48 protein-coding genes, 1 tRNA gene and 1 riboswitch are annotated in these 57,671 nt (G+C 46.5%); of the genes, 24 read left to right on the forward strand and 25 right to left on the reverse strand.

What is annotated here, in order from left to right; genetic code table 11:
- Positions 1-163: 163 nt before the first annotated feature.
- The gene (locus E0D71_RS04505) at positions 164-1,027 is read right to left on the reverse strand and encodes a DUF1989 domain-containing protein (protein WP_133002132.1); all 864 of its coding nucleotides are present in this window, start codon (positions 1,025-1,027) and stop codon (positions 164-166) included.
- 106 nt (positions 1,028-1,133) lie between these two features.
- Here E0D71_RS04505 and E0D71_RS04510 point away from each other — a divergent pair, with 106 nt between their 5' ends.
- Positions 1,134-1,982, forward strand: a complete 849-nt coding sequence (locus E0D71_RS04510; protein WP_133002133.1) for a LysR family transcriptional regulator — start codon at positions 1,134-1,136, stop codon at positions 1,980-1,982.
- 92 nt (positions 1,983-2,074) lie between these two features.
- Here E0D71_RS04510 and E0D71_RS04515 read toward each other — a convergent pair whose 3' ends face one another.
- The 15 genes from E0D71_RS04515 to tkt form a co-directional block, all read right to left on the reverse strand.
- Complete coding sequence (locus tag E0D71_RS04515) at positions 2,075-2,872, reverse strand: ABC transporter permease (RefSeq protein WP_133002134.1); 798 nt, start codon at positions 2,870-2,872, stop codon at positions 2,075-2,077.
- The gene (locus E0D71_RS04520; protein ID WP_133002135.1) at positions 2,869-3,756 is read right to left on the reverse strand and encodes an ABC transporter permease; all 888 of its coding nucleotides are present in this window, start codon (positions 3,754-3,756) and stop codon (positions 2,869-2,871) included. The genes E0D71_RS04515 and E0D71_RS04520 overlap by 4 nt, the downstream gene beginning before the upstream one ends.
- The gene (locus tag E0D71_RS04525; protein ID WP_133002136.1) at positions 3,749-4,831 is read right to left on the reverse strand and encodes an ABC transporter ATP-binding protein; all 1,083 of its coding nucleotides are present in this window, start codon (positions 4,829-4,831) and stop codon (positions 3,749-3,751) included. Before E0D71_RS04525 ends, E0D71_RS04520 begins: the two co-directional genes overlap by 8 nt.
- A 92-nt stretch (positions 4,832-4,923) precedes the next feature.
- Complete coding sequence (locus E0D71_RS04530) at positions 4,924-6,036, reverse strand: extracellular solute-binding protein (RefSeq protein ID WP_133002137.1); 1,113 nt, start codon at positions 6,034-6,036, stop codon at positions 4,924-4,926.
- Between the two features lie 448 nt (positions 6,037-6,484).
- Positions 6,485-7,714, reverse strand: a complete 1,230-nt coding sequence (gene serA, locus E0D71_RS04535; protein ID WP_133002138.1) for a phosphoglycerate dehydrogenase — start codon at positions 7,712-7,714, stop codon at positions 6,485-6,487.
- A gap of 220 nt (positions 7,715-7,934) precedes the next feature.
- Complete coding sequence (trmA, locus tag E0D71_RS04540; RefSeq protein ID WP_133002139.1) at positions 7,935-9,041, reverse strand: tRNA (uridine(54)-C5)-methyltransferase TrmA; 1,107 nt, start codon at positions 9,039-9,041, stop codon at positions 7,935-7,937.
- A 105-nt stretch (positions 9,042-9,146) separates the two neighbouring features.
- A complete protein-coding gene (locus E0D71_RS04545) occupies positions 9,147-10,139 on the reverse strand; it encodes a hypothetical protein (RefSeq protein WP_133002140.1) in 993 nt (330 codons plus the stop codon).
- Between the two features lie 2 nt (positions 10,140-10,141).
- Positions 10,142-10,840 (reverse strand): 5'-methylthioadenosine/S-adenosylhomocysteine nucleosidase, encoded by a 699-nt coding sequence (mtnN, locus tag E0D71_RS04550; RefSeq protein WP_133002141.1) that lies wholly within the window; start codon positions 10,838-10,840, stop codon positions 10,142-10,144.
- Positions 10,833-13,421, reverse strand: a complete 2,589-nt coding sequence (locus E0D71_RS04555; protein ID WP_133002142.1) for a hypothetical protein — start codon at positions 13,419-13,421, stop codon at positions 10,833-10,835. The genes mtnN and E0D71_RS04555 overlap by 8 nt, the downstream gene beginning before the upstream one ends.
- On the reverse strand, positions 13,418-14,509 hold the full coding sequence (locus tag E0D71_RS04560; protein ID WP_133002143.1) for a substrate-binding domain-containing protein: 1,092 nt from the start codon (positions 14,507-14,509) through the stop codon (positions 13,418-13,420). The genes E0D71_RS04555 and E0D71_RS04560 overlap by 4 nt, the downstream gene beginning before the upstream one ends.
- Positions 14,510-14,682: 173 nt before the next feature.
- A tRNA-Leu gene (locus E0D71_RS04565) sits at positions 14,683-14,767 on the reverse strand.
- A gap of 114 nt (positions 14,768-14,881) precedes the next feature.
- On the reverse strand, positions 14,882-15,949 hold the full coding sequence (gene fba / locus E0D71_RS04570; RefSeq protein ID WP_133002144.1) for a class II fructose-bisphosphate aldolase: 1,068 nt from the start codon (positions 15,947-15,949) through the stop codon (positions 14,882-14,884).
- A gap of 262 nt (positions 15,950-16,211) precedes the next feature.
- The gene (locus tag E0D71_RS04575) at positions 16,212-17,375 is read right to left on the reverse strand and encodes a phosphoglycerate kinase (protein ID WP_133002145.1); all 1,164 of its coding nucleotides are present in this window, start codon (positions 17,373-17,375) and stop codon (positions 16,212-16,214) included.
- A gap of 50 nt (positions 17,376-17,425) precedes the next feature.
- The gene (locus E0D71_RS04580) at positions 17,426-18,445 is read right to left on the reverse strand and encodes a glyceraldehyde 3-phosphate dehydrogenase NAD-binding domain-containing protein (protein WP_133002146.1); all 1,020 of its coding nucleotides are present in this window, start codon (positions 18,443-18,445) and stop codon (positions 17,426-17,428) included.
- A gap of 98 nt (positions 18,446-18,543) precedes the next feature.
- Positions 18,544-20,544, reverse strand: coding sequence for a transketolase (gene tkt / locus E0D71_RS04585; protein WP_133002147.1), 2,001 nt, complete (start codon positions 20,542-20,544; stop codon positions 18,544-18,546).
- A gap of 213 nt (positions 20,545-20,757) precedes the next feature.
- Positions 20,758-20,833, forward strand: a riboswitch (SAM riboswitch).
- A 77-nt stretch (positions 20,834-20,910) separates the two neighbouring features.
- Between tkt and metK the strand changes: the two genes are divergently transcribed.
- The 6 genes from metK (at position 20,911) to E0D71_RS04615 (ending at position 27,084) form a co-directional block, all read left to right on the forward strand.
- Positions 20,911-22,074, forward strand: coding sequence for a methionine adenosyltransferase (gene metK / locus E0D71_RS04590; RefSeq protein WP_133002148.1), 1,164 nt, complete (start codon positions 20,911-20,913; stop codon positions 22,072-22,074).
- A 96-nt stretch (positions 22,075-22,170) separates the two neighbouring features.
- Positions 22,171-22,902: a 16S rRNA (uracil(1498)-N(3))-methyltransferase gene (locus E0D71_RS04595; RefSeq protein WP_133002149.1), complete on the forward strand. Its 732-nt coding sequence runs from the start codon at positions 22,171-22,173 to the stop codon at positions 22,900-22,902.
- Positions 22,903-23,009: 107 nt separating this feature from the next.
- Positions 23,010-24,530: a TolC family outer membrane protein gene (locus E0D71_RS04600; protein ID WP_133002150.1), complete on the forward strand. Its 1,521-nt coding sequence runs from the start codon at positions 23,010-23,012 to the stop codon at positions 24,528-24,530.
- The gene (locus tag E0D71_RS04605; protein ID WP_133002151.1) at positions 24,521-25,132 is read left to right on the forward strand and encodes an OmpA family protein; all 612 of its coding nucleotides are present in this window, start codon (positions 24,521-24,523) and stop codon (positions 25,130-25,132) included. Before E0D71_RS04600 ends, E0D71_RS04605 begins: the two co-directional genes overlap by 10 nt.
- A 135-nt stretch (positions 25,133-25,267) precedes the next feature.
- Entirely contained in the window at positions 25,268-26,218 is a 951-nt protein-coding gene (gshB, locus tag E0D71_RS04610; RefSeq protein ID WP_133002152.1) for a glutathione synthase, read from the forward strand.
- A gap of 5 nt (positions 26,219-26,223) precedes the next feature.
- A complete protein-coding gene (locus E0D71_RS04615; RefSeq protein ID WP_133002153.1) occupies positions 26,224-27,084 on the forward strand; it encodes an energy transducer TonB in 861 nt (286 codons plus the stop codon).
- Between the two features lie 80 nt (positions 27,085-27,164).
- Here E0D71_RS04615 and rpoH read toward each other — a convergent pair whose 3' ends face one another.
- The 4 genes from rpoH to ftsY form a co-directional block, all read right to left on the reverse strand.
- The gene (gene rpoH, locus E0D71_RS04620; RefSeq protein WP_133002154.1) at positions 27,165-28,031 is read right to left on the reverse strand and encodes an RNA polymerase sigma factor RpoH; all 867 of its coding nucleotides are present in this window, start codon (positions 28,029-28,031) and stop codon (positions 27,165-27,167) included.
- Positions 28,032-28,158: 127 nt separating this feature from the next.
- The gene (gene ftsX / locus E0D71_RS04625; RefSeq protein ID WP_133002155.1) at positions 28,159-29,166 is read right to left on the reverse strand and encodes a permease-like cell division protein FtsX; all 1,008 of its coding nucleotides are present in this window, start codon (positions 29,164-29,166) and stop codon (positions 28,159-28,161) included.
- A complete protein-coding gene (gene ftsE / locus E0D71_RS04630; protein ID WP_133002156.1) occupies positions 29,166-29,837 on the reverse strand; it encodes a cell division ATP-binding protein FtsE in 672 nt (223 codons plus the stop codon). Before ftsE ends, ftsX begins: the two co-directional genes overlap by 1 nt.
- 77 nt (positions 29,838-29,914) lie before the next feature.
- Positions 29,915-31,192, reverse strand: coding sequence for a signal recognition particle-docking protein FtsY (gene ftsY / locus E0D71_RS04635; RefSeq protein ID WP_133002746.1), 1,278 nt, complete (start codon positions 31,190-31,192; stop codon positions 29,915-29,917).
- Positions 31,193-31,369: 177 nt separating this feature from the next.
- On the opposite strand from ftsY, the gene E0D71_RS04640 reads away from it, so the two are divergent.
- From E0D71_RS04640 to E0D71_RS04685, 10 genes are all read left to right on the forward strand, one after another.
- Positions 31,370-32,674, forward strand: coding sequence for an insulinase family protein (locus E0D71_RS04640; RefSeq protein WP_133002157.1), 1,305 nt, complete (start codon positions 31,370-31,372; stop codon positions 32,672-32,674).
- Positions 32,674-33,282 (forward strand): 16S rRNA (guanine(966)-N(2))-methyltransferase RsmD, encoded by a 609-nt coding sequence (gene rsmD / locus E0D71_RS04645; protein WP_133002158.1) that lies wholly within the window; start codon positions 32,674-32,676, stop codon positions 33,280-33,282. The genes E0D71_RS04640 and rsmD overlap by 1 nt, the downstream gene beginning before the upstream one ends.
- A 192-nt stretch (positions 33,283-33,474) precedes the next feature.
- Positions 33,475-34,632, forward strand: coding sequence for a homoserine O-acetyltransferase (locus E0D71_RS04650; RefSeq protein ID WP_133002159.1), 1,158 nt, complete (start codon positions 33,475-33,477; stop codon positions 34,630-34,632).
- Positions 34,632-35,222, forward strand: coding sequence for a methionine biosynthesis protein MetW (metW, locus tag E0D71_RS04655; RefSeq protein WP_133002160.1), 591 nt, complete (start codon positions 34,632-34,634; stop codon positions 35,220-35,222). Before E0D71_RS04650 ends, metW begins: the two co-directional genes overlap by 1 nt.
- Positions 35,223-35,322: 100 nt before the next feature.
- On the forward strand, positions 35,323-35,931 hold the full coding sequence (gene rdgB / locus E0D71_RS04660; RefSeq protein WP_133002161.1) for an RdgB/HAM1 family non-canonical purine NTP pyrophosphatase: 609 nt from the start codon (positions 35,323-35,325) through the stop codon (positions 35,929-35,931).
- Positions 35,928-37,106 (forward strand): radical SAM family heme chaperone HemW, encoded by a 1,179-nt coding sequence (gene hemW / locus E0D71_RS04665; protein ID WP_133002162.1) that lies wholly within the window; start codon positions 35,928-35,930, stop codon positions 37,104-37,106. The genes rdgB and hemW overlap by 4 nt, the downstream gene beginning before the upstream one ends.
- 462 nt (positions 37,107-37,568) lie before the next feature.
- The gene (locus tag E0D71_RS04670) at positions 37,569-39,152 is read left to right on the forward strand and encodes a BCCT family transporter (RefSeq protein ID WP_133002163.1); all 1,584 of its coding nucleotides are present in this window, start codon (positions 37,569-37,571) and stop codon (positions 39,150-39,152) included.
- Positions 39,153-39,428: 276 nt separating this feature from the next.
- Complete coding sequence (locus E0D71_RS04675) at positions 39,429-39,992, forward strand: TMEM165/GDT1 family protein (protein ID WP_133002164.1); 564 nt, start codon at positions 39,429-39,431, stop codon at positions 39,990-39,992.
- A gap of 16 nt (positions 39,993-40,008) precedes the next feature.
- The gene (locus tag E0D71_RS04680) at positions 40,009-41,865 is read left to right on the forward strand and encodes a DUF294 nucleotidyltransferase-like domain-containing protein (protein WP_133002165.1); all 1,857 of its coding nucleotides are present in this window, start codon (positions 40,009-40,011) and stop codon (positions 41,863-41,865) included.
- Positions 41,866-42,597 carry a 3'-5' exonuclease gene (locus tag E0D71_RS04685; RefSeq protein WP_165942952.1) on the forward strand — a complete coding sequence of 244 codons (732 nt, stop codon included), beginning with the start codon at positions 41,866-41,868 and terminating at the stop codon, positions 42,595-42,597.
- Between the two features lie 105 nt (positions 42,598-42,702).
- Here the strand turns inward: E0D71_RS04685 and E0D71_RS04690 are convergent, their stop codons facing one another.
- Positions 42,703-43,671, reverse strand: a complete 969-nt coding sequence (locus E0D71_RS04690) for a carbohydrate kinase (protein ID WP_133002166.1) — start codon at positions 43,669-43,671, stop codon at positions 42,703-42,705.
- 191 nt (positions 43,672-43,862) lie between these two features.
- Between E0D71_RS04690 and E0D71_RS04695 the strand changes: the two genes are divergently transcribed.
- The 7 genes from E0D71_RS04695 to ushA all read left to right on the forward strand — a co-directional run bounded on the left by E0D71_RS04695 (position 43,863) and on the right by ushA (position 52,649).
- Positions 43,863-44,612: a response regulator transcription factor gene (locus E0D71_RS04695; RefSeq protein ID WP_133002167.1), complete on the forward strand. Its 750-nt coding sequence runs from the start codon at positions 43,863-43,865 to the stop codon at positions 44,610-44,612.
- Entirely contained in the window at positions 44,599-46,050 is a 1,452-nt protein-coding gene (locus E0D71_RS04700; protein WP_133002168.1) for an ATP-binding protein, read from the forward strand. The genes E0D71_RS04695 and E0D71_RS04700 overlap by 14 nt, the downstream gene beginning before the upstream one ends.
- A gap of 285 nt (positions 46,051-46,335) precedes the next feature.
- Positions 46,336-47,583 (forward strand): ABC transporter substrate-binding protein, encoded by a 1,248-nt coding sequence (locus tag E0D71_RS04705; RefSeq protein WP_133002169.1) that lies wholly within the window; start codon positions 46,336-46,338, stop codon positions 47,581-47,583.
- A 73-nt stretch (positions 47,584-47,656) separates the two neighbouring features.
- On the forward strand, positions 47,657-48,589 hold the full coding sequence (locus E0D71_RS04710) for a sugar ABC transporter permease (RefSeq protein WP_133002170.1): 933 nt from the start codon (positions 47,657-47,659) through the stop codon (positions 48,587-48,589).
- Complete coding sequence (locus E0D71_RS04715) at positions 48,579-49,463, forward strand: carbohydrate ABC transporter permease (RefSeq protein ID WP_133002171.1); 885 nt, start codon at positions 48,579-48,581, stop codon at positions 49,461-49,463. Before E0D71_RS04710 ends, E0D71_RS04715 begins: the two co-directional genes overlap by 11 nt.
- Before the next feature lie 67 nt (positions 49,464-49,530).
- Positions 49,531-50,640 (forward strand): ABC transporter ATP-binding protein, encoded by a 1,110-nt coding sequence (locus tag E0D71_RS04720; protein WP_133002172.1) that lies wholly within the window; start codon positions 49,531-49,533, stop codon positions 50,638-50,640.
- A 395-nt stretch (positions 50,641-51,035) separates the two neighbouring features.
- On the forward strand, positions 51,036-52,649 hold the full coding sequence (gene ushA / locus E0D71_RS04725) for a bifunctional UDP-sugar hydrolase/5'-nucleotidase UshA (RefSeq protein WP_133002173.1): 1,614 nt from the start codon (positions 51,036-51,038) through the stop codon (positions 52,647-52,649).
- Between the two features lie 92 nt (positions 52,650-52,741).
- Here ushA and E0D71_RS04730 read toward each other — a convergent pair whose 3' ends face one another.
- From E0D71_RS04730 to rph, 4 genes are all read right to left on the reverse strand, one after another.
- Positions 52,742-53,254, reverse strand: a complete 513-nt coding sequence (locus E0D71_RS04730) for a hypothetical protein (RefSeq protein ID WP_133002174.1) — start codon at positions 53,252-53,254, stop codon at positions 52,742-52,744.
- Between the two features lie 91 nt (positions 53,255-53,345).
- Positions 53,346-55,718: an EAL domain-containing protein gene (locus tag E0D71_RS04735; RefSeq protein ID WP_165942953.1), complete on the reverse strand. Its 2,373-nt coding sequence runs from the start codon at positions 55,716-55,718 to the stop codon at positions 53,346-53,348.
- Between the two features lie 99 nt (positions 55,719-55,817).
- Positions 55,818-56,609 (reverse strand): transporter substrate-binding domain-containing protein, encoded by a 792-nt coding sequence (locus E0D71_RS04740; RefSeq protein ID WP_165942954.1) that lies wholly within the window; start codon positions 56,607-56,609, stop codon positions 55,818-55,820.
- Between the two features lie 215 nt (positions 56,610-56,824).
- Positions 56,825-57,547: a ribonuclease PH gene (gene rph, locus E0D71_RS04745; RefSeq protein WP_133002177.1), complete on the reverse strand. Its 723-nt coding sequence runs from the start codon at positions 57,545-57,547 to the stop codon at positions 56,825-56,827.
- Between the last annotated feature and the right edge of the window lie 124 nt (positions 57,548-57,671).

The raw sequence follows: 57,671 nt of genomic DNA on the forward strand, positions 1-57,671 counted from the left end.
GTCCGTGTCAGCGAGGGCGTATATTAAGGATCTACAGATTTAGTGCAACCCTTTTCTGAGAAAAAGTGCCATTTAATCCAATTAATTTAAAAGAATCGCAAAAGCGATCAATTAACCAACAGAAAAGGGTGTTTTTGTTTATAAAACAACCATGAAATACGAGTTACAAGGCTTTCTTTTTCGCTTCCCAATCAACCTTAGGCGAACTAAGACCATGTCCACCAGCGTATCCAGAACGTTCTGGCGCCTTCCACCCATCTAGCGTCCCGCTTTCTAACCGATAAATCTCAACTTCCAACGGATGACACCTTGATAGTGGGTCTTTGGCATCTGGTCCCCATAGATCTACAGACAAATCCCCACCAGGGCAGCAAGATAGCGCACACAATAGATCCATCTCTGCAAAAAACTCCAAATAGTCCCCCTTCTTAGCAGGACAGGCTTTCATGAAGTATTTATCTTCATCATTGAGGCCCGTACATTGGAAAATATTCAGCACATCATGAACATCAAATTCTGTTAAGCCATACGGTAGTACCGCACGCACCAAGTTCGAATGGCAATGAAAGTCGAAATCTTCTCCCGTGAGCAAACGGTTAACATAAGGATCGCAACGCGTGCCCAATAAATCATGCACTCTACCGCCCTCTGCATCTTGCCCATAGTCCGCCAAACTATCATCTATGATGGTCACCATAGGGCGGAGAAAAGGTAAGGTAGACCAAAGACGATCATGAATGCTGACGTGCGCTCTTTGCATTTGTCGAGTACGAGAAGCCCACATCCGCTCTCGAGGGTCATGCTTGTTCCACATATTGAAATCCCCAACCTGTGGTCCGTCAGACACACGTACCCTGAACACATGACCAGCCGGCACTTCCCATGCTTTGCCAGAGCGCATCGGAATCTTAATCGTTTCCACTAAGGTACGTTGCGCGCCTCCCTCTTTTAGGGAGTTATAAAACGCGGCATCCACCGCCAGTTTTGATCCAGCTCCAGCTCGGTACGCCGCTTCTACTTGACTCATAATGTGCTCCCATCTTATTGACTATTTGACTTAGATTAATAAAACCGGAAACTCAAATAAAATGACATTATTTTAAAATACATGACAAATAGTACAGAGGTTGTTGATGAGTCATCCATATACGGCACTGCACACCTTTCACCTCGCCGTTCGCTTTAAGAGCTTAAAGCACACAGCCGCGTATTTACATTTAACAGAGTCGGCTGTTAGCCATCAGATTAAGCGCTTAGAAGCTCAACTCGGCTATGCGCTATTTTATAAGTCAGGCCGTCAGCTCAAAGTCACACCGGAAGGTCGACGCTTGTCTAATGAGCTCGCCGCTCCTTTTGACCATATCGATCAACTGCTTTCCACTCCAACCGACGATCGACATCACCCACTGACCATTTATTGTATGCCGTCGCTGATTGAACCTTGGTTACTGCCGCGCTTATTGACCTTTAAAGAGACCCAGCCCAATTATGAATTTGTCATTAATTACCATTCTTCCGCCCCAGAATATTTAGACGAATACAGCCTACGCATCGGCAGTCATGAAGAAGGCGATAGCAGCCCTTATTTACGAACTAAGATTCTGACCGGAGAAACCATCCCTGTTTGCAGCCCTATTTATCTCGCTCGCTTTACCTTGCCCATTTCCAGCACAGACATGCTTGCCGCAGACTTACTTCACGACCATCAACAAGACAGCTGGCAAGCTTGGTTTAGCGCTCAAGGACTCACATTAAACAAACCCACCCAACTGCTGTATGAAGACTTTCATTTGTTAAAGATGGCAACCATTGCCGCACAAGGTATTGCCCTGTGTCCACAAACCCTAATTCAAGAAGACTTGGACAACGGCATCCTAGTTGCATTATCAGAACAGAAAGGAAACATCGGGCGCTACTATGCCATTGAACACAATCAATACGCCCACGCAGACATTCAAACCTTGCTGCAGCACCTCCTTTAAATGCAAAAAAGCCAGTATGGAATCCATACTGGCTTAGGCAGATCTATTACTGGGTTACAAGGCAACCCCTCTAACACGACGCCATGATAATCCTAAGAATGAATGGACTGCTCTCTACGTCGCTTAACTTCATAAACAATCGCCAAGATAACCGTTATCGAAATCATCACGAGACCCAACGCATTGACCGCTGGCGTTAGACCGGTACGGACTTTAGACGCGATATAGACGGTCAAGGTGGTGTCATAGCCTTTTACAAACAATGTCGTGTTGTAGTTTTCAAACGACTGTAAGAAAGCAATACCAGCAGCAGAAATGATCGCAGGCTTCAAATACGGCAATAGAATCCGGCGAAACGCTTGCCACTGTGTAGCCCCTAGACTCAAGGCCGCATTTTCCAACGTCCGATCAAAGCGCTGCAATCGCGCCAATACCATCAACATAACATACGCGGCGATAAAGGTTGTTTGCGCAATGACGGTCAGCATAACCCCGCCACTAACGGACAAGCCCTTCCAAAAGATCAAGGTTGAAATACCCACGATAACGCCAGGCGTTAATAGTGGGGACATCATTAAGGAATAGAGGAAGGTTTTCCCTCTCCCTTGAAAGGTCGACAAGAACAACGCACAACAAATACCAATCGGCACTGCGACAACCAGCACCCCAACCGCAACGATGACACTGATCCAGAGGGCATGCCACATGGCATCATCTTCTGCTAGCGCACTAAACCACTTAAGAGTGAAGCCTTTCCAAGGAGAGACCGTAGGGAAACGGCTGTCGTTAAATGTCGCCAACCCCATGATGATCAGCGGCGTAAACAGGTACAAAAAGAACACGCCAATATAGAAGCGTACACTCCAACGTAGGATTGTTTCAGATTTCATTTTGCAATGTCCCCCAAGCCCACTTTAAAGATACGCATAACCAAAGCGATAAAACCAATACAGATGATAAGCAATAAGAAGGCATAAGCCGCGCCTTGGTTCCAATCGCCACCCTCAAAGAACCAATTGTAGATGATTTGAGTAAACCAACGACTGCCTGGTGACCCTAAAAGAGAAGGCACGGCATAGCTACCCGCCGCCAACATAAAGGTCATAATACAACCTGTCGCTATCCCTGGCTTGGCATGAGGAATGATCACTCGCCAATGGGTGCGAATCCAGCCTGCTCCCAAATTACGAGCCGCTTTAACTTGATTGCTGTCTAAGCTTTCAATCGCGTTGTAAATAGGAAAAATCATAAACAAAATATAGGCATACACCATCCCGATTAAGACACCACCATCTCCTGACAAGAAACGTATCGGTCTATCTATAAAACCCAGGCCCAGCAACATCGCATTTAATGGCCCCTTATAGGCCAGAATAATGTACCAAGCGAACGTCCGCAGGATTTCATTAATCCAGAATGGGATCACTAACAGCAACAGACAAAAAGCGGCTTGCCTCGGCGTTGCCACTTTCGCCAGATAAAAAGCAATCGGATAACTCACCAACAAGGTAAGCGCTGTAACCAGTACGCTCGACCAGATGGTTTTTAAAAAAATCTTTAAATGGATAAGATTACTAAACAGCGTTTCGTAATTCCCTAGAGAATACACATCTTTAGGGCCACCTATTTCAGAAGGAAATAAGTTCGGGCGAAAGGAATAATCCACCATCAGTAGCTGAGGCAAAATCACCATCCCCAGCAACCAAATTGCAATCATACCGAGAATGCCAACCGCTAAGCTGCTACCAAAGCGCGCTTTCAGTTGGCTAAACATGATCCGCCCCTCCAATCACCACCGCATCTTCAGCACGGTACGATAAAGACACAGGTGCGCCCTTTACTAAGCTGTCTGTGTACTGATGCGAGCCTAGCTGTATCGACAAGCTGGTTTGCGCCTGTGTATTCGCATTCAAGGTTAGATAAGACCCTTCGAAGTTCACTTCTTCGATGGCGCTAGGAATAGTTAACATATTATTTTCTGCCGCCAAACGGAAATGTTCAGGTCGAATAAATAAGGTGGCGTTGTCACCCACATTGACACCGCTTTGAACACGCCCCTGCAAATGGCCCAATACACCGCAATCTAGATCAGCGATGCCATTATTAAGCTGAGTAACACACCCTTTAATACCGTTATTTTCACCCACAAAAGAGGCGACGAAGGCCGTTTTTGGGTCTCGGTACAAGGTAATCGGATCTGCGACTTGCTGTATTTTCCCTGCAGACATTACGGCAACACGATCCGACATCGTCAATGCTTCGCCTTGATCGTGAGTGATATAAATAAAAGTGATGCCTGTTTTACGCTGGATTTCTTTCAACTCAATGCGCATATGCTGACGCAATTTAAGATCCAAGGCGGACAATGGCTCATCCAGCAACAAGACTTGAGGCTCAACCGCCAAGGCACGAGCAATGGCAATTCGTTGTTTCTGCCCACCCGACAATTCAGAGACTTTTTTGGTGCCGCTGCCTTCTAGTGCGACCAATTCTAGCAGTCGATCCGAGGCCTTTTTCCGCTCACCTTTCGAAACACCACGTACTTCTAGGCCAAATTCAATGTTTTCAGCCACTGTCATTAATGGAAACAGCGCGAGGTTTTGAAAAATCATCGAGGTCGGACGTTTATTCGCTGGCACGCCCCGCATACCTTGACCGCCAATTTTCACGTCGCCATGCGTCGGGTCAAGAAAGCCACTGATCATATTCAAAATGGTGGTTTTGCCACACCCTGATGGCCCTAAGAAACTAAAAAATTCACCCGACTCAATTTTCAAATCGGTTTTCTGAATAGCGGTGAAATCACCAAACTCCATAACGACATTATCTAGATGAACACTGCTGTCCATGTTACCTCTCATTGATATTTTTATAGGTGAAGATCGCTAGACGAAAAAGCCCCTCACAGAGTCAGACTGCAAGGGGCTTTTCGATATCTGTATTACGCAGACAGGTAACGATCTTGGTATTCGTTACGCAGGGCAACGTACCAAGGTTCTTGAATTGGCCACCACCATAGGTTAGCAAGATCTTGCTTAGTATAGGATGAATCGAAGAAATCTTTTGTCGCTTGAGGCAACAAGGCTTCTGCGCCTTTAGACGTTGAGTTATAGCCTGTAGACTCAACAAACATAGCGCCGGCTTCTGGTGTGTAATACCAGTTAATAAACTCGTAAACAGAATCCACGTTGTTCGCATTCTTCGGAATAACAAACCCTTCCATCCAAGCCAATGCACCTTCTTTAGGCGCACCGAAGGCCACAGGCTCCCCTTCCGATTTGAGTTTGAATGCGGTGCTATCCCAAGTCTGTCCAATCACAGCACCATTAGTACGGAACGCGCCTTGCGCTTCATTTTCCGTTGACCAGAACTGTGCAATAGAAGATTTGTGTTCCGCGGCAACTTTTAAGATCACATCAAAATTGGCGCGCATGGCTTTTTCGTTTTTATACGAATCCAATAATGGGTAAGGCAGTTTGCCCGCTTTTTCTAACCATAGACCAATGCCCACCAGCGCCGAATGGCCACGTACTGTTACGCCACCCGAATTCTCTGGCGCCCATAAGTCACCGTAGCTTAGGTTTTTAGGGTCTACTTTTGCGTATTCTGTGTTGTAAGCAATGGCTTCTGTTCCCCAATCCGCAGGAGCAAAGTAACGCTTACCTTTCACAACACCACCGACTTCAGAACCGCTAATAGCGCTCTCCAAACAGCCATCCCACTTAATACGAGAGGTATCCAAAGGCTGAACCAAATCGTAATCTACATAGCCTGGCACGCGATCGACTGTCGGCATGATGATATCAAACCCGGTACCGTCCGTGGCGCGCAGTGAGTTCATTAACTCATCGTTTGTACCATAAGGTGTAAAGGTCGCATTGATGCCAGTCTTAGCTGTAAAGTCAGCCAACATAGCGTCTGTTATGTATCCTGCCCACGCATAAATACGCAATTCTTTATTCGCTGCAATCGCTTGGTTAATAGAAAAAGGGGTTGCTGCAACCGCGCCTGCGGCGGAAGCACCTTTTATAAACTGACGACGTGAAAGGGTCATTCTAGAGCTCCTTGTGAGTAGTGCCATTATGATCTTATTTTCAGAAGTTTACATAACGCCTTTAAACAAAACAGACGCCTATACGACTCTTATTTTTCATTAAACGAGTAGTCAATAAAAAACCATAATACAAAACAATGACGATTTTGTTACGACTTAGAGATCAATGCCGTCAAATGGGTCGCGTATAGTCAAAAAACCGTCGTTTTTGCTAAAAAGTAATCATTTTCTTATTGTTCCTAAAAATAAACTTAAACGATTCACCAAAAACTATCAATTCGAATGCGAACTTAAATCATTCTAAAGTTAATAAAATTTTTTCTAAGTCAATCACATATGTTCGCTAATGAAGACTCGCCACACAAACAAAAGGCAAAAAAAAACCAGCGTAATAACCTACCCATAAGGATAGGCTAATTCGCTGGTTTTTTTATTTAAAAAAGAAAAACTAGAACAAAACGCGCGCTTTGACGGTTCCGTCTACTTCTTTTAATTTCTCTAGCGCCATTTCACCGGCATCGGCAGACACATCCATGACCATGTAACCCAATTTTTCCGTGGTACGTAGGTACTGGCCTGTGATGTTGATATCGTTGTCAGAGAAAATAGCGTTGATTTTAGACAACACGCCAGGACGGTTCTCATGAACATGTAGAATACGGTGATTGTCCGCTTGCGAAGGCAATGCCACTTCAGGGAAGTTAACCGCTGCAATGGTGGTGCCCACATCAGAGTATTTAATCAGCTTCTCAGCCACTTCAATACCGATATTTTCTTGCGCTTCCATGGTGCTACCACCAATATGAGGCGTCAAAATAACGTTATCTAAACCGCGTAATGGAGAAACAAATTCTTCTGTGTTGCCTTTAGGCTCAACAGGAAATACGTCTACTGCCGCACCGCTTAAGTTACCCGCTTTGATCGCGTCCGCAACCGCGCCTAAATCGGCTACTGTGCCGCGAGAAGCGTTGATGAAGATAGATCCTTTCTTCATTTTCGCCACTTCATTCGCACCAATCATCATTTTAGTAGAGTTGGTTTCTGGTACATGCAAGCTGATTACATCACACGTTGCTAGCAATTCGTTCAAGCTCTTAATCTGACGCGCATTACCTAGAGGCAGTTTGGTGATGATGTCGTAGAAACACACTTCCATACCCAAAGATTCAGCCAACACACTAAGCTGAGTACCAATGCTACCGTAACCAATAATGCCTAGGCGTTTGCCGCGTGTTTCATACGAACCTACAGCGGATTTGATCCAACCACCACGATGACAGGCTGCATTCTTTTCAGGAATACCGCGCAACAACAAAATCAACTGACCAAGAACCAGTTCAGCCACACTACGCGTATTCGAGTAAGGCGCGTTAAAGACGACAATCCCTTTCTCACTGGCCGCGTCCAAATTCACTTGGTTCGTACCAATACAGAAACAACCAATCGCCACCAATTTATTGGCATGGGATAGGACTTTTTCTGTCAACTGCGTGCGGGAGCGAATACCAATGAAATGCGCTTCAGAGATCTTACTGATAAGCTCATCTTCAGCCAGTGCTGTTTTATGGTACTCGATATTTGTATAACCAGCGGCATGTAATGCATCCAGTGCAGATTGATGCACGCCTTCTAATAACAAGATTTTAATTTTGTCTTTGTCTAGTGAGGTGTTGCTCATGGCTCGTTCGACTTCTCTATTATGGTGGGGGGAATTTGTGTAAATATGTTAACACAGAACATTCAATGTCGTATTCAAGATACTAGAATGTCTTTCATTATGTTAAGAGCAAAACTCATGCAAACGGTTGTTTTCTTTTTTTCTGCGCATTGCTCAAAGAACAAACAAAATGCTCATGCTATTTAACCAATAAAAAAGGGGCTCATAAGCCCCCTTTCCATTATTCAGCGGTGTCTAAACGTTCTAAGAAAACACCTGTTTCTACATGATGCGTATAAGGGAACTGATCAAACATGGCATAGCGAACGACTTTATGAGTGCTCGCCAGCGCTTCCAAATTCGCTTTCAATGTTTCAGGGTTACAAGAAATATAAAGAATACGATCCACTTTACGAACCAACTCTACGGTGGCATCGTCCAGTCCTGCTCGTGGCGGGTCTACTAAGACAACGGATGGCGACAAAGCGTCCACTCCGGCCTGTAATAAGGTTTTTGGCAATTCACTTTCGCCATTCAATGCGGCCGAGACGTCTTCACTCGCCATTTTCACCACCTGAACATTACTCATACCGTTAATAGCAATGTTCAACTGTGCGGAATTCACTGACACTTTTGATATTTCTGTGGCCACAACACGATCAAACCGACGTGCCAACGGAATGGAAAAATTACCATTACCACAGTACATCTCAAGCAAATCGCCAGACAGGCCTTCTGTTACATCCAGCGCCCACTCCAACATTTTTTCACTGATTCCAGCGTTGGGTTGAGTAAAGCTATTTTCTACTTGCTGGTAATGAAATTTTTGGCCATGAACGGTCAATGTCTCCATGACAAAATCACGTGTCAGAATTTGTTTTTTCTTACGACTACGACCGATAAAGTGACAAGCAGGAAAGGCCTCACTCATTAGGCGAGCGGCTTTATTCCACTCATCATCGATCGGCTTATGGTAAAGCAGGCTAATCAAGGCTTCGCCTGTTGTGGTAGTGAGAAAGTCGACCTGAAACAGCTTATGACGCAACACAGAGATATCGCGCACGGCATCAATCAATGCTGGCATCAGTTCATTAATAAGAGTCGAGGCAGCAAGAAATTGATCGGTTCGAATCGGCGTTCTTGGCTCCGCAGAATCAAACATAGCGTAATACAGATCATCGCCTTCATGCCAAATACGGAATTCTGCTCTCATTCGGTAGTGAGTAGGATCACTAGGAAACACTTCCAGATCAGGCAATGGCAGGTCGGCCATTAGGCGAGTCAGCTCTGCGTGTTTTTCTTCAAGCTGTTGTTCGTATAGTTCAGGTTGGATTTGATCCGGTCTCATGACACATTCTCTTAAAAACGATGGAAACTCACCACATTGAGCGCGGCATTATACGAGTTCCAACCCGACAAATCTAATCACTGTTTGTTATCTGGTCGCTCGAATTCACTTCGGGACTAAATACGGGTTCCCAAAAAGGATTTCTAAAGAAAGGGTCAGAGAGAAATCGGCACGATAATTCTCGTCTGCTTCGTACGTCATTTGTGGTTTAACATGACCAATCAGCCAGTTTTTATGCAAAAGTCGGCTGTAATCCACAAAGTACAAAAAGCTGTTGCCGTTTGTATCATCGCCCTCTGCTTGTAGAAAGCTGAGTTGATACAACAATTTGTTTCTTTCGTTGATGGTCTGATTTAGAAAAATATCTTCTCGATAATAAATTTCATCATCTTGCGCAAACCAAGTCGTTCCAAAACGACCGCCATATTGAAAATCCTCTCCTAGCTGATGAGCATAACCAAGCTTATAACGTAGCCCGGTTCCTTCCGTATAATACGCAAAAGCCTCTTCTTGCTGATACCAGCGCCATCGCTCATATTGCTCTCCTTGCGAGAAGCGCGTGCGTAAAAAAGGATTCAAAGGGAAGGCCAATAATACGCCACCATCAAAATCTGCACCCCAGCTTTTCTTGATGTATCGAACCGCTGCCGACACATTGGAGTTTGCGACCGAGTTCGCCACGCTACTGTCTCTGGATGTTTCTGTAATTTCGTTGTCGCTCGTTAGATGATCGCCATCTGATTCAATCACAAGGCGCAATCTATCCTTTGTGTTAGGCAGTTTTAAACGCGCGTTAAAATCAAAAAAGCCGTCTGCCCCCTCTTCACTCAAGATAGGACCAAAACGTAAGCGCATATAACTTTTATTGGACAGGGCTTGCTTATTACCTGACAAAAACATGTCAATATTACGTGACCAACTGTCGACCGTTTCTGAAACGGATTGGTGAGCCGACTGCCACCAAGAACCGCCGTCTTCTTGCGACACTTGATGGCTCTCTTCTTCGAGGGGCTTATCGCTCTCTGGGTCTGACGCCATGAGTGGCGCAGACAAAATGAGGCAACCGGCGAACAATAAAGCATCCTTGCAAAATATCATTCTTAGCCGTTTTTCAGCATTTGCTGAATCATTAGAGATGAGTTTTCCGCCGCAACTTTCAAGTATTCCTCAAAGCTTTGTGGCGACTCTTTACCTGCAATGTCCGATAAAGATCGAACGACAACGAAAGGCGTACCAAATTTAAAGCATACTTGAGCCACCGCGGCCGCTTCCATTTCAGCCGCTACCATCTCAGGAAACAAGGCTCTGACCGTTTCGACTCTTACTGGATCGTTCATAAAACTATCGCCGGTGCCGATTAAGCCGACCTTCGCTTTCACACGATTAACATCTTGAACGGCTGTTTGCGCTTGTTTAATCAGTGCCGCATCCGCTTCATAGGTAGCTGGCATACTTGGCACCTGACCCATAGGGTAGCCAAATGCAGTCACATCAACATCATGGTGAACAACGTGATCAGAAATCACCACATCCCCAACATTTAGCTCCTCTGCAAAACCGCCGGCAGAGCCAATATTAATGACGTATTCTGGAGAGAATTTTGATAGCAATAACGTGGTCGACAAAGCGGCATTTACCTTGCCAATGCCTGATTGCAACAACACCACGTCTTTTCCCTCAAACTGGCCGATGAAAAAATCACAGCCGGCGATGCTTTCTTTGCGCACATCGCTCATCCAAGATTTAATAACGGCTACTTCTTCATCCATAGCACCAATTAAACCAATCACCTTACTCATTCATATCTCCTAATAATAATTGGCACTGAATGAATTCTTCCAGTGCGCTTATTTGCTCCCCTGTATACGGGGTACTTATTTCAAACAGTGCGACATGTTCCGGTCTTTCTGGCCAGTCTTGTACCGCTAAACAACGCACTTTAGGGTAATGACTTTGTACTCTCAGTAAGACTGAGCTGGCTTGAGGCTCTAATAGAACAATGACCGCATCGGAGTGATACGGTAAAACCGAATCATAACCTGACAAGTCTGATAACCATTGAGAGGCAATCGATCGTTGCTCTAACTCGGCGTATAAAATCGCTTTTGTGACGCGACTACCGCCTACGATTATCCAAGATACCCCTTGGCTCGCCATCAAGGCAGGAACTATCGCCTTGCGCTGTGTCGACTGAATCAGTGCTTGGTGGAGGCTATAATCAAACACGCACCCCGTCACTGAAAACACATCATAATCCCCTAACTCAACAGGCCGTGTATTTAACCAAACCACAGGTAATTGCGTACGGTTATATTGTGTCTCTAAATCGGCTGTTATCGTTTGCTGAACTTCCATTTCTTGATCGCACCCAACAATGACTGCATCAAATTGTTTGATCGACGCCGATTGCATAAAAAAGTCATCGCCCGATAAAAACACCTTCACAGTCACACCTAAGCGCTTTAACCCTTCTTGGACCCTATCTGAATCAGAGTAGTCGTTGACCACCCAAGCGACCACTAAACCGCTCGATAACACAGCATTTTCTTTACCATGCCATTCGAATGGAACATGGATCCGCAAAGCGTTGTTTCGCAACTTATGAGATTGACCACCCAAGGGTTTGAGCACAATCATTAACACCCACTGAAAAAACGGCCGCGATACCATATCGTTGCTAACAACGATTTCTAACATACCGTTTTCAAAACGCACCGTGATGCTTTTTTCCTGCATCGCATTGGTCACTGCCATCATGAAGACCAGATGCAACAAGCTCTTAAGATATGGGTCCAGCGCCACAATGGCGGCACCAGACTCCACTGGGCAGTCAATGCGCATGATCGCAACGTCCAGACCCAACTGATGCATCACATGGGTACTTTCTTGGCTCAGCAGCTTGCCGATGGACGACTGCTCAACGCTGTTATCTATTGTTTGAAAGCTTTCGAGGATTTCTAACACCAAGCTGATCCAGCCTTGCAAATATCCCTCTGGTGAGTATGAGGGTAACTGCGATAGATACGTCATTTCGCTCAATAGCACCTCGACTTCCAATTTTTGATTCAAATCGAGTGTCGACGGTTTTAATTGCTCTAGCTGCCACGACAAACGCCGTTCTTCAGTGGTATCACGCCCTACTAAAACAATGCTTCTAAAGCCATTTTCATTAATAAATGAATGGGCACGCCAGTGGTAAATTTTGTTCAAATTGGAAAGAGTAAGCTCGAAGGAAACCCCCACCCCACCTTTGAGCACTTCTTGAATCGCCTTATGGCAAGAGATCGGCATGAAATCAAACACAGTCCGAGAGTTCTTATAATGCGGAAAAAGGCGAATAGCATCCTGATTGATTTCTTCGACTTCGGCCATTTCATCACAGAAAATAATCGCGCTATGGGTGGACTCTAACAACAATTGGAATCGATTTTCTTTCGCCGTTAAAAAACCACGGTATTGGAGACTTTTGGCTTGAATCGGTTGTAACTCACTGTACACAACCTGATCACTTTCAGGGTATTGAGCAATCATACTCAGCGGCATGAACACAAGACGCTTAATCAAAAACATCAATAAGGCATACAAGCCAAGCAAGACCAAAAACACAAAAATCAGCACCTGCATCCACACCGACAAAATGGACTCTGAGATGGGGATTCGTTTCGACAGGCTCAAGCGATATTGGCTGCTGTACACAGGTGTCTCAATATCACTCATCACGGCGACCACGTTATCTGACGGATCAAAGCCCGCTTTGCTTTCTTTTAAGAGCAAGGCGCCTGTCTCTCTATCATACAAGCTGATTAAGTCTGCCTTGGCGCCATCTAATAGCTCACTTGATAGCGTTAAGTTATTGTTTAATGAAACAAAGCCATATAAATAACCTTCTAAAATACGCCCCTTAGACACCAACTTCTTTTTATACATTAAAAGAATAGCACCGTCCGCCGTCGACACTTTTACCCAGCGATTAATGATGCCTTTAGTCAGCAGCTCGGGGATGTTGTCTTGCGTATAAACTCGCGCTCTTGGGTCCGTGGCGCCTTTGCGCTTTGCCCAGTCAATATAAAAGAAATCCAAGCCACCAAAGAACAGCACCTCATGATGAGAAAACAACATATCCAATTCTGTACCAGGCCGGTAATCCCCTAGAATTAAATCTTGGCTAATGTAGCCCATCTCATATTCTGCACGGGTTAAATAGCTATTTAGCACCTGCTCAACAACATGACTGCGCACTAATAAATTGCTTTTCGCTGCATGGCGAGTGGCACCATCGATGGCCAAAATAGAAACAAAGCCAACGACAATAAAAACCAAGGAAAACAGCAATAAGATGCGGTAAAACGCCCGGCGCTGCAGACTAATGGCCGCTTTCATAAGGCGGCTCCAGAATAGCGATAGGCTCGGCGTATGAGCAACTTGAGACTTTCAGCATCCAAATCTGACGAAATAAGTGACGCCTGCGCAATGTAGAGCTTAGGGACCGCTTCTCCTTCTAAATCGCCTTTAATACCTTCTGCTATGGCAATGGCCAAATCGTCCCATCGAAACAATGTACTCACCAGCGTTCGCTGACTGGTTAGGTTTGACAACTCATTGCTGGAGAACCCCCAGCTATTTGTTTTCACGCCTGCTGAAGGGAAAGCTTTAATCGCGGATGCCACACCATCTGAAATATTTTGTGTGCAACTAAAAATAAAATCGACTGAGTTTGCTGCTAATAAACGACGGGCGGCTTTTTTAGCGCGCTGAACCGAACTTTCCATCGTCTGAATTCTTTGAATAGGACGATTAATCGCTGCCATAGCATCCAGAAAAGCATCGCAGCGCTGATCGCCTAATGCCGTAGAGTCGGCCAAAAATGCCGCTATTCTAGCGTGTCGAGGAAGCTGACGATGAAGGTAACTCACCAGCATATTGACGATTTTAACCTTATCAAAGCCGATATACATGAAAGGCGGATGATTCTGCCAATTCGATAACGGTGTCGCCATATCATAGAAAATCACCTTAGGATGCCCCTCTCGCAGCACCTGCTCAACATAACGGCTTTGCACTATGTCCAACTCTGTGATGATTAAATAATCCGGTCGAGAGCGTTTTAACTTAGCGTATTCAGCCGCATCATAATGATTACGCTGGCCGTAAAAGGTTTCCAGTCGATAATCTATTTTCAGCTCACTCATACGACGTTGGAACGCATTAACTAACGAATGGTTCTTGAGTGTCTGGGCTCGACCGAACAACAACATAGTGACCTGCACAGGCCGACGTTGAGGTTTATCTACTGGGGTTGGCGGAGAATTCACTGTGGCAGAAAACTGATCACTGAGTGCTTTCTGCTCTGGGTATAAAGAATAGAAATGGCTGCTGTCCATAGTGAACGACTGCACATTAGCCGCTTGAAGAGGCATACACCCGCTGATAATAGCGATTACAAACAGCGTGAAAGGGAGTCGTCGCATTATTTGATCCGATAGCGCTTCAATTAAGAAGCCGTATTAAAAGTAAGCAACAAAAAAGATAAGCGGTATCACAAAGCAACACAAGCGATAGCCTAAGAAAATACGAATGAATTGCCGAAATGACAAATTTTAGACATAAAAAAAGCCGACATAAAGTCAGCTTTTTTTAAATATGGTGCGGAAGGAGAGACTCGAACTCTCACGCCGTGAAGCACTGGAACCTAAATCCAGCGTGTCTACCAATTCCACCACTCCCGCAAGGAATGGCGAGCATTATAGGCAAATCATTTTTCTGGTCAACACTTTTTTTCAATTATCTGATAAAAAGTACAAAACAATTTCTATAGGCTCGCCTTCAGGCATTAATCGCGATTAAAAATTGCGACCGTTTAGGTACTCACCACGCTCATAGCGCACTGCCATTTCTTCAAGATCCATCGTTTGGATACGAGACGCTTGTCCAGCACAGCCAAAGGCTTCGTAACGGTCAATACAAACCGCCTTCATGGCTTTGATGCTTTCGGTTAGATACTTACGAGGGTCAAAGTTGCCTTTATGCTCTGCAAGGCTACGACGAATCGCACCGGTCGCAGCTAAACGCAAGTCGGTATCTATGTTTACTTTACGCACACCGTAACGGATCGCTTTAACGATTTCTTCCACAGGCACACCATAGGTTTCCGGGATTTCACCACCAAATTCGTTGATAATCTCTAACCAATCTTGCGGCACAGAAGAAGAACCGTGCAACACAATGTGTGTATTAGGCAGCAATTCAACAATCTTCGCGATGCGTTCAATATCTAAGATATCGCCAGTAGGTGGACGAGTAAACTTGTACGCGCCGTGGCTAGTACCGATGGCAACCGCTAGCGCATCAATGCCCGTTGCGTTCACAAAATCTACCGCTTCTTGTGGGTCTGTTAGCATTTGATCCATGGTCAAGATACCAGAAGCACCCACACCATCTTCTTCTCCAGCTTCACCTGTTTCTAGCGAACCTAGCACACCCAACTCACCCTCGACAGACACACCACAAGCATGAGCAAACTCAACCGTACGGCGAGTCACATCAACATTGTAGTCATAACTGGCTGGCGTCTTTCCATCGGCCATTAGAGAGCCATCCATCATCACGGATGAGAATCCAAGCTGAATAGAGCGCTGGCAAATGGCAGGAGATGTACCATGATCCTGATGCATAACAACAGGAATATGCGGAAAGTCTTCAATGGCCGCAGAGATAAGGTGACGAAGGAAGTGAGAACCTGCGTATTTACGAGCCCCTGCAGAGGCTTGCATGATAACAGGAGAATTCACCTCATTCGCTGCTTCCATAATGGCTTTAACCTGCTCCATGTTATTCACATTAAAAGCAGGAAGACCATAGCTGTGCTCAGCGGCATGATCCAACAATTGACGCATACTAATTAAAGGCATAAAAGTTTTCCTCTGACAATAATCCTCTATGAACATCATAGAAGACGGAGTTATGGCGAACTCTCTGGTTATTTATTTTTTCATAGACACTATCACTAGCGTTATGTGGCTTACGCCTTATCGTCATTGTCATCCTCGACACACGTGCCGAGTTAGTCACTCTCTAGTTTTATTATCCGTCGACTCATCATCAAAACGATCCGGTCAACGTGATTGGCTTTACGCCTTTATTATAACGAACGATTTTCGTCGTTCTTTGATACTAATTTTGCGCGCGACGCTCTAACATCGCAACCGCTGGAAGCACTTTTCCTTCAACAAATTCAAGGAAAGCACCGCCACCTGTCGAAATATACGAAACATGGTCGGTAATATCGTACTTATCAACGGCAGCCAATGTGTCGCCACCACCAGCAATAGAGAAACCATCACTCTTCGCGATCGCCATGGCTAACGCCTTGGTACCACTACCAAACTGGTCAAATTCAAATACGCCAACAGGACCGTTCCAGATGATGGTTTTTGAATTTTCCAACAAGGCAGCAAACGCCGCAGCGGCTTTTGGTCCAATGTCTAAAATCATGTCATCAGGGCCAACATCTTTGGCGTCTTTAATGATGGCTTCTGCATCCGGCGCAAACGCCGTTGCCACAACAACATCTTCAGGCAGAGGAATGCTGGTTTTTGCCATCAAGGCTTTAGCCTGTGGAATGAGATCTTCTTCATACAAAGATTTGCCGATTGGGAAACCCGCTGCGGCAAGAAAAGTGTTCGCGATACCACCACCGACAATCAGCTGATCCACTTTATCGGACAAAGATTCAAGCACGGTTAATTTGGTAGACACTTTAGAGCCACCCACAATCGCCGCCATTGGGCGCGCAGGATTCGCCAAGGCTTTTTCCAAAGCATCCAACTCTGTCGCAAGTAATGGGCCTGCGCAGGCAATCGGAGCAAATTTGGCAACGCCATGGGTCGAGGCTTGTGCACGGTGAGCGGTACCAAAGGCATCCATTACAAAGACATCACACAAGGCCGCCATTTTCTTAGCCAGCCCCTCGTCGTCTTTTTTCTCACCGGCGTTAAAACGTACATTTTCTAGCAATACCAATTGCCCTGCTGCAACGTCTACACCCTCTAGCCAATCTTTTACAAGAGGCACTTCTTGCCCCAATAAAGAAGACAAGTGCTGAGCGACAGGCAACAATGAATATTCTTCTTCATATTCGCCTTCCGTTGGGCGACCTAAGTGAGACATCACCATGACTTTTGCGCCAGCGGCTAACGCCAATTTTAACGTCGGCAACGCGGCACGAATGCGTGCATCACTTGTTACCTTGCCGTTTTTTACCGGCACATTTAGATCTTCGCGAATAAGCACACGCTTGTCGGCTAAATCAACGTCTTTCATTTTAATTACGGTCATGCACGATTTCCTCGTCATTTAACAGCTATAAATATCGAACTCTAGAAACATTACCTGATGATGACATCAGCCCAATGCTTGGCCACATCCAACATACGGTTGGCATAGCCCCATTCATTATCAAACCAGCATAATAGCTTTACCATACGCCCATCAATGACATGGGTTTGGGTGCCATCAACAATCACTGAGCGTGGGTCATGATTGAAATCCACAGACGCGTGAGGCTCATTGGTAAAACCAAGCAAACCAGCATACTTCAAGGTTGCGGCCTGCTGTAATCGCTGATTGATTTCTTCCTTGGTCACTGCATTTTCTGTACGCAAAACCAAATCAATTGCAGAAACATTTAACGTAGGTACACGCACCGCGTTGCAGCCTATTTTCCCGTCTAATTCGGGCATTAATCGAGTAATCCCCCGAGACAAACCAGTATTAACCGGAATGATAGAACTCAGTGCAGAGCGCGTTAAACGTAAGTCTTTAGGGTTATAGCCATCAATAACGGGTTGGTCGTTCATCGCCGAATGAATTGTTTGTGCGACACCATGCTCAATCCCTGCAAACGCTTTGATCGTGTCTAATACGGGAATCAGACAATTGGTAGTACAAGACGCCGCAGAGACAATCGACTGTTCGGCGGTAATTTGATCCTGGTTAAAACCAAAGACGATCGTTGCATCCACATCGGCTGCAGCAGGCTGGGAAAGTAACAAGCGAGGAACCCCCGCATCTAGATAGCTTTGCGCGCCTTCACGCTCAGAAAAGCTCCCTGAACATTCCAGCACCATGTCCACATTTAGCGCTTTCCAATCCAATAAATCCGGCGTTTCACAATGAAAACAACGAATTTCGTCGTCGCCAATGATGAGCGAATTTTGCTTAGTATTAACCGGTTTAGGAAAGCGGCCATGGGTCGTGTCATAGCGCGTAAGGTAACTCATTGTCTCGATATCAGACAACTCATTGATCGCCACCACCTGAAGGTGATCGCGGTAGCCGTTTTCGTATAAAGCGCGTAGTACGGAGCGCCCTATTCGACCATAACCATTGATAGCGACTCGTAACATAGCCCTACTTCATCACAACAAAAGGCTTTTCACAGCCCTTCACAAAAAGAAGAAAAAAGAGGCGCACTGATCAGCACACCTCTTTTGCTCGATGTATATTAAGCGGACAACAGTTTTTCTGCCGTGGCTACGACGTTATCGACTGTGAAGCCGAAGTGTTTCAACAAATCGCCACCAGGAGCAGATTCGCCGAAGGTTGTCATGCCAACAGTTGCACCGTCAAAGCCTACATATTTATACCAGAAGTCCACATGCGCCGCTTCGATCGCAACACGCTTAGTCACATTGCTTGGTAATACGGACGCTTTGTAGTCTGCATCTTGAGCGTCGAAAACGGTCGTAGAAGGCATGGACACAACACGTACTTTCGTACCTTTTGCCGTCAATGCTTCTGCAGAAGACATCGCTAGAGCAACTTCAGAACCCGTCGCAATCAAGATCAAATCTGGTGTGCCAGCACAATCTTGTAGAACGTAACCGCCCTTCGCGACATTGGCTAGCTGTTCAGCCGTACGCGCTTGAGCAGGCAAACCTTGGCGAGAGAAAATCAATGATGTTGGTCCATCACGACGCTCAATCGCGGCTTTCCAAGAAACCGCTGTTTCTGCAGCATCACATGGACGCCAAACAGACATATTTGGTGTCATACGTAAGTTAGCAAGTTGTTCAACTGGCTGGTGCGTAGGACCATCTTCACCTTGACCAATAGAGTCATGGGTGTAAACGAAGACATTCTGAATGCCCATCAAAGCAGACATACGTACCGCGTTGCGCGCGTATTCCATGAACATCATGAAAGTCGCACCGTAGTTAATAAAACCACCGTGTAAAGACGCGCCATTCATGATGCCGCTCATACCAAATTCACGAACACCGTAGTAGATGTAGTTACCAGAGGCATCGTCTTGAATGCCTTTTGAACCAGACCAAAGTGTTAAGTTAGAACCCGCTAGATCGGCAGAACCACCTAGTAGCTCAGGCAAAATAGCACCAAAGGTACCAATGGCATTTTGAGACGCTTTACGACTCGCGATGCTTTCGCCTTTGTCTTGGCATTCTTGAATAAAGGCTTGTGCTTTTTCTTCGAAATCCGCAGGCAAATCGCCTTTCAATACACGACGATCAAATTCTGCCGCCAATTCTGGGTAAGCCGCTTTATACGCTTCAAAAGACGCTTCCCATTGAGTTTGTGCTGCCGCGCCTTTTTCTTTGGCATCCCAGCCTGCGTACACATCTGCAGGTACTTCAAATGGCGCGTGTTTCCAACCAAGAAACTCACGAGCCGCAGCGATTTCTGCATCGCCTAATGGCGCACCGTGACAGTCGTGGCTACCGGATTTATTTGGTGAACCAAAGCCGATAATTGTTTTACAGCAAATCAATGTGGGTCTAGACGTTTCTGCTTTCGCCGCTTCGATTGCCGCTTTGATTGCTTCTGGATCGTGTCCATCAACACCAGCAATAACATGCCAGCCGTAAGACTCAAAACGCTTAGGCGTATCGTCAGTAAACCAACCTTCTACATGGCCATCAATGGAAATGCCGTTGTCATCCCAGAACGCGACCAATTTACCAAGGCCTAAGGTACCCGCCAGTGAACAGGCTTCATGGGAAATACCTTCCATCAAGCAGCCGTCGCCTAGGAAGCAATAAGTATTGTGGTCAACAATAGTGTGACCTTCACGGTTAAACTGAGCCGCTAAGGTTTTCTCAGCAATGGCCATACCGACAGCATTACTGATACCAGCGCCAAGTGGGCCTGTGGTCGTTTCAACACCGTCTGTGTAACCGTATTCAGGGTGACCCGGTGTTTTAGAATGCAACTGGCGGAACTGTTTGATGTCTTCGATGGATAAGTTGTAGCCAGAAAGGTGCAACAAAGAATAAATCAGCATAGAGCCGTGACCATTGGACAAGACAAAGCGGTCACGATCAGCCCATTTCGAATTGGTTGGGTTATGCTTTAGAAAATCGTTCCATAGCACTTCCGCGATGTCTGCCATACCCATTGGGGCACCTGGGTGGCCTGAGTTAGCTTTTTGTACAGCATCCATACTCAGAGCACGTATGGCGTTAGCAAGTTCTTTACGAGACGGCATTGTTATTCCACTCCTGATAGCTCAACGAACAATAAAAAATAGGTTTTATGCTGTGAATTAATCTTGCAATCCACCGGTAGCTCACGCACCAAAATAAAGCAAGAAAAACGAAACAGCATGACTTCTGAACCATCCTAGCAAAAAAGAACGTCATTTACTCATTAATATGGCGAGGTTAACTTGAAATTTTAGCCTAGGTAGTAGATCATTTATCGCACTTACAGCGTCGATTTGTTTCGGCTTGCGGACGCTATATAAAAGCAGCTAAACAGAATCAGTATTACCTGTTTAGTTGCGTTCAATGCTAAGCGGGTTTTTTTATGCCTGTTTGGCGCTTATCCATCATTTTTGATAGAGGCCCTAAACATGTCAGAGTATTCTTTATTCACTTCAGAGTCTGTTTCTGAAGGTCACCCAGATAAAATCGCGGACCAAGTGTCCGATGCCATCCTTGATGCCATCCTTGAAAAAGATCCTGAAGCACGCGTTGCGTGTGAAACCCTAGTCAAAACAGGCATGGTTCTTGTGGCTGGTGAAGTCCGTACTGACGCCTGGGTAGACATCGAAGAAATCGCGCGCGGAGTGATCCGTGAGATTGGCTACAACAGTTCAGACATGGGATTCGACTGGGAATCTTGTGCTGTCATGAACGCCATTGGTAAACAATCTGCAGACATCGCCGTTGGTGTAGACGAAGCCAGTGAGAAAGAACAAGGTGCGGGCGACCAAGGGTTAATGTTTGGTTTTGCCACCAATGAGACCGACGTTCTTATGCCGGCTCCGATTACCTACGCGCACCGTTTGGTTCAACGCCAAGCAGAAGTACGTAAAAACGGCACGCTAGACTTTTTGCGCCCAGATGCGAAGAGCCAAGTGACTTTCCGCTACGATGAAAATGGCAAGCCTTGCGCTATCGACGCCGTGGTTCTTTCAACCCAACACAGCGCGTCCGTTAAACAAGCGGATCTTCGTGAAGCGGTAATGGAAGAGATCATCAAGCCAGTACTACCGGCTGAATGGTTATCGAAAGACACCAAGTACTTTATCAACCCAACCGGTCAGTTCATCATTGGTGGTCCGGTCGGTGATTGCGGTCTAACTGGACGTAAAATCATTGTCGATACATACGGCGGTATGGCACGCCACGGTGGTGGTGCTTTCTCTGGTAAAGATCCATCCAAAGTTGACCGTTCAGCAGCCTACGCGGGTCGTTATGTTGCGAAAAACATCGTTGCGGCTGGGTTAGCAGACAGATGTGAAATCCAAATTTCTTATGCCATTGGTGTTGCTGAGCCAACCTCTATCAGTATCAATACATTTGGCACTGGCAAGGTAAGCGACGCACTGATTTCTCAACTAGTTCGCGAGCACTTCGAATTGCGTCCTGCTGGTCTGGTTAAAATGCTTGACCTAAAACGACCTATCTACTTGCCGACCGCGGCTTATGGTCACTTTGGTCGTACCGGTGATAACTTCACTTGGGAAAAAACGGACAAAGCAGAGGCGTTACGTCACGCCGCTGGTTTATAATCTCCCGTATTTCCAGTATAAAGCCCTCTCTATAGAGGGCTTTTTTCTTTATCGATTTTTTGTTGGCTTTTTTATACTGACGGAGCGTAATAAAACATGCGAATCCCACGAATTTTTGTTGATATAGCGTTGGCTGAAAACACCAAGATCGAGTTACCTGATTCTGCATTCCAGCATGTTTGCAAAGTACTTCGTTTGAAAAATGGCAACCCTATGCGCCTATTCAATGGCCAAGGCGGCCAATTTTATGGCGAACTATGTGATGTCGAGAAACGCTCAGCCAGTGTCCAGCTATCTACCTTCGAATCACTCAACAACGAATCTCCACTAAAAGTCACCATAGGCCAAACCCTCTCTCGTGGAGAGCGAATGGATTATGCAATCCAAAAAGCCGTGGAATCGGGTGTGTACGAAATTCAGCCACTTTTTAGTGCCCGCTGCGAAGTAAAATTGCAGGATGGTCGGCTGGAAAAACGTTTGCAACATTGGCAACAAGTCGCCATCAGTGCGGCGGAACAATCTGGTCGCGGCATAGTGCCAAAGATTAAGACTCCGATGAATTTACTCGATTGGGTAGCTAGTTGTAACGATATGTTAAAGCTGACGCTTCACCATCACAGCGCAAAACCCATTTCTCAGTATGAACAACCGAGTAATAATCAGGTGGCTTTATTGATCGGCCCTGAAGGAGGACTAACAGAGCAAGAAGTAGAAAGCGCGAAGCTGCACGGCTTTAATGCGATTGCGCTTGGCCCTCGCGTTCTACGCACAGAAACCGCACCTATTGTTGCTCTGACCGCATTAAATTTACTCTGGGGTGACGTTTAACTGTTTTATCTAAAAAGAGATTCCTGTTAATGTAACATAACAACTACAGACTAATAGCTGAAATGGATCTAGCATCGGCAAGAGATGAATCAAGGGATAAACAAGACATGCTATTGAGAACTTTTATATCACATGCGACTTATCTGGGAATCATTTTTTCTTCTGCCAATCTATACGCTATCACTCTAGAAGAAGCGACCTATACGGCCATCAACAATAGCCCAACGGTTAGACAGGCGATTGCAAAATACCGAGAAGATGTGCAAAACACAGAGATATCAAGACACTCTGGTTTTTACCCAAGCATTGATCTTGCAGCAGGTACCGGTAAAGAACGAACCTATGCAGACTCAGGCATATCGGAAGACGTAACGCTAACAAGGCGCGAACTGTCTTTATCGCTAACTCAACCTTTGTTTGATGGTTTTGCCACCACTTATGACGTTAAACGTTTGAACAGCGAAGCTGAGTCGGATCGTTGGAGTGCCTTAGTAAGCGTTGAAAATACCGCACTAAGCGTCGCTCAGGTGTACGCCAATGTCTTACGCTATCGTGAGCTGGTTGCGTTAGCGGACCTCAATTTAGAAACCCACAATCGTATTTACAGCCAAATCAAACTAAAAAGCGACTCAGGCGTTGGCAGACAATCTGATTTAAGCCAAATTACTGCCCGTCTCGCAAAAGCGTATTCCAATCGATTAGCGGCCGTTAATAACCTGAGAGACGCGGAAAGTAACTACAAGAACACAGTCGGTGAATTGCCGCCAAAGGATATGATTTATCCGGTTCCTGATAAAACATTGCTGCCCAAAGATCTCAACGATGCCATTGAGCAATCTCTTGCTAAGAACCCATCAGTTGAAGGCTCTAAATGGGACATAAAAGCCACAGAGCATTTCAAGAAATCGGTTGAAGGCTCCAAATACCCAACGATCAACTTTGTGGTAGAGCGAACCTGGAATAAAAACATCGACGGCTCTGAAGGTCCAGATGAAGACCTGCAAGCCATGATTCGCCTCAACTACAATCTCTACAATGGTGGCAACTACAAACGCAACAAAGAAGTCGCCGTGCAACAGATTGCTCAAGCGTCTGAGATTCGTCGCCAAACACTTCGAGACACAGAATTAACCGTGCGCTTAGCGTGGGCAGCTTATGAAGCAACCACAGGCCAAAAAGAACACATAAAAGAATATGTTGTGGCGACCAAAGAGTCTCAAGTTGCCTATGAAAAACAATTCCGTCTAGGTCGACGCACTCTGCTTGATCTGCTCGACAGTGAAAATGAGTTGTTTGAAGCCCGCCAAGATTACGTTAATGCCGATTATGACGAACTGTTCTCTGAATTCCGCCTATTCAATGCAAAAGGCGACCTAATGACAGCATTCAGAATTTATCGTCCGCCATTACTTGGCTTCGAAGATCATTTTGACTCTGAGCCAGCGGCACTCAAAAACCAGTCCCCTAGCGAAGAGCTAAAGGCCGCCGAGTCATCGGTGCAGCCAAGTGAGTCGATACTAAAAAACACAGGACCTAAGCCTACCGCTCCGGCCAAAAAAGAAAACGAAAAGAGCCTCGAAGAGCAACTGTTCTTAGATTCCGATGAACAAAGTGGAGGTTGGCAATAAAACACCTTCTCCTCTTTATCTTGAGTGTCGTCAGTTCAGCGTTATACGCTGCTGACGACTTTTCTCTTTATGGGAAAAATTTCAATCCTCAATCGATAAAAGACGATGACCATGACGGAGTCATTAACTCTCGTGATGTCTGTCCGAATACGCCTCTTGGGGCTTTAGTGACATTACAAGGTTGCCCAGAAAAGAGTTCGTCTGTTTTTTCCATGGATATGCAGATTCTTTTTAAGCCAAATAAATCTGTGGTCAGCCCTCGCTTCTATGGAAAAATCCAGCAGCTTGCAAACTTCTTAATAGACAACCCAGAGACCAAAGTTCGCATTGAAGGGCATACAGATAATGCGGGCGAAGCCAAAATAAATCAGCAACTATCACAAGACAGAGCGAACGCCGTTAGCGAGATTCTTATTGATAAGTTTAGAATTGCGCCACGCCGCGTAACCGCCGTTGGGTATGGTAATCGCAAGCCAATTGCTAGCAACAGCACAGATGAAGGCAAAATGAAAAACCGACGAGTGGTCGCAGAAGTGTATTCCAATCAAAAGCGTAGTCTACAAAAATGGACCATATACAGCGTCGACCAAGACATAAAATAATCCTTTATGTTTGCCAGATAATGGGTGTTTTTCTCTTCTCAGTGCCCCCATATTTCTATAGCATCAACCCCTAACAACTGATGATAAGCGATACGTTCATTTTTTCACTCTACTCATCGCCGCAGGAAACGACACATGACAATTAAACTTGGTATTGTAATGGATCCAATCGGGACCATTAACTACAAGAAAGACACCTCTCTTGCTATGCTGTGGGCCGCCGCTGAAAAAGGCTGGCAACTCATCTATATGGAGCAAAAAGACTTGTTCCTAGAGAACGGCAAAGCCTTCGCTATGGCACGCTCTCTACAGGTCCATAAAAATCCAGAACACTTCTACGATTTAGGCGAAGAAAGCAAAATAGCCTTAGGCGACTTAAATGTTATCCTGATGCGCAAAGATCCACCGTTTGATGGTGAATTTGTCTATAGCACCATGATTCTAGAACAAGCCGAACGCGATGGCGCCATGGTCGTCAATGATCCAAAAAGCCTACGTGACTGCAACGAGAAACTGTTTGCGACACAGTTCCCTGAATGCTGTCCTCCAGTACTAGTCACACGCCGTGCCGACTTATTGAAAGCGTTTCATCAAGAACATGGTGACGTTATCTTTAAACCACTCGACGGCATGGGCGGCAGTTCCATCTTCCGCCTTAAAGCAGACGACGCCAACGTCAGTGTTATCATAGAAACACTCACCAACATGGGCGCCGAGCAAATCATGGCACAAAAGTTTATTCCTGAAATTAAACAGGGAGATAAACGAATCCTAGTGGTCAATGGCGAGCCGATTCCTTTCGCATTGGCACGCATCCCTGCTGCCGGTGAAACGCGCGGTAATCTAGCCGCTGGTGGCCGTGGTGAAGGCAGACCTCTTACTGACCGTGACCGTTGGATCTGCGATCAAGTGATCCCATCCTTGAAAGAAAAAGGGCTTATGTTCGTAGGCCTAGATGTGATCGGGGATTACCTAACTGAAATTAACGTCACCAGCCCGACTTGTGTACGTGAATTGGACACGCAGTTTGATCTAAACATCGCTAAAGTGCTGATGGATGCGATAGAAGCCCGCTTAGCGTCCTAAACACAATGCGAGTGGCGGATAGATTTACTTTTGCCCTCTTTATTGCCATTAGTGCTCATGTGCTAATGGCAGTATTTGTTGGCTTCGATTTTTCATTGCCCAGTCCAAGGCCAAAAACGCTAGAAATCACCCTAGTTCAACACTCTTCCAAAGCCCCTAAAGAAGCCGATTTTATTGCTCAGGCCAACCAACAAGCCAGTGGTACTGAACTGCGCAAGCATAAATTAACCACCACAGAAACGGCACGATTTTTATCGGATAACATTCAAGACATTACACCACCGGTACAACCGCAAATTGCCTCTAGCGAACCTGAAAACGATCAACCACTGTTAGCAACATCTCATTCTGAGGCGGTTTTTAAGGTACGAAAAGTTCCTGACCAGCAACAGAAAACCTTAGAAGAGCGCTTCAAAGGTGAAACACAAATTCCAGACCATCTGTCGGTCGATATTTCTACTCTCGAAGCGTTACTAGACAGACAGCGTCAAGCCTACGCCAAACGTCCCAGAATCCGCCGCCTTACATCGGTATCGGCTAAAGCCGCTGTGGATGCAAAATACCTTGATGATTGGCGTCGCCGTATAGAACGAATTGGCAATATTCATTACCCTGCCGAAGCGAAACGTAACCATCTATATGGTCAATTACGCTTAGCCGTGATGCTGCTTCCCAATGGGCACGTTGAGAATATTGACGTACTGCACTCATCAGGGATTCGAGTATTAGACGATGCCGCCATGAGAATCGTCAGGCTTGCTGCCCCTTTTGAGGTATTTCCTGAGGCCTTGAAAAAAGAAGTCGATCAATTAGAAATCATTCGAACTTGGCAATTCCTACCCGGCAATGAACTACACAGCCAATAGTCGACACCACCAAAAGAAACGGTCTGCAGAATGCAAAAAGCCCTCACTAGGAGGGCTTTTGATTATTACGAATAGGTCAATCAGCTAAACTGACCGTCTCCCATCGCAATACGAATTTTCTTCATCGCATTTTTTTCTAATTGACGAATACGTTCCGCTGAAACGCCGTATTCATCGGCTAGCTCATGCAATGTTGACTTGCTGTCAGACAACCAGCGTTGAACCAAAATATTGCGGCTACGCTCATCCAGATCAGACATCGCTTCTTCAAGACGGCTATTGGAGTCGGCTTCCCAGTTACCATTTTCTAATAAGGTCGCTGGGTTATGAGAATGATCTTCCAAATATTGAGAAGGCGCTTGGAAAGCACTGTCATCATCGTCATCTGCAGAAGCGTCAAACGCCATGTCTGAGGCACTCAAACGACCTTCCATCTGACGCACAACCGCAGGAGTCACCCCTAAATCGCTGGCAACAGACTCTACTTCTGAGTTACTAAACCAAGACAATGTCTTTTTAGCACTACGTAGATTAAAGAACATTTTGCGCTGGGCTTTTGTTGTCGCCACTTTCACAATACGCCAGTTCTTCAGGATAAATTCATGAATTTCAGCTTTGATCCAATGCACAGCAAAAGAAACTAGGCGAACACCCACTTCAGGATTAAAGCGTTTTACCGCTTTCATCAAACCCACATTACCTTCTTGGATCAAATCGCCTTGCGCCAAGCCATAACCTGAGTAACTTTTCGCGATATGCACCACGAATCTCAAGTGTGACATTACCAATGTTCGAGCGGCTTCAAGGTCTTCTTTATAATAAAGACGTTCCGCCAGCGCCCGTTCTTCATCGGCTGACAAAATTGGAATTCTGCTGACGGCCTGTACGTAAGATTCTAGGTTCTGACCTGGAATCATCATATCTGTAGGCTGGAGAGCTTTACCCATCTCTATTTCCACCTTTATAAGTTCATATTATCTATGAATCGATAGTAGCAAGTTAATTTCTGTTGTGTGTGGCACAAATGTGAATATAGCGTGTCGTTTGTGTTACCTACAAAAAACACGATCTGTGTCACTGTAATTCTATATGCGCAATATGACGATTAACTGCAATCCAAGCACCTAATACACCAATTAATGCGCTTATAGTTAAACATAAAACAATCTCATCTGCATTAAAAGTCTGTAGCTGAAAGCCACCGTGATACAGCTCAATCAAGCGTTCTGCTGGCGCACTAACCCACCAGCTAAGCAAGAGAATACAAAGGGTGGCAAAGAATCCGCCCAACACGCCAAACCAAAACCCCATATAGAGAAATGGTCGACGAATGTAGCTATCCGTTGCCCCAACAAGCTTCATCACTAGAACTTCATCGCGACGACTTTCAACCGCCATACGAATAGTATTTCCCACGATAAGCAGCACAGCCACCACCAGCAAAATCGATAATGCATACACAAAACGCTGCCCAAAACTCAGTATATTGGCAAGGCGCTGTAACCATTGTGCATCCAACTCCGCATATTCCACTTCATTTTGACCCGAAAGTTGATCACGTAGAGATTGGAGCTCTGCTAACGACTGTAAATTAACAACTTCCCTTGGCACTACCTTCAACACGATCGGTAACGGATTCTCCGGTAACGACGATAAAATCTGCTCATAGCCACTGGAACGCTCGAAGTAACGTAGCCCTTCTTCCTTCGAAACATACTCAACAGAAGCCACATCAGCGCGAGCCGACAGTCGATGAGATAACGCCAGCGCCTTGGTATCGTCTACTTGAGGAAATAAATACAGGGTAATAACAGATTGCTGTTCCCAGTTGTCCGTCACAGATTGCACGTTTTTTAACAGCACATACAAACCGCCAGGCAATGAGAGGGCGATGGCAATAACCATCACCGTCATAATGGTCGCGAGAGGGTAATTCACCAATCGCATGAAGCTTTCGGCCAACGTAGCTTGGTGCTGACGAAGGTATTGCCCAACATCAAAAGAAGGCCGTGTTGGCCAATTATGTTTCGTCGCCTTAACGGACTGTCGTGTGGCACCACGACGAGAAGGTTTTTGAGACATTAGCCAAAACCTCCATCGTTTACCATTCGACCCTGATTCAAGGTCAACACACGGTGACGCATACGCGCGACCAAAGCCAAGTCGTGACTCGCCACCAGTACGGTCACGCCCACATTATTGAATTCTTGAAACAGGTTCATAATTTCCGCAGACAAACGTGGGTCTAGGTTTCCTGTTGGCTCATCCGCTAACAGCAACTGAGGCTTATTGACCACAGCGCGAGCAATCCCCACACGCTGCTGCTCACCGCCAGACAGCGCCATTGGGTTGTATTTCTCTTTGCTCAATAATCCGACTTTATCCAACGCAGCCCGAACGCGTTTCGCCGTTTGCTCATGATCCGCCCCACTCACTTGCAGAGGCAGGGCCACATTATGAAAAACGCTGCGATCAAACAGCAGCTGATGGTTCTGAAAAACCACACCTACGCGGCGTCGGTGCTGAGGGATAGCACGACGACTTAAGGTGCGCAGATCCACCCCATCCACTAGGATTTGCCCTGATGTTTGTCGCTCAATCATCATCATGAGTTTCATTAAGGTACTTTTGCCAGCGCCAGAATGGCCGGTTAGAAACGCCATTTCACCTTGCTGCAAATGAAAACTCACTTGCGATAGGGCTTCTTGACCGCTGTCGTACTTCTTTCCAACTCGCTGAAATTCAATTTCCACGCTGTCTTGGTATCCTTATGTCATTAGCAAACACTGAGGGTCGTTTGAGTCTTTTCTCTATCCACAAGCAACCACTCTTACTCACTATCGAACAGAGCGTCAATAAATTCTTCCGCCACAAAAGGACGTAAGTCGTCCGCCTGCTCACCGACGCCAATATAACGAATCGGCAAACCAAATTGCTTAGCAATGGCGAAAATAATCCCGCCTTTTGCGGTACCGTCTAATTTGGTCAGTGTAATACCACTCACACCCACGGTTTCCGTGAACAACTTAGCTTGGTTTAATGCGTTTTGCCCGGTTCCTGCGTCTAGCACCAACATCACTTCGTGAGGCGCTTTAACATCAAGCTTCTGCATGACACGAACCACCTTTGACAGTTCGTTCATTAAATTGGTTTTGTTTTGCAGACGCCCTGCCGTATCCGCAATAACAATATCAACGCCTTTGGCTTTTGCCGATTCAATGGCATCATAAATAACCGACGCAGAATCCGCTCCCGTATGCTGAGCCACCACAGGGACATTGTTACGCTCGCCCCACACTTGTAACTGCTCAACGGCCGCCGCACGGAAGGTATCGCCTGCAGCCAGCATCACACTTTTGCCTTCTGCTTGATACTTCTTCGCTAACTTACCAATGGTCGTGGTTTTACCCACACCGTTCACACCAACCATCAGGATAACAAAAGGGCCTTCTTGATTGACTGGCACAAGCTCTTTCTGCGATCCCACTAGGATGCTTTGCATCTGTGCTTTCAAGCTGGCCAACAAATCATCTGCGTTTTTTAACTCTTTACGCTTCAGTTTGCCGGTCAACTCATCCATGAGTGACTGTGTCGCATCAAAACCAACATCCGCCATCAACAGTTGTGTTTCTAACTCTTCTAATAAGTCTTCATCGACTTTCTTACCGCCCGAAATAATCGAAGATAATCCGCTTCCTAGACCATTTCGAGTACGAGACAAACCTGATTTGATACGTTGCGACCAAGACAGAGTGGGCTTTTCAACGGGCTCTGCTGGGGCGGAAACCACAACGTCTGTTTCAGCCGGTTCTGCCTCAGAAACAGTCTTGGTCATTGTTTCCGTGGCGGTATCGTCGACCGGCTCAGTGCGCGCTTCATTTTCCGCAGTATCAGACTTCTGCGAGTTTTCTGCTGCTTCTTCAGCTTTCTGTTCTTCTATACCCTTATTCTTTGCAGCCTTAACATCTGCACCCAATCCTTTTACTACGCGGCGTTTAATAATAATCGCTAAAATGGCCAACGCAGTACCAATGACAATCGGCGCATATCGGGCATACTCACCAAGATACGGTGTTAATAAAGCAATGAGCTGGTTAACAAATTCCATCAAGTCGGTCTCTTATGTCTAGACTGGTGCTGTTTACACCAGTGAAATGCTATTATTCAATACAGCAGCCACTATGGTTGGCACTGAAAGCGGTGATTTTATCATCATTCCTATTGGCAAACAGGTCTAGTTTTGTGGAAAAGCCACACATCGCGCCTGTCTTTCTTACGGTTCGATATGTTTAACAGTAAAAAACCTCTTTTTAGCCGCCCTGCTTTGGCCGCCGTCATGGTGCTATCGACCCTGGTTATCTGGGTATTAAATTTAACCGCACCAGCGCCGCGTTTTCCAACCCCTAAAGTAGAAATCTGGAAAACCCAGTCAGGCATACCGGTCATTTGGCTGTCTCAGGAAAAATGGAAAAACACCAATAAATTAGAATTGCGCTTTACCTTTAAAAACACATCACAAAGTGCCCCTCTCACGGACGCCACGCTTTCATTATTGATGGCAGATTCACTGCCTCTGAGCACATCGACCATCAATCAGAGACTAGCACCCCTTGCGGCAAAAGTGAGCAGCGATTACGACCATGAAAATCAAACCATTGCGCTGACACTCAACAGTGAACCGGCCTACCTTATGCCGACACTGACATTGATGTCTCAATGGTTATCCGCCCCCGCATTTAAAGCACGGGCTTTTGATCACTGGAATAGACGATTCAATAACACATTGCCAACCCAACAAACGCTAGAGAACATATTGTTTGCCAACACAGCGGCGACCTCTTCGCCAGCGATTACACTCGCCGCAATCAAAAGCCACTACGCTCAACTCACCCAACAAGCTTCCGCTATTTTTGTCATTGGTGAAATGACCAAACAAACACAAGACGCCATCAAAGCAAGCCTAAATACGCTAAGCAAACATTTCTCCGTCGCCAGCCATACGCCAAAGGGTGCGCCAATTTCATGGCAGCAGCCAGCGCCCACCCCACAAGCAACACAAATCACACCACCGAAAGAAACTCAGAGCATGCTGGCGCTCACGCCGCTCTCATCAGTAAAACAGTGGCTTAGTTTACAGATCTGGGGCGCAGACCTGATTGATAGCTTGAGCAATCAAGGCACATTTGGTTATGTACGCCTTAATTTAACGCTCTCAGCCAAGCATCCATGGGCCTATTGGCGAGCACAACATACAGAACCATTGTTAGCGTCAAAACAGAAAACACCAGCGGCAAACGAAGTCAGTGCTCGTAGCATGATCGAGCTCGCTCGCATCCCCTCATTACAGGATAACGCACGCTTTAAAGCGCTACTAGATCAGTTAAAAAGTCAGCTTGCGCAACGCACATTAGACCCAAGCTGGTGGGCGTTACTTGCAACCAGTGCGACCCAAGAAGACAGCTCACTCACCTTGGCTCAATTTGCGAGCCACTACCAAGATGCCATCGATACGTTTAACCAAGACGACTATAAAGCGGCCCTTGAATCGCTGCTCATCACACCGTCTTATCAAGAGATTCAGGTCTACTAATGAAAAAGAAAATCAGTGTTCACTCATCCACAAAATCCAAAGAAAGAGCGTCAAAACTGCGTATCATTTCTGGTGAATGGCGTTCAAGACAGCTGCCTATCCCTAATATTGAAGGGCTGAGACCAACACCAGATAGAGTCCGAGAAACACTGTTTAATTGGATAAATTACGAAATACCAGGCGCACGCTGTGCCGATTTATTCTGTGGCTCTGGCGCACTGGGGTTAGAAGCCTTATCACGTGGGGCGAAGAGCGCCATTTTTGTCGACAATTCAAAAGTCGTCGCGCAACAAATGAACGACAACCTCACCACATTAAAAGCAGAGAATTATCAGGTAGTACAACAAAATGCCGCTGAGTTTTTGGCCACTGCGACACCCCAACCTCTCGACCTTATCTTTTTAGACCCGCCGTTTCGTAAAAACTGGTTAGCGCAAATCGTGCCTCTGCTTGAGAACGGTTGGCTCGCAGACACGGCATTGGTCTACATCGAAATGGAAAAAGAAGCCTCTCTGCCTAGCTTGCCAGCCTCTTGGACCTTACAGAAAGAAAAAACCGCAGGCCAACTGGTGTATCGATTGTTTGCAGTGAATCAAGCAAACCACTAAATCGACCTTAACAACGGGGGTTTGATCCATTCGCACAACCATGATCTGCCCCCATGTTTAGCACAAGCGAGCATTTCTCCTCACCTCTCTTGATGAGGTCTTCCGCAACCGCTAGACTGTGCTCCAAGATTCACACTGTCCGCTTGCTGTCTCAGCAAAGCGCGATGACTTTCACCAGGACACCTAAAGCCTATGCCGGACGCTATTCCAGTCGATTCTGTTGGTATCGTGGCGCCACATATTGCGCAGTTTGAGACACCTCTTACGCTCTCTTGTGGCCAAGATTTACCAGCCTATCAACTTGTTTATGAAACTTATGGAACTCTGAATTCCAATGCTTCTAATGCCATTCTGATTTGCCACGCACTCAGTGGTGATCACCATGCCGCAGGTTATCACGCCATGTCGGACAAGAAACCTGGTTGGTGGGACAGCGCTATTGGGCCAGGCAAAGCCATCGACACTGAGCGCTTTTTTGTCATCAGTTTAAACAATCTAGGCGGCTGTTCAGGCAGCACTGGTCCGACCAGCATCAACCCGGAAACCGGTGATATTTGGGGTGAAAATTTCCCTATTGTTACCGTGCAGGATTGGGTCGAAAGCCAAGCTCGCCTGGCGGACAGATTAGGCATTCAAACCTTTGCGGCCATCGTGGGTGGCAGTCTTGGCGGTATGCAGGTGCTCGAATGGAGCATTCGCTTTCCTACACGCTTAAAAGCAGCGGTGATCATCGCCTCAGCACCGAACCTATCGACCCAGAACATTGCGTTTAACGAAGTGGCGCGTCAGTCCATCCGACGTGACCCAGAGTTTCATGACGGACGCTATTTAAACAAGCAATCCGTGCCAACCAATGGCCTTGGATTGGCCCGCATGCTAGGGCACATTACCTACTTGTCCGATGACGCCATGGGCTCGAAGTTTGGCCGTCAGATGCGCCATGATAATTACCAATACAACTATGGCATCGAGTTCGAAGTAGAAAGCTACTTGCGTTATCAAGGCGAAGCCTTTACCAAACGCTTTGACGCCAACACCTATATGTTGATGACAAAGGCTCTGGATTATTTTGACCCTGCTGCCGAAACTGATGGTGACTTATCCGCGGTTCTGAGCCGTGCCCAATGCGAGTTTTTATTGGTCTCTTTCACCACCGACTGGCGTTTTGCCCCAGAGCGAAGCGAAGAAATAGTCAATGCCTTGGTAAAAGCAGGAAAGCATGTCTCTTACGCAAAAATAGAAGCCGCTGAAGGCCACGACGCTTTCTTGTTTCCTATACCTCGTTATATGACAACGCTAAACAGTTTTTTAACGCGCATCGGTAATCGAATCTTAAAGGAGGCTCAATAATGCGTTCTGATTTAGAAATGATCGATGAATGGATTCAGCCTAATTTACGTGTATTGGATTTGGCTTGCGGCCCAGGTGAACTTCTTCATCACTTGATGAACAACAAGCAAATCACTGGCTATGGCTTAGAAATTGGCCCAGAGGATCTCAATACCTGTATTGAAAAAGGCATTCCAGTTTTAGAGCAGAACATCGACGAAGGCCTACAAAACTTTGAAGATCATAGCTTTGATCTGGTCTTGATGACCCACGCTTTGCAGCAATTTCGTCGTCCAGATTTATTGATCGATGAAATGTTGCGCATTGGCAAAGAATGCATCATTACCTTCCCAAACTTTGGTCATTGGCGCAGCCGTCTGCATTTAGCACTCAAAGGTCGAATGCCCGTGTCCGATTTCTTACCTTATAATTGGTATGACACACCTAACATTCACTTTTTCACCTTCCAAGATTTTGAGCGCCTGTGCAACGAAAAAGGCATTAAGATTTTGCGCTGGGCAGCAGTCGATGGTCATCTACGAGATCATTGGTGGATTCGCACCATGCCTAACATGTTCAGCGAAACCGCCATTTTTCACATTACTCGTTAAGCCATTGTGCAACAGAGTATAAAAAGCAAACAGCACCATAAGGCGGCTATTTAGTCGCCTTTTTACATCACAATATCGCATTTACTGCAGAGGAAAAACGATGAGCCAGACCATCGTACTAGCCAGCAATAACGCTGGTAAAATCAAAGAATTCAACGCTTTATTGGGAGACCTAGGCTTTGATGTAAAACCACAGAACGAGTTTGGCGTACCAGAAGCGGATGAAACCGGTCTGACGTTCATCGAAAATGCCATTTTAAAAGCTCGCAATGCATGCGCGCATACCGGTCTACCGGCATTAGCCGATGACTCTGGTATTGAAGTCGATTTCTTAAACGGCGCACCCGGTATTTATTCTGCACGCTTCGCCGGAGAGCATGGAGACAACGACGCCAACAATGCGCTCTTGCTCGAGAAACTAGAGGGCGTTGCAGATCATGAACGTAGCGCTCGCTTTCATTGTGTACTGGCGTATTTGCGCCATAAAGACGACCCAACGCCTTTGGTGTTCCATGGGGTATGGGAAGGCCGTATTTTACCAACAACGGAAGGCCAAGAAGGCTTTGGCTATGACCCGCTATTTTATGTACCCGAATGCGGCTGCAGTGCGGCCAGCTTACCAAAAGAAGTGAAAAATCAAATAAGTCATCGCGCCCAAGCGCTAAAACAGCTGGTGGCCGCCTTCCAACAACGCAGTGCTTCTCTATGATAGACCTCACCGCCAGCTTGCCGCCGCTTAGCCTTTACATCCATTTGCCTTGGTGTGTTAAAAAATGCCCCTATTGCGACTTTAACTCACACCAAGCCGATCGTTTCGAAAAAGAGGGCAAGTTGCCCGAAGACGCTTATCTAGCGCAATTGTTGGCGGATTTAGACGCGGATTTGGCTTATGTAACAGGACGGCCGATTCAAACCGCCTTCATTGGTGGCGGTACGCCGAGCTTGATGAGCGAAGACTTTTACTACCGTTTAATGGATGCACTACGCGACAAGCTCACTTGGGTGGATAACGCAGAAATCACCATGGAAGCCAACCCAGGCACGTTTGAACAAGAGAAATTTCGTCACTTTCGTCAAGCAGGCATCAACCGATTGTCTATTGGCATCCAGAGCTTTCAGCCAACGCTGCTAACAACGCTAGGCAGAATCCACAACCGCGAAGAAGCCATCCACGCGGTGGAGAAATCTCGTCTTGCGGGCTTCGATAATATTAATATCGATTTGATGCACGGCCTGCCCGAGCAAAGCCTTGATATGGCACTGGACGATTTGGCCCTCGCCATTCAGCTCGATCCTGAGCATTTATCCTGGTATCAACTCACCATAGAGCCCAACACGGAATTTTATCGACGTCCGCCAACCTTGCCTGAAGACAATACGCTATGGGGAATTCAAGACGCAGGTCAGGCGCTGCTTGAAAAACACGGCTACGCACAATACGAGGTGTCCGCAAACGCCAAACACAATCGTCGAGCCGCGCATAACCTAAATTATTGGCGCTTTGGTGATTATCTTGGCATTGGCGCGGGGGCTCACGGTAAAGTGACTCTGCCTGATGGGCAAATCTTTCGCACTCGTAAAACTCGTCACCCAAACCATTACCTAAACACACTGCCCGAAGCATTAGTGATCAAAGAATCCATAGAGCAAGAAGATTTGCCATTGGAATTTATGATGAATCGCCTGCGCTTGTTTGAAACCTTCGATTTACAAGATTACCAGCGTTACACCTACCAAGCGCTACCAGACGCATTGCTAAAAGCGTGTAATACCGCGATTAAGAAAGGGTTTTTAGACGCTGAGCAGTGGTCGAATGGCAAAGTGCAAACCACAGAGAAGGGCAAATTATTCTTAAATGAGTTGCTTGAATTGTTTCTTTCTTAATGTCCTCTTTTTTGACAATGGTTTGACATCTAAACAAATAAATGTAAATCTTGCCGCCTATTTATAGGGTGGGAACCAACAGCGTCCCACTTTATTCTTGTTTTAGATAAACACGACATAGCGTGTTTATCTAAAACAACATCGTCTAAACAACATAATTAGCGCCATCGGACTATTTATCTGTGTCATCTAATTGTTATAAAAGACCTGATAGTGTCTTTACTACCACCTAACACCACGCGACCTATTTACTCCTTGCAGGCCTTAACGCTGAGCAAAGAGATTAATAACAAGCAAACTTGGCGTGCTGAGGCGGAATAGGACAATAGATGACGTAAAAAGAACAGTTCACCTCCAGTCCTTTTTCTATGATGAAGTTGGAGTGGTAAAACACTGGCCAATTGGCTGCACGTAGTTTGTTTAGAAAGATTCGAAAAGTGTTCACTTATTCAGGAGAGATCTATGAAAAACAAGGCGCCGAGCAACGGCCGGCAAGAATACAATACCTCGTATACCGTGGGGCAAGACAATATTCGTTTCCTTGGAATGGATATCCTAAACCCGGTATTTAGCACCAGTGCAATCATCATCCTTGCATTTATCATTGCTACCATCATGTTCCCTGCCGATGCCAAAGAGGTATTAATGGGCGCTCGAACATGGTCAATCAATAACTTCGATTGGTTCTTCATAATTTCAGGCAATATTTTTGTCCTATTTTGTATCGCTCTGATTCTGTCCCCTATGGGTAAAATTCGTTTGGGTGGCAGTGAAGCCAAAGCAGAACACTCAACCATTACTTGGTTCTCAATGCTGTTTGCCGCGGGCATGGGTATTGGCTTGATGTTCTGGAGTGTGGCAGAACCAGTGGCTTATTACACTGGCTGGTACGGCACACCGCTTAATGTCACCGCCAACACACCAGAAGCAATGAAAATGGCAATGGGCGCAACCATGTTCCATTGGGGTCTTCACCCTTGGGCGATCTATGCGGTTGTTGCATTGTCACTTGCCTTCTTTGCTTACAACAAAGGCTTACCTCTTACTATTCGCTCTGCTTTCTACCCTTTATTCGGGGAAAAAGTTTGGGGTGTTATCGGTCATGCTATCGATACATTAGCGGTTATCGCCACCATCTTTGGTTTGGCAACCTCCCTTGGTTTTGGTGCTCAACAGGCCGCCAGTGGATTAAACTTCCTATTTAATATCCCGAACACTCTAACCACACAAATTGTGGTGATTTGTGGTGTTACCGCAGTGGCTATTTTCTCTGTAGCTCGTGGCCTTGAAGGCGGCGTGAAGCTATTGAGTAACGTCAACATGATCATCGCGGCTGTGTTTGCAGCGTTTGTTTTGATCATGGGTAATACCGGCGTCATCTTCGGCACCATGGGTACCACTTTAATAGCGTATGTCGAAAACATAGTGCCGCTTGGTAACTGGATTGGCCGTGAAGACCAAACCTTCTACCACGGTTGGACTATCTTCTACTGGGCTTGGTGGATTTCCTGGTCCCCATTTGTAGGTATGTTTATCGCGCGTGTTTCTCGTGGCCGTACGGTTCGTGAGTTCCTAACCGCAGTATTACTTGTGCCTACGGTTGTCTCCATTGTCTGGATGTCTATCTTTGGTGGTTCCGCTCTGGATCAAATCACTCATGGCACTGGCGCTCTGGCTGGTGGCTTAACCGATGTGTCTTTGGCGATGTTTCAAATGCTAGAAGGCTTGCCGCTAACCTCTGTCGCTTCCTTCATTGGTATCGTGCTTGTGTTGGTCTTCTTTGTGACTTCATCTGACTCAGGCTCTCTGGTCATCGACGGTATTACCGCCGGTGGTAAAACAGATGCGCCTATGATTCAGCGTGTTTTCTGGGCGGTATTAGAAGGTGTTATTGCCATTGCCTTGTTGGTTGGCGGCGGCTCAGAAGCCCTGTCAGCGATTCAAGCGGCGGCGGTGACCATCGGCTTACCGTTTACCTTACTGATGCTGGTAATGTGTGTTGCCTTGTTTAAAGGACTGCGTGGCGACATGCATCTTTATAAATAAAGCAGACGATAAACAGTGTTAATACGAGCGGCTTTGGCCGCTCGTATTGTTTTCAGTCGAGAAGTCCTTTATTATTCGCGGCCTCTTAGGGGAGTAATCTTCTTTGCGTTTTGCAAAGATTCTTTGTCAACATAATTGAGCCTCATGCTCGTGGCAAAGAAGTCCAAATTCGAACCACTATCGAATGGGATTGATGAGACTTAAGACAATGACTTGGCTCAGGTGGGCTCAAGTGTGTTGTCTTTTGTTTATCTGCCCACCTAGGAATTCCCAATAATGGAAGCACTCATAACCTCTATCTCTACCGTTGCCCTTGCTGAAATGGGTGACAAAACACAACTTCTTGCTCTCTTTCTTGCTGCCCGTTTTCCATCAAAAACGGCGATTATCTTAGGCATGCTGTTTGCCACGTTAATCAATCACGCCCTGTCTGCCTGGTTTGGTGTTGAGGCGGCGAATTGGATTCCTGCTAGTTGGGTTAACTGGGTGGTGGGTGTCAGTTTTATCGCCGTCGGATTATGGCTGCTGATTCCAGATAAAGACGACAGCGAAGAAGGAAGCATGCTCAAATATGGCGCCTTCACAGCCACGCTTATCTTATTTTTCCTTGCCGAGATTGGCGACAAGACTCAAATTGCTACCGTATTATTAGGGGCACATTATGGGTCGGTTGGCCTGGTTTTACTTGGTTCAACCATTGGTATGATGCTCGCCAATGTCCCCGTGGTCTTTGCCGGCAACTGGATCATGGACCGTATCAACCCAACACTTACCCGTCGACTCGCTTGCGTGCTATTTTTAGTCATGGGGTTAGTCAGTATTATATCGCCAATGCTTTAATCACTAGGAATACGTTATGGATGTCGAATTAACCGAGATAGTAGAAGCACTTTGCCAACACGCGCCTTTTAGTGAGCTTGCTGATGATCCGCAACTGAACGATATGGTCAAGGAAGTAGAGGTTCAGTACTTGCGAGCTGGCGAATGGGCGATCCAACCTGGCATACTCAATCACACTCTATTCTTCATCCGTAGCGGCGCTGTTGAAGCCCTTAGCAAAGAACAAAAGCTGATTCGGCGTATGAATGAAGGGGAGCTGTTTGGTTACGCTTCTCTTCTACGTGGCGGTAAATTCTCTCAATCAATGCGCGCGATTGAAGACAGCCTACTTTATCGTATTCCCGCTCGCTGGTTCTTAAAACTCTACGAAGAAAACGATAGTTTTTCTGATTTTTTCGAACTTGAACAAGAAGTTAGACTAAAAGTGGCGATGGAATCCCAGAGCTCTGGCATCTCTTTGATGACCTGCCCTATTGTTAGTCTGCTGCGCCGAAATCCCATCACGATTGGTATCGATGGGAATATTCGCATGGCCGCAAAAATGATGGCGGATAACAAAGTATCCAGCCTCCTCATCATGGAAAACGACATCTTAGTTGGCATTTTAACAGACCGCGACCTACGTAACCGTGTCGTCGCAGCGGGATTGGATTACGATACGCCAGTGGGTCAAGTGATGACGGTTGATCCTGTCACCATGGACAGTGGCGATTATGCGGCTGAAGCCGTATTGAAGATGATGGAAAAAAACATTCATCACATTCCCATCCTGAAGGGAAGTCAGCCCGTTGGTGTGGTCAGTACCGGCGATATTATCCAAGCGGAAAGCCACGGCAGTATTTATCTGATTAGCGACATTTACAAGCAAACCAGCATTGAAGGATTGCAGGCGATCAGCCGCAAAATGACGCACACCTTTACTCAGCTGGTCCTCGCTGATGCCAATACCCAAATGATCGGTAATGCCATGTCCCATATTGGCACCGCGTTTGTAAAACGCTTACTGAAGTTGGGCGAAGAGAAATTTGGTAAGCCGCCTGTGCCCTACTGTTTTGTCGCACTAGGCTCTCAAGCACGCGAAGAACAAACCATTAAAACCGACCAAGACAACGCGCTGATTTTAAGCAATCACTATGATCCTAAAGCGCATGGTGAATACTTTGAAAAGCTAAGCGACTGGGTCTGCAAAAGCCTAGATATGTGTGGTTATCCTCTGTGCACTGGCGATGTTATGGCGTCTAACACGCTTTGGCGTCAACCGCTGAATCAGTGGAAAAAATATTTCAGCGACTGGATCAAAGAACCTAAGGCCGAAGCCTTGTTACATTTGTCTATTTTCTTTGATTTAAAAGGAATATACGGTGACAAGTACTTAGCGAAGGATCTAAGTCGACACATACGAAAAGAAGCAAAAGCCAACCCAGGCTTTCTGACTTTTATGGCACGTAACGCGAACCAGCGAAAACCGCCGCTCGGCTTCTTTCGACAATTTGTATTGGACGGCGAAGGGAAACAGTCTCGAACCTTTAACCTGAAAGAAAGAGGCATTGCCCCGATCATAGACATTGTCCGAGTGCATGCCTTAGCCTGTGGCAGCGACAAGCTAAACACACTAGAACGTTTGGAAGATATCGACAACGCGGGCTTGTTACCTGATGGCCGCGCGAAGGACTTGGCTCTGGCCTTAGAAATGATTGGCATGGTGCGCATTCGCAGCCAAAAAGATCAGATCGAAAAAGAGCTCGTCGTGACCAACCACGTTAACCCTGCCCTGTTATCATCGTTTGAAAAACGGCACCTACGAGACGCGTTCCACATCGTCGAAAGACAGCAGGAGTTTATTAAATTTCGCTATGCTGGGAAGCGTAGTTAGATGTTTACGCGACTGATGACCGCCATTAAAGGACCCAAAGCTCAACCGGTCCAAGATTGGCAAGCGATGTTCAAGCAATGGGCTAAAGAGGCGCCAGAGGGCCCTCTTAAACGTTATTATGAAGCAGGGACAATCGCGCTAGACACACCATTAAAAGAAGCCCCTTTGTTGGCGCTGGATTTAGAAACCACCGGACTTGACCCACTCAAGGATGAAATCATCAGCTTAGGGTGTGTGCCGATGGATCATAAAATCATTCGCTGCCAAGGTGCTGGGTATTGGATGGCAAAGCCAGAACGTACCCTTAATGCCGAGTCGGTGACCATCCATGAAATCACCCATACGGAGTTAGCCGAAGCGCCGCCTTTGCACCGCATCCTCAATGAGATTCTTAACGTGCTCTCAGGCAAGGTCGTCGTGGTTCACTGCGTGTCTATCGAACGTGAATTTCTACGCGAAGCGGCGTTAAATGTGTATGGTTTCCCTTTGTACTTTCCCGTCCTAGACACCATGCAAATAGAACATCTGGCGCAAAATAAAACCCCTTGGTGGAAGCGCATCATCGCCAGACAGCCATCGTTACGCTTAGACGCTTGTCGCCAACGCTATCACCTACCACGTTACAAAGCTCATCATGCTCTCACCGATGCCTTATCTTCCGCAGAGTTGCTGCAAGCACAGATTAGCTACCACCTTGATCCAGAGGCTAACATCTCCGCCTATTGGCTCTAATAAAAAAGCGAGGTGTATGACCAGCACACACCTCGCTGTTAGACATTGCTTAGCAATTGATCAGCGCCTCTAAAACAAGCAGCGCATCAATCACTCACCTTTACATTAAAAGGTACTCAGACGCGCTTGCGCTTGCTCAAGCGTAGGCAAAGAAGGATACGCGCCAAGTTTGGTCACTGAGTCGGCACCGCAGGCGGCCGCAAAACGAATAATGTCCGTCAGTTGTGCTTGTGATAGTGCCGCCAAAGAATCGCTGTCACCACCTTGCTCCGCCAATTGATACAGCAAGCCGCCAACAAAAGCATCACCGGCAGCCGTCGTATCTTTTACGTCCACTTTTGGCGTCACAACTTCGCCTTTGCCTTGTGCTTTACTGTAAAAACGAATGGAATTACCACCGTCAGTTAACACAAACAAGGTCACGCCAGCGGCTAGGCTCTCATCAATCAAGGCAAATGGGTCATCCGCTAGTACTGCTAACTCTTCTAGGCTGGCTTTAACCACGTCACCACTTTGCATCCAGTCAATCACCCGCTGGGTATCGACGTTATGGTCAGGCCAAAGGTTAATACGCAAGTTTACATCGATACTGACGACCCAATTTGCGGCACGCGCCATCCGAATACCAGCCAAGGTCGCTTGAGTAATCGACTCGTCTGTTAAAGTATTAGAGCAGGTGTGGAACACGCCGTGTCCTTCAAACCAAGCAGGTTTAAAGTCAGCTTCACGGAATAACATGTCCGCAGAAGGGTTACGATAAAACTCAAAACTACGCTCACCTGTATTGTCTAAGCTAACAAACGCCAAGGCTGTTTTTGCCTCGTTTGTCATCAGCATGCTGTCCGTCACCACACCATAGCTTTCAAGAGAACTTTTTAGAAAGTGACCAAACGCATCGTCGCCTACTTGCCCAGCAAAATGACTATTGCCACCAAGCTGTGCTGCAGCAACGGCGACATTCGCCGGTGCACCGCCAGGGAATTTAGTAAAAGATTCCAGTTCGCCAGCTTGTGTCGCGCCGTTAGAAAGGAAGTCGATCAGGGCTTCGCCGAACGCCATTATTTTTGTCGTCATCTTGTGATTCTCTATATTGAGCTATGAGGTCTGAAAGGTGAAAAATTATGCAGGGAGACGAAAATTAAATCAATTTAATTTATTTAATTGACTTCGCTATCCTCGATCATTGTAACAATTGGTTCCTTTTGGGTTTCTTGTTAGACTGAAACTTCTCTGCATAACTTTACTGCCTTTCACTGAGAATAATAATGACGAAAGCCAAATGTATCTACGTCGTTGACGACGATGACGACATTCGTACCTTGCTACAAACCTACCTAGAGAAACACCAGTTTCAGGTTTTAACCGCAGAGTCTGGCGAAGCGTTTCTGGCCGATTTCAAACCTTCTCAAGACGTCGACTTAGTGATTCTCGACATCATGCTACCGGGGCAAGATGGCTTTTCCGTATGCCGTTCATTACGCACCCAATCGCAAGTGCCCGTGATTATGCTGACTGCGAACTCAGACGAGATGGACCGCATTATTGGCCTAGAAATTGGCGCCGACGATTACCTGGCTAAGCCGTTTAACCCAAGAGAGTTGCTGGCGCGCATCAAAGCCATTTTACGACGCATGGAACACACCGAAATAGTAGAAGCGCCTAATGTGGCTCAACGCTTTTATCATTTCTCTCAGTTCACCTTAGACACCCTCTCTAGAGAACTGAATTACCAGAACGAGAAAGAGTCTTTGTCTGGCGCGGATTACAATCTGCTCATGCTTTTTTTGGCAAGCCCTGGCAAAGTACTTACCCGAGAACACATTGCAGAAAATACTCGCGGCCGTGATAGCGCGCCCCTAGATCGTTTTATTGATGTGCATGTCAGCCGCTTACGTCAACGCCTGCGTGAAGACGCAAGACAGCCCCAGCTGATTAAAACCGTTCGAGGCCAAGGCTATATTTTAACCGCCGATGTAATGACATCCGATATGGCACATGTGGATGAGTCGCATTAATAAGCGCATTAAGCGCTGGTCTAACTCCCTCACAGGGCAGATCCTCATCATCATGGCGTTGGGCGTGGCTAGTGCGCAGTTTATTAGCTCGACCATTTGGCTTCGTCAGCTGAATTCTGATACAGAGAAAAACGTACTCGAAGTATCAAGGCATATGTCATACCGTATCGCCTCTACCGTCAGCTACTTCACTTCATTGCCACGCAACTACCGCCACATTGTCATTGATCAATTACAAAGCATGGGGGGAACGCGCTTTTTCGTGACTCTCAATCGTGAAGAAATCCGCATTAACGAGCTTCACGACTCCCCCTTAATGGACATAGTAAAGAACCAAGTAGAATCAACCTTGGTCAAACAGCTCGGCATCCACAACGCCAAAATTGCCTTTTCTAGCCCAGACGACCTACACGTCATCAATAACCACACGCTCTTAACCGATTTGCCAGAGCGATGGGGGAATCACAGCTTATTAGTCAAACCTCTCACGCCGCCCATTATCATTATTCAAATCCCGATTAACGACAAAGACTGGTTATACCTCGCCAGCTTAATGCCCGACCCATACTTTTTGGATGGCACCTCCGCCCTCACCGGTGAACGCCTCTTTACCATGACAGTCTCGGTGATCACTGTGCTGTTACTTAGCCTGTTGATTCTGCGTCGGGTGACTCGCCCACTCGCCATGCTAGCCAGAGCCGCAGAGCGCTTTGGTCAAGGCGATTCAAAACCTCTAAAGGAATACGGCAGTGTGGAAGTGCGCAATACCGCACGCGCCTTTAACGACATGCAGGCACGGATTCAACGCTATTTGAATGACAGAGAACGACTGTTTGCGTCCATCTCTCATGATTTAAAAACGCCTATTACTCGACTGCGGCTGAGAGCGGAGTTACTCGATGAAGACGACACCCGAGAAGCGATGATTCGAGACTTAGAAGATCTGGATATGTTGGTAAAAGGGGCATTACAAAGCGTAAAAGAAACCGATATTCACGAAAATCGTGTCGAACTGGATATTTTACGCATGTTAAAAGACATGCAAAGCACCGCCAATTTAAGCACAGAAAAACTCACCATTAGCGGCCAATTAAACCACCCTTATATAGGCAAACCTCTCGCCATTAAACGCTGTTTGGGCAACCTGATCGACAACGCACTGTATTACGGAGCAAAGGCCACGGTATTAATAGAAGACAGTGAGAATGATCTTTGTATTCGCATTTGCGATCAGGGTCCGGGGATTCCAAGTGAACAAATAGACAAAATGTTCCAGCCTTATACTCGCCTCACGCCAGATCATTCAGGTCACCCAGGCGGCATGGGCTTAGGGCTCAGTATTGCGAGGAACATTGCTCGAGCACATGGCGGTGAAGTCGTTTTGAGCAACCTGCCAGAAAAAGGGTTAGAAGCTCGGCTATGGTTGCCAAGGCACTGAATAAAAGGCTTTTTTTACTCAACACACAGTGCAAGTTTATGCACATTGTTAAGAGAAAAACCGCAAAAAAAGTCAATTATTCTCTCTTTTACTATCCGTTTTCCTTCAAATCGCCGCGCTTTTGCAAGACTTTGTTACATTTGGTTGCTCTATCTTACCCATCAACAGCAAGCGCTCTGCTAAATTGAGACTCTTGATAAGGTATCTTGCGTAGATGCCCTTCAAGTTAACAATAAACCAAGCCTTCAGCGCTTGGATACCATAAAAATAACAAAGGTCACTATCATGAAGAAAATTGCATTAGGCTTGTCTACCGTGGCACTCGCGTTGGCAGCAGCCAACAGCCAAGCAGGTGAAGTAGAAGTACTTCACTGGTGGACATCGGGCAGTGAAGCAACAGCAATCAACGTTCTGAAACAAGAAATGGAAGATGCTGGCGACACTTGGAAAGACTTTGCCGTCGCCGGTGGTGGTGGTGAATCCGCTATGACCGTTCTAAAATCCCGCGCTATTGCAGGCAACCCTCCAGCCGCAGCACAAATCAAAGGCCCTACTATCCAAGAATGGGGCGATCTAGGTTTCTTAGCAAATATAGACGATGTCGCAAAAGCGGGACACTGGGATCAAATTCTTCCTCCTGTGGTTAGTAATGTCATGAAATACGATGGTCATTATGTTGCGGCACCAGTCAACGTACACCGTGTGAACTGGTTGTGGGCAAACCCAGATGTATTCCGTAAAGCGGGCGCATCGATTCCAACCACTTGGGACCAATTCTTTGTCGCGGCTGACAAAATCAAAAAAGCCGGTTTCATTCCTCTCGCTCATGGCGGCCAAGCATGGCAAGACGCAACACTATTCGAAGCCATTGCTCTTTCAGAAGGAACCGATTTCTATAAAGCGGCTTTCATCGACCTAAAAGACGATGCGCTTAAAGGTCCGAAAATGATCGACGCACTAACGACCTTCAAAAAGATGCGTCAATACGTCGACCCAGGTTTCTCTGGCCGAGACTGGAACGTAGCAACCTCTTTGGTTATCAACGGTAAAGCGGCGATGCAGGTCATGGGTGACTGGGCAAAAGGCGAATTTACTTCAGCGGGCAAAAAACCAGGTATCGATTACATCTGTGTACCAGCACCGGGCACCAGTGGTCAATACACGTTTAACATCGACTCTCTTGCGATGTTCCAAGTCGATGGCAAAGACACACAAAAAGCCCAAAAAGACTTGGCTCGTTTGATTCTTGAGCCTAAATTCCAAGAAACCTTCAACTTAGCGAAAGGGTCTATCCCAGTACGTTTAGGCATGCCTCGAGATAAATTCGATACTTGTGCCGACTCGTCTATGGACGCCTTCAATGCCGCATCCGCGTCTGGCGATCTATTGCCAAGCATGGCTCACGGCATGGCAGTGAACTCTATGGTTCAAGGCGCTATGTTTGATGTCATCACAAACTTCTTCAACACAGAAAGCATGACGCCAGAACAAGCGGCTGACAAATTGGCCCGCGCTGTTAAAGCAAGCATGTAATCATCACCACCTGCTCGCGAGGCTGACCGCCGGTCAGCCTCTTTATTTCTCCTTTGTAGTGAAGTAATCAATTATGAATACTAACACCGCCAATTCTGGGTCAAAAAAGACTCAGTCAGGACGCTCTGCGCGCTTCAGTTTGGCCGATTGGATGCCTAAAATTGTACTCGCGCCAACCATGATCATCGCCATTGTGTGTATTTATGGCTACATGATTTGGAGCGCCGTGCTCTCTTTTACTAACTCTCGTATGCTGCCTTCGTACAAATTCGTTGGCTGGGATCAATACGAGCGCTTGTTTAACAACGACCGTTGGATGGTGGCGCTGACTAACCTCGGCATCTTCGGCAGCTTGTTTATTTTGATCTGTTTATTCCTTGGCATCATGTTAGCCATTTTCCTAGATCAGAAAATCCGTGCAGAAGGCGCGCTTCGAACCATTTACCTTTACCCAATGGCGATCTCATTTATCGTGACTGGTACCGCCTGGAAGTGGTTATTAAACCCAACCAATGGCATTCAAAAGCTGATGATAGACATGGGCTTTGAGAACTTTAAATTTGATTGGCTCACCAACCCCGACATGGTGGTGTACTGTTTGGTTATTGCGGCCGTCTGGCAAGCCTCTGGTTTTGTAATGGCGCTTTTCTTAGCGGGTCTGCGTGGCGTAGATGGTGACTTAATCAAAGCCGCTCATCTTGATGGTGCCAGCACCTTTACCACCTATCGCCGTATTATTTTACCGTCGCTAAAACCTGTTTTCTTCAGTGCTTTGGTGATCTTGTCCCACATAGCAATTAAGAGTTTCGACTTGGTTCAAGCGCTAACCAATGGCGGTCCAGGTTACGCGTCTGACTTACCGGCTAACTTCATGTACACCTACACCTTCACTCGTAGCCAAATAGGTATGGGCTCGGCATCAGCAATGGTGATGCTAGGCTGTATCTTGGCGATCTTAGTCCCTTATTTGTACTCAGAGTTACGAGGTGAAAAAAATGAAAAATAACCCAGTCGCTCGTAAAACATCCGGCGTTAGCAAGGTGTTGCGCATCGCCTTATATACGGTGCTTTTGGCAATGGCCTTTTTCTACCTGATGCCACTGGTCATCATGTTAATTACCTCCTTAAAAGACTCAGAAGAAGTGCGTAACGGTACATTATTGTCGTTACCGGCTTATTTGCATTTCGACTCTTGGACTAAAGCCTGGTCTGGCGCCTGTACTGGCAGTACTTGTACGGGGATTTCCCCATACTTTTTGAACTCTTTTAAAATTGTGATTCCTGCAGTGGCGATCTCCACCTTGCTGGGCGCGATCAACGGTTACGTTATTTCTTTATGGAAATTCCGTGGCAGTGACCTGTTCTTTGCCGCCTTGTTACTTGGCTGTTTTATCCCTTTCCAAGTGGTATTACTGCCAATGGCACAGACACTAGGTTGGTTAGGCATTGCCAGTTCAACCACAGGTTTGGTCTTTGTGCATGTGGTCTACGGTGTGGCGTTTACAACGCTCTTCTTCCGTAACTTCTATCAGTCTATTCCAGGCGAATTGGTCAAAGCGGCACGTCTTGATGGCGCCGGTTTCTTTACCATTTTCTATCGCATTATTTTGCCGGTTTCTACACCGATTATCGTCGTGACCGTCATCTGGCAATTCACACAAATTTGGAACGATTTCTTATTTGGTGTGGCGTTCTCTGGCTTTGACTCTCAACCCGTCACCGTTGCCTTGAACAACCTAGTGAATACCAGCTTTGGTGGTAAAGAATATAACGTCGATATGGCCGCTGCCATCATCGCGGCCTTGCCAACCATAGTCGTTTACGTATTAGCAGGAAAATACTTCGTCCGTGGCTTAACCGCCGGTGCCGTAAAAGGTTAACAACACCGCTCGCGCCTATACATTTTTTCACTGCGCGGGCGATTTAGACAGAATTTGGAGCAATAACATGGCAAACCTAACCATAGATAACGTTAAAAAAAGCTACGGTAAAACCGAGATTCTAAAAGGCATTAACATTTCCATCGAAGCCGGTGAATTCTTAATTTTGGTGGGACCATCAGGTTGTGGTAAATCCACTTTGATGAATTCCATCGCCGGACTAGAAGACGTCACGGAAGGTCGCATTCTGATCGACGATAAAGACGTCACCTACACCAGCCCAAAAGACCGTGATATCGCCATGGTGTTTCAATCTTATGCCTTGTACCCAAACATGACGGTAGAGCAAAATATCTCGTTTGGTTTAGAAATGCGCAAAGTACCAAAGGCAGACCGCGACGTAGAAATACAGCGCGTTGCTGAACTGTTACAAATTAGTCACTTGCTCGATCGTAAGCCGGCACAATTATCAGGCGGCCAACGCCAACGTGTGGCGATGGGACGTGCGCTTGCTCGCCGCCCTCAGCTGTACTTATTCGATGAGCCGCTTTCTAACCTAGACGCAAAACTGCGTGTCGAAATGCGTACCGAAATTAAAAAACTGCACAAGAAACTCGGCACAACCATTGTCTACGTAACCCATGACCAAATCGAAGCCATGACCTTGGCCGACCGTATTGCGGTCATGAAAGACGGTGAAGTGCAGCAGCTTGGCACCCCACAAGAAATCTATGACAACCCAGCCAACTTGTTTGTGGCCGGATTTATGGGGTCTCCGGCGATGAACTTCATCCCGGCAAAAGTCGTCGATCAAAATGGTACACCAATGCTAGAGCTAGCGGCCAACACCACCACGGCGATTCCATTCCCAAGACCTGAATCGCTGAAAAGCCGCATAGGGGAAACCGTTTTACTGGGTCTGCGTCCAGAAATGATTACCGAACCACAACCTCATAAAGAGGGCCAAGAGTTTGTTATGACCACTGGCGTAGAAGTAGAAGTAACGGAGCCAATGGGTGCCGACACCATGATCATCACCCGAATCAATGATGCGGAAATTAACTGTCGCTCTAACCCAAGCTACCTTGCTGAGCCGGGCTCTGTGATCGACATGATGTTTGATACCTCTAAAGCCGTTATTTTTGAACCAAAGACAGGCCATCGTTTGGATATTTAAGCGATTTTAGGAACATCTAGGCGTTCTAATAAACGTCTAGGTGTTTCTTGGGTCGCACTTAAACAGGTTTGATGGATTCTAAGCCTCTTTTTGCTAGACCCTAATCTCTTTTAGAGAGTACCTAATCTCTTTTTGCTAGATCCTAATCTCTTTTTGATAGTACCTAAGCACTATTTTCGCCAACCTTCGGGTTGGCTTTTTTTGGCCTTCATTCTCTACGCACCCCCCTTTTTCAGCCAGTACTCGCCGCTCTTTACAAGATAGTGTCTCGAATTCATTCCCCATTTGCGTTACCTTCCCATATTAATCCCCATCGTAATGTCACGGAGCCTATTCCGCATTCATTCAAGGGGCGCACGCATGGCGCATCATCACGATCTTAAAGGAACCAAGACATGAAACGACTCTCTCGCTTTATGCACCACCTCATCATTTTTAGTGTTATTGCTCTGATAGCGGGCTGTACCGTGATGACGCCACGGCAACCAGATTGGCAGCCAGGCAAGGAATACCACCTCACCATCTTGCACACCAATGATCATCACGGGCATTTCTGGAAAAATAGCCAAGGCGAATACGGCATGGCAGCGCGTAAAACCTTGGTCGATAATATTCGCGAAGAAGTCGCCTTAGATGACGCGCACATGCTATTGCTCTCTGGCGGAGACATTAATACCGGCGTGCCTGAGTCCGATTTGCAAAATGCAGAGCCCGATTTTAAAGGCATGCGCCTACTCGGCTACGACGCTATGGCGATAGGCAACCATGAATTCGATAACACCTTACCAGTGCTGAGAAAGCAGCAAGAGTGGGCTGGATTTCCTTTTCTTTCGGCCAATGTGTTCGACAAAAACACCGGTGACCCCTTGTTTCAGGCTTATAAAATCTTTCAAGAAGGGGACCTTAAAGTGGCGGTTGTCGGTTTCACCACAGACGACACCATCAAGCAAGGAAACCCAGAAAATCTGAAAGGCGTCGAAATTCGTTCTCCAATCGAAGTCGCCAAAAAACTCATTCCTGAACTGCGTAAGCAAGCCGATCTCATCATCGCTGTGACGCATATGGGCCATTATGATAATGGTCAACACGGTAGCAACGCTCCTGGTGATGTCGCCTTAGCACGAGCCGTACCTGGTATCGATGTGATTGTCGGAGGCCATTCTCAAGACCCTTTATTCAAACCTGACGTGCAAAATGGCACCTTGATTTTACAAGCGCACGAGTGGGGGAAATACCTAGGTCGTCTTGATCTTGTGATCAAAAATGGCGCGATTGTGTCTTCTCACTATAAACTCATCCCTATCAACCTACAGAAGAAAACCGCCGCCTCCGCAGAGGCTAACAACACACGCGCGTTGCTCAACGATAAAATCGCCGAAGACCCCAGCATGATAGCGCTGCTTACGCCTTACCAAGAAAAAGGCCAAAAAGAGCTCAGCGTGAAAGTCGGTGACGCTAACGGACGTTTTATCGGTGATCGACACAGTGTGCGTTACCGCGAGACGAATTTAGGCAATCTAATCGCCCGCGCCATGATGGAAAAAACCAAGGCTGACATTGGCATTATGAACTCAGGAGGCATCCGCGATGACCTTCCTAAAGGTCGAATCACCTACAAAAGCGTTCTCCAAGTACAGCCGTTTGGCAACATGGTGTCCTACATCGACTTTTCTGCGCAGGAACTCACCGATTACTTGTCTGCCGTCGCCTCTATTCCGCCAGGAACCGGTGGCTTCGCTCAGATTCAAGGCGTATCACTGACACTACAAAACGGCAAAGCGACGCACATTAAAGTGAATGGGCAGCCGCTCAATCCAACCCGTCATTATCGGGTGGCACTCAATGAGTTTTCCGCCAGCGGTGGTGACGGTTACCCTAAAATCAGCCAGCACCCGAGCTTTGTGAATTCAGGCTACACCGACGCCGATGTACTGAAAGACTACATCCACGCGCATTCCCCTTTAGCGCCACAAGACTACGCGCCAACTGGCGCGATCAAACGCGAATAAGAAACCCGCTTTTAGCCTAGATATGAGCAACAAAAAAGAGCCGTTCACATTGTGAACGGCTCTTTTTATTGAGGGCGATTTATCATGAAAATTTACGGTTTCGTATGCGTATAAGTCAAAGTCCAAGTTAATGGCTTCGGCAATTTCTCCGACTCTAACGTGGCCGTATATTCCAATGTATTCGCGTCTAACATCTTCCATGTATTGGTGCGTTTACCGCGTTCGGACTCCAGTATGACGTCCACTTCGTTCGCGGTTTGATGGAATGTCGAGAAAATCTCGCGATCATCATCGCCCTGGGTTTTAAAGCGATTTGCATTTAATGGGATCGTCTCTGCTGCTTCTGTATCGCACTGCCACTGCCATTGCTTGGCTTGTGTCGATAGCTGCCATTGGTGACAAATTCTGGCTTCTTTCTCCAGAATCGGCCGCGCTATCATGCGCACAAAAAAGTTCATCTCTTTCGCAACACTGTCTACCGCCGCATCCAGCTTAGCTTGAGTACTGCCAGCGTCTTGCAAATACCACTGACCATCGACTGGCGCCGCAAATACGCTCGAACTTAATCCTATGAGCAGCGATCCTGTTACCATCCACTTTTTCACCGGTACCTCCTTATTCTTATTGTTAGGTAGCCAAGATGATGACAGAGAAGTCCCCCATTGTGAGGGTCAAAAACGCGCACAATAGCTAACATTAACCGCCAGCTGAGATTTGAGCGGCTGCTGTGATGCTGCTTTTAGTATCCATATTCGATGGTAACGGGGCATCGTTGAGCAACAAGGCTGTCGCTGTATCGACCTCTACTGGGCGCGAAAAGTAGTAGCCTTGGAAGCGTGAGCAACCAATGCGCATTAGAATGTCTTTTTCTTCGCCATGCTCCACGCCTTCTGCCAATACGGAAAGGTTCATGTGGCTGGCCATGGATATGATGGTATTGATAATCACATGACTGTTGGGGTCGCTGGAAATATCCCTCACAAACGACTGATCTATTTTTAATTGATCAAGCGGTAGGTGCTGCAGATAGCGCAGAGACGAATACCCAGTCCCAAAATCGTCGATGGAGAAATGTACGTTTTTCTCCTTAAGACTGCGCATTTTTGCCGCAACAGAAGTAATGCTCTCTACCAACATACCTTCGGTGATTTCGAGATCTAATAAATTAGGGTCAATATTGGTTCGTTCGATGACATCTTGAATGGTGTCGACAAAACTGTCTTTGGCGAATTGAGAAGGGCTAATATTGATTGCCAACGCCTTAAATCGTGCCGGTAATCCGGCATCTTGCCATATTTTTAACTGATGACATGCCGTGTCTAGTACCCATTGACCTAGCTCGCTAATCAAGCCGATTTCCTCTGCAACGGGGATAAAACGCCCCGGAGGAACCTGCCCTAGCTCCTTATTGTGCCAGCGCAACAAGGCTTCAAAGCCGATGATATAGCCACGATCGTTTACCTGAGGTTGATACACTAAATAAAATTCGTCTTTCTCGAGCGCGTAATGCAATGCCTTTTCCATGGCGAGCCGTTCAGCGGCTGAATTTCTCATCGCATCATTGTAGAAGTGCAAATTGCCACGGCCATTCTCTTTGGCTTGATACATGGCCGTGTCCGCTTTTTGTAAAATGTTCATACCATCGGACTGATCCAACGGAAAGAGACTAATACCAATACTCGCACTGAGTAATATTTCAGTACGGTTCAAGTGAATCGGTCGACTCAAGGCGTCCAATATATCATTCGCTAGGCGCGTCACTTCTGCCTGCGCTTTGTCGCTGTCTGCAGACAAACTGGGCAGCAAAACAACAAACTCATCGCCTCCAATACGAGCCACAACATCCTGCTCTGATAACAACGACTGTACTCGTTTTGCCGTTCTGACTAGAACAGTATCACCCGCATGATGCCCAAGGGAGTCATTGATGCTTTTAAAGCGGTCTAAATCAATAAACAATAAACCGCCAACAACGCCTGATTGTTTTGCTTCTTCTACGGTTTTTTCTAGACGTTCATTAAAAAAGCGACGATTTGGTAATTCGGTTAACGCATCGTAATAAGCCAGATACCTCACTTTCTCTTGGTCTTTTCTACGTTCAGTAATGTCTCGAACAGAGGCCAAAAAGTGCGGTTTTTCATCCAAGAAAATAACGTTACTGCGCACTTCTACAGGAATAAAATGGCCATCACTACGACGGTATTCCGTTTCAAATAATTTAACGTCTTCTGTTCCCGTCAGGCTTAGTTCCATTGACGATAAATGATGTTTAGGATCAATATCTTGGATATTGAGGGTCAGCAAATGCTCTTGGTCGTACCTGAGCAAATGACTCGCTTCGCTGTTGCAGTCCAAAATTCGACCTTTCAAATTCGCCAGCAACATACACTCACTAGACTGATGCAACACCGCTTTAAAGTATGACTCACTCTTTTCTAACTGGCTCTCCACATATTTCTGCTGATGCCACAATGCTGAAAAGGTTCTCGCCAACACACCAAGCTCGTCATCCCGCGACGTTTCTTCAAATTGCAATGTTGTGCTGGAAAGGGTTTTGTCGCTGAGTTGAGACAGCTTTTTAATGAAGCGATTCAAAGGGCGAGAAGTCAGCAAATAGAATAAGGTCATCATCGAAATGCCGAATAACAAGGTCATCGTTATGGTGATGCCCACCAAGCGCACACTTCGTGAAATAAAACTGGCGGTAACCGCACCAACATCCACCACCCCCGTCACTGAGCCGACTGTGATACGGCCATCGTAGTTCAGTGGCAGCACTACCCTCTTGGTTAAACCATTGAATAAGTAATCAGACAGCCAACGAAAGTTCGAGGGTTTAACGGGGCGATAGAGGTAGGCTAATTGATTGCCTAGCTCGTCTTTTAACGTCACTTCTCGAAACACGTCAGACTGAATCAAGCCTGCTAATACTCGTTCAGCCAGACTCGAGTTGAGTGTGTAGGCGGCCTCAGTGGTCGCGCTTTTCACCGTGTTGAATGTCGCCATTATTCGATGATGAATGCTGTCTTTTTCTTCTCGCCAATCCGCAATGATCTGAAACGAGCTCATGATGATACTCAATAGCAGCATTAACCCTAATGCCCACTTTGCCTGTTTATACGACAGTCTCTTGCGCAGCGCTAACATGATGTTCCTTTTCTCTTCATGCTAATCCAACATCCCTTCTGATCGATAACGTTTAAGAATCTCGCGCCACTCACCATTGGCTTTCACCTCATCTAATCCTTTATCTAAAATGACACGCCATTTATCGGCGTTTGGGTAGTGCTTGCTAAAACAAACCGTATAGTGCTGTTCGGCCAAATCGCTGACCTCATAAAAGCTCAATTTATCCTCTATGCCTAATCGTCGCGCTTCAAAATACGCACCCGCTCGCTCCGTCAGAAACACATCCTGATTCCGTCGTAATAGAAGATTAAAACCCTGCGCTATACTGCCGACCGTGTGATAGTCAATCTTGGCATTTTCCAATAGAGTCGCTTGAGCCCAGCCATTCATCGCCATAGTATGGTGTTTTTTGGCGGTTGCCATCGGATAGGCACCAGGGGCTAAATAGTCACGTCGGGTAATAAAAACGCTGCGAGATTGGCTGATTATCTGAGAAAAGCGGGCAAAGTCGTGCCGCGAGGGTAACGGTCGACAAGACACGGCTCCTAGCCCAACACCTGCTTGTAGATTCCTCATGATGCGCTTCCACGGCATCAACTCGAAATGCACAGTCACGCCTTGAGTCGCGTAAGCCTGACGGACTAGATCTATGTCCATGCCATACACGCCAGCGTCTTTATTTACGTCGTCTGTGGCAGGCAAAATGGAGGAATCTATCATATAGGGCGGAAAGTGCACGCCGTACAGAGTAATGTCCTGTGCATTCGCTCCTTGGCAAAAAAGCCCTGCTAGCAGCACACTGTTTATCGTCGACCTATTAAGATACTTCATGCTGGGAACTTCCTTTTGCCTCATTAGCCTAACGACTATTTCCATGATAGACACACACGCTGTCCAATATGACTCAGAAATAACAGACACTCAAGCATTAGAGGCAGATTCCTACTGGCTACCGCCAAAAGTCATGCCACCTAGAAATAAGAACCAAAAAAAATCAGCCGAAGCTGATTTTTTTAAACAAGAACCCTTTGCATAACGGAGATTAATTATTCACCATCAGCAAGTGTTTTGCGTTGTAATTCAATGATCTCAGCGATTCCTTTACGAGCCACAGCCAACATGCCCACCATGTGTTCATCGCTGAACGCTTCGCCTTCTGCGGTACCTTGGATCTCGATGAAACCGCCTTTGTCATTCATGATAACGTTCATGTCTGTTTCGGCATTAGAATCTTCTGGGTAATCCAGATCCAACACAGGTACACCTTTATAAACACCCACAGAGATCGCGGCAATTTGTGACACGATTGGGTTTTCTTTCACCCTTTTTTTGTCCATCAGAACTTGCATCGCATCCGCTAAGGCAACAAAGCCACCGGTAATAGACGCCGTACGAGTACCGCCATCCGCTTGAATCACATCACAGTCAATCGTGATGGTATTTTCACCCAACTTTTTAAGATCCACAGCGGCGCGCAAAGAACGACCGATCAAACGTTGGATTTCAACCGTGCGACCATTTTGCTTGCCACGAGCGGCTTCACGATCAACACGGCTGTGTGTAGAACGTGGCAACATGCCGTATTCAGCCGTAATCCAACCTTGGCCCTTACCTTTCAAGAAACGCGGCACGCCATTGACCACGGTTGCGGTACAAATAACCTTAGTATCGCCACACTCGATCAATACCGACCCTTCGGCATGCTTCGTAAAGTTGCGTGTAATTTTAAGGGGACGTAACTGATCTGCTTCTCTTCCGCTCGGACGCATATTTGTCTCTCTGTTAATTGAACCATTCTAAAGCGGCAATTATAACGAACCTACACAAAATTACCCCCCTTCCCTATGAAACTATTACTCATCAGGTACACTATTCATTCGGCCTTTTAGGCTC

Origin of the sequence: Marinomonas sp. KMM3893 (assembly GCF_004352855.1) — a bacterium.
Taxonomy (GTDB): domain Bacteria; phylum Pseudomonadota; class Gammaproteobacteria; order Pseudomonadales; family Marinomonadaceae; genus Marinomonas; species Marinomonas arenicola.

Coding starts and splice junctions, on each gene's coding strand:
- E0D71_RS04575 (WP_133002145.1), bottom strand. CDS start 17,375: ATGACCGTAATTAAAATGAAAGACGTTGATTTAGCCGACAAGCGTGTG.
- E0D71_RS04510 (WP_133002133.1), top strand. CDS start 1,134: ATGAGTCATCCATATACGGCACTGCACACCTTTCACCTCGCCGTTCGC.
- E0D71_RS04520 (WP_133002135.1), bottom strand. CDS start 3,756: ATGTTTAGCCAACTGAAAGCGCGCTTTGGTAGCAGCTTAGCGGTTGGC.
- metK (WP_133002148.1), top strand. CDS start 20,911: ATGTCAGAGTATTCTTTATTCACTTCAGAGTCTGTTTCTGAAGGTCAC.
- rpoH (WP_133002154.1), bottom strand. CDS start 28,031: ATGGGTAAAGCTCTCCAGCCTACAGATATGATGATTCCAGGTCAGAAC.
- rsmD (WP_133002158.1), top strand. CDS start 32,674: ATGAAAAAGAAAATCAGTGTTCACTCATCCACAAAATCCAAAGAAAGA.
- E0D71_RS04690 (WP_133002166.1), bottom strand. CDS start 43,671: ATGACGACAAAAATAATGGCGTTCGGCGAAGCCCTGATCGACTTCCTT.
- E0D71_RS04515 (WP_133002134.1), bottom strand. CDS start 2,872: ATGAAATCTGAAACAATCCTACGTTGGAGTGTACGCTTCTATATTGGC.
- mtnN (WP_133002141.1), bottom strand. CDS start 10,840: ATGAGTAAGGTGATTGGTTTAATTGGTGCTATGGATGAAGAAGTAGCC.
- E0D71_RS04615 (WP_133002153.1), top strand. CDS start 26,224: ATGCGAGTGGCGGATAGATTTACTTTTGCCCTCTTTATTGCCATTAGT.
- ftsY (WP_133002746.1), bottom strand. CDS start 31,192: ATGGAATTTGTTAACCAGCTCATTGCTTTATTAACACCGTATCTTGGT.
- rph (WP_133002177.1), bottom strand. CDS start 57,547: ATGCGTCCGAGCGGAAGAGAAGCAGATCAGTTACGTCCCCTTAAAATT.
- E0D71_RS04675 (WP_133002164.1), top strand. CDS start 39,429: ATGGAAGCACTCATAACCTCTATCTCTACCGTTGCCCTTGCTGAAATG.
- trmA (WP_133002139.1), bottom strand. CDS start 9,041: ATGAGACCGGATCAAATCCAACCTGAACTATACGAACAACAGCTTGAA.
- ushA (WP_133002173.1), top strand. CDS start 51,036: ATGAAACGACTCTCTCGCTTTATGCACCACCTCATCATTTTTAGTGTT.
- ftsX (WP_133002155.1), bottom strand. CDS start 29,166: ATGTCTCAAAAACCTTCTCGTCGTGGTGCCACACGACAGTCCGTTAAG.
- E0D71_RS04670 (WP_133002163.1), top strand. CDS start 37,569: ATGAAAAACAAGGCGCCGAGCAACGGCCGGCAAGAATACAATACCTCG.
- metW (WP_133002160.1), top strand. CDS start 34,632: ATGCGTTCTGATTTAGAAATGATCGATGAATGGATTCAGCCTAATTTA.
- E0D71_RS04700 (WP_133002168.1), top strand. CDS start 44,599: ATGAGTCGCATTAATAAGCGCATTAAGCGCTGGTCTAACTCCCTCACA.
- E0D71_RS04715 (WP_133002171.1), top strand. CDS start 48,579: ATGAAAAATAACCCAGTCGCTCGTAAAACATCCGGCGTTAGCAAGGTG.
- E0D71_RS04530 (WP_133002137.1), bottom strand. CDS start 6,036: ATGACCCTTTCACGTCGTCAGTTTATAAAAGGTGCTTCCGCCGCAGGC.
- E0D71_RS04695 (WP_133002167.1), top strand. CDS start 43,863: ATGACGAAAGCCAAATGTATCTACGTCGTTGACGACGATGACGACATT.
- E0D71_RS04595 (WP_133002149.1), top strand. CDS start 22,171: ATGCGAATCCCACGAATTTTTGTTGATATAGCGTTGGCTGAAAACACC.
- E0D71_RS04505 (WP_133002132.1), bottom strand. CDS start 1,027: ATGAGTCAAGTAGAAGCGGCGTACCGAGCTGGAGCTGGATCAAAACTG.
- E0D71_RS04740 (WP_165942954.1), bottom strand. CDS start 56,609: ATGAAGTATCTTAATAGGTCGACGATAAACAGTGTGCTGCTAGCAGGG.
- E0D71_RS04555 (WP_133002142.1), bottom strand. CDS start 13,421: ATGAAAGCGGCCATTAGTCTGCAGCGCCGGGCGTTTTACCGCATCTTA.
- E0D71_RS04580 (WP_133002146.1), bottom strand. CDS start 18,445: ATGTTACGAGTCGCTATCAATGGTTATGGTCGAATAGGGCGCTCCGTA.
- fba (WP_133002144.1), bottom strand. CDS start 15,949: ATGCCTTTAATTAGTATGCGTCAATTGTTGGATCATGCCGCTGAGCAC.
- E0D71_RS04720 (WP_133002172.1), top strand. CDS start 49,531: ATGGCAAACCTAACCATAGATAACGTTAAAAAAAGCTACGGTAAAACC.
- E0D71_RS04560 (WP_133002143.1), bottom strand. CDS start 14,509: ATGCGACGACTCCCTTTCACGCTGTTTGTAATCGCTATTATCAGCGGG.
- gshB (WP_133002152.1), top strand. CDS start 25,268: ATGACAATTAAACTTGGTATTGTAATGGATCCAATCGGGACCATTAAC.
- tkt (WP_133002147.1), bottom strand. CDS start 20,544: ATGCCGTCTCGTAAAGAACTTGCTAACGCCATACGTGCTCTGAGTATG.
- hemW (WP_133002162.1), top strand. CDS start 35,928: ATGATAGACCTCACCGCCAGCTTGCCGCCGCTTAGCCTTTACATCCAT.
- E0D71_RS04545 (WP_133002140.1), bottom strand. CDS start 10,139: ATGATATTTTGCAAGGATGCTTTATTGTTCGCCGGTTGCCTCATTTTG.
- E0D71_RS04710 (WP_133002170.1), top strand. CDS start 47,657: ATGAATACTAACACCGCCAATTCTGGGTCAAAAAAGACTCAGTCAGGA.
- rdgB (WP_133002161.1), top strand. CDS start 35,323: ATGAGCCAGACCATCGTACTAGCCAGCAATAACGCTGGTAAAATCAAA.
- E0D71_RS04680 (WP_133002165.1), top strand. CDS start 40,009: ATGGATGTCGAATTAACCGAGATAGTAGAAGCACTTTGCCAACACGCG.
- E0D71_RS04650 (WP_133002159.1), top strand. CDS start 33,475: ATGCCGGACGCTATTCCAGTCGATTCTGTTGGTATCGTGGCGCCACAT.
- serA (WP_133002138.1), bottom strand. CDS start 7,714: ATGAGCAACACCTCACTAGACAAAGACAAAATTAAAATCTTGTTATTA.
- E0D71_RS04640 (WP_133002157.1), top strand. CDS start 31,370: ATGTTTAACAGTAAAAAACCTCTTTTTAGCCGCCCTGCTTTGGCCGCC.
- E0D71_RS04525 (WP_133002136.1), bottom strand. CDS start 4,831: ATGGACAGCAGTGTTCATCTAGATAATGTCGTTATGGAGTTTGGTGAT.
- E0D71_RS04705 (WP_133002169.1), top strand. CDS start 46,336: ATGAAGAAAATTGCATTAGGCTTGTCTACCGTGGCACTCGCGTTGGCA.
- E0D71_RS04685 (WP_165942952.1), top strand. CDS start 41,866: ATGTTTACGCGACTGATGACCGCCATTAAAGGACCCAAAGCTCAACCG.
- E0D71_RS04600 (WP_133002150.1), top strand. CDS start 23,010: ATGCTATTGAGAACTTTTATATCACATGCGACTTATCTGGGAATCATT.
- E0D71_RS04735 (WP_165942953.1), bottom strand. CDS start 55,718: ATGAGCTCGTTTCAGATCATTGCGGATTGGCGAGAAGAAAAAGACAGC.